General features: G+C 59.0%; 45 protein-coding genes and 1 tRNA gene (1 of these 46 running past the window's edge). 22 read left to right on the plus strand and 24 right to left on the minus strand.

Annotation, left to right across the window (positions count from 1 at the left end; translation table 11 throughout):
- Positions 1-2,291, plus strand: a 2,291-nt coding sequence (locus HJO_RS16420; RefSeq protein ID WP_035619198.1) for a S8 family peptidase, incomplete at its 5' end; no start/stop codon positions are given.
- The gene (locus tag HJO_RS16425; RefSeq protein WP_035619200.1) at positions 2,285-2,674 is read left to right on the plus strand and encodes a hypothetical protein; all 390 of its coding nucleotides are present in this window, start codon (positions 2,285-2,287) and stop codon (positions 2,672-2,674) included. The genes HJO_RS16420 and HJO_RS16425, both read left to right, overlap by 7 nt.
- Positions 2,675-2,693: 19 nt before the next feature.
- On the opposite strand, the gene metK is transcribed toward HJO_RS16425, so the two are convergent.
- The 5 genes from metK to HJO_RS16450 form a co-directional block, all read right to left on the minus strand.
- Positions 2,694-3,875: a methionine adenosyltransferase gene (metK, locus tag HJO_RS16430; protein WP_035619201.1), complete on the minus strand. Its 1,182-nt coding sequence runs from the start codon at positions 3,873-3,875 to the stop codon at positions 2,694-2,696.
- 33 nt (positions 3,876-3,908) lie between these two features.
- Complete coding sequence (locus tag HJO_RS16435) at positions 3,909-4,763, minus strand: formyltetrahydrofolate deformylase (protein WP_051618739.1); 855 nt, start codon at positions 4,761-4,763, stop codon at positions 3,909-3,911.
- A gap of 14 nt (positions 4,764-4,777) precedes the next feature.
- Positions 4,778-6,172: an adenosylhomocysteinase gene (gene ahcY, locus HJO_RS16440; RefSeq protein WP_035619207.1), complete on the minus strand. Its 1,395-nt coding sequence runs from the start codon at positions 6,170-6,172 to the stop codon at positions 4,778-4,780.
- Positions 6,173-6,273: 101 nt separating this feature from the next.
- Positions 6,274-7,434, minus strand: coding sequence for a DegT/DnrJ/EryC1/StrS family aminotransferase (locus tag HJO_RS16445; protein ID WP_035619209.1), 1,161 nt, complete (start codon positions 7,432-7,434; stop codon positions 6,274-6,276).
- A gap of 98 nt (positions 7,435-7,532) precedes the next feature.
- Positions 7,533-8,597, minus strand: coding sequence for a glycosyltransferase (locus tag HJO_RS16450; protein ID WP_035619211.1), 1,065 nt, complete (start codon positions 8,595-8,597; stop codon positions 7,533-7,535).
- A gap of 324 nt (positions 8,598-8,921) precedes the next feature.
- Here HJO_RS16450 and rfbC point away from each other — a divergent pair, with 324 nt between their 5' ends.
- On the plus strand, positions 8,922-9,473 hold the full coding sequence (gene rfbC, locus HJO_RS16455; protein WP_035619326.1) for a dTDP-4-dehydrorhamnose 3,5-epimerase: 552 nt from the start codon (positions 8,922-8,924) through the stop codon (positions 9,471-9,473).
- A 135-nt stretch (positions 9,474-9,608) separates the two neighbouring features.
- Positions 9,609-10,946 carry a DUF2793 domain-containing protein gene (locus tag HJO_RS17985; protein ID WP_051618740.1) on the plus strand — a complete coding sequence of 446 codons (1,338 nt, stop codon included), beginning with the start codon at positions 9,609-9,611 and terminating at the stop codon, positions 10,944-10,946.
- Positions 10,947-10,958: 12 nt separating this feature from the next.
- Here HJO_RS17985 and HJO_RS16465 read toward each other — a convergent pair whose 3' ends face one another.
- From HJO_RS16465 to HJO_RS18565, 3 genes are all read right to left on the minus strand, one after another.
- On the minus strand, positions 10,959-11,735 hold the full coding sequence (locus tag HJO_RS16465) for a sulfotransferase (protein WP_241764781.1): 777 nt from the start codon (positions 11,733-11,735) through the stop codon (positions 10,959-10,961).
- A 105-nt stretch (positions 11,736-11,840) separates the two neighbouring features.
- A complete protein-coding gene (locus tag HJO_RS16470) occupies positions 11,841-12,542 on the minus strand; it encodes a class I SAM-dependent methyltransferase (protein WP_035619216.1) in 702 nt (233 codons plus the stop codon).
- Positions 12,539-13,921 carry a hypothetical protein gene (locus HJO_RS18565; protein ID WP_162173855.1) on the minus strand — a complete coding sequence of 461 codons (1,383 nt, stop codon included), beginning with the start codon at positions 13,919-13,921 and terminating at the stop codon, positions 12,539-12,541. Before HJO_RS18565 ends, HJO_RS16470 begins: the two co-directional genes overlap by 4 nt.
- 67 nt (positions 13,922-13,988) lie before the next feature.
- Between HJO_RS18565 and HJO_RS16485 the strand changes: the two genes are divergently transcribed.
- A complete protein-coding gene (locus HJO_RS16485; protein WP_162173856.1) occupies positions 13,989-17,351 on the plus strand; it encodes a glycoside hydrolase family 99-like domain-containing protein in 3,363 nt (1,120 codons plus the stop codon).
- 62 nt (positions 17,352-17,413) lie between these two features.
- Here the strand turns inward: HJO_RS16485 and HJO_RS16490 are convergent, their stop codons facing one another.
- From HJO_RS16490 to HJO_RS16525, 7 genes are all read right to left on the minus strand, one after another.
- A complete protein-coding gene (locus HJO_RS16490) occupies positions 17,414-18,295 on the minus strand; it encodes a class I SAM-dependent methyltransferase (protein ID WP_035619220.1) in 882 nt (293 codons plus the stop codon).
- Positions 18,296-18,537: 242 nt separating this feature from the next.
- A complete protein-coding gene (locus HJO_RS18290) occupies positions 18,538-19,311 on the minus strand; it encodes a class I SAM-dependent methyltransferase (RefSeq protein WP_084142175.1) in 774 nt (257 codons plus the stop codon).
- Positions 19,308-20,108, minus strand: a complete 801-nt coding sequence (locus HJO_RS16500) for a sulfotransferase (RefSeq protein WP_035619222.1) — start codon at positions 20,106-20,108, stop codon at positions 19,308-19,310. The genes HJO_RS18290 and HJO_RS16500 overlap by 4 nt, the downstream gene beginning before the upstream one ends.
- A gap of 3 nt (positions 20,109-20,111) precedes the next feature.
- Positions 20,112-28,439, minus strand: coding sequence for an alginate lyase family protein (locus HJO_RS16505; RefSeq protein ID WP_084142177.1), 8,328 nt, complete (start codon positions 28,437-28,439; stop codon positions 20,112-20,114).
- A 62-nt stretch (positions 28,440-28,501) separates the two neighbouring features.
- On the minus strand, positions 28,502-30,952 hold the full coding sequence (locus tag HJO_RS17990) for a rhamnan synthesis F family protein (RefSeq protein WP_084142179.1): 2,451 nt from the start codon (positions 30,950-30,952) through the stop codon (positions 28,502-28,504).
- A 26-nt stretch (positions 30,953-30,978) separates the two neighbouring features.
- A complete protein-coding gene (locus tag HJO_RS16520; protein ID WP_035619228.1) occupies positions 30,979-31,746 on the minus strand; it encodes a hypothetical protein in 768 nt (255 codons plus the stop codon).
- A gap of 66 nt (positions 31,747-31,812) precedes the next feature.
- Positions 31,813-32,925: a polysaccharide pyruvyl transferase family protein gene (locus tag HJO_RS16525; RefSeq protein ID WP_035619231.1), complete on the minus strand. Its 1,113-nt coding sequence runs from the start codon at positions 32,923-32,925 to the stop codon at positions 31,813-31,815.
- A gap of 178 nt (positions 32,926-33,103) precedes the next feature.
- Between HJO_RS16525 and HJO_RS16530 the strand changes: the two genes are divergently transcribed.
- From HJO_RS16530 to rfbA, 6 genes are all read left to right on the plus strand, one after another.
- Complete coding sequence (locus tag HJO_RS16530; RefSeq protein ID WP_035619234.1) at positions 33,104-33,829, plus strand: class I SAM-dependent methyltransferase; 726 nt, start codon at positions 33,104-33,106, stop codon at positions 33,827-33,829.
- Positions 33,830-33,911: 82 nt separating this feature from the next.
- Complete coding sequence (locus tag HJO_RS16535) at positions 33,912-34,760, plus strand: ABC transporter permease (RefSeq protein WP_084142181.1); 849 nt, start codon at positions 33,912-33,914, stop codon at positions 34,758-34,760.
- Positions 34,761-34,767: 7 nt separating this feature from the next.
- A complete protein-coding gene (locus tag HJO_RS16540) occupies positions 34,768-35,610 on the plus strand; it encodes an ABC transporter ATP-binding protein (protein WP_206741870.1) in 843 nt (280 codons plus the stop codon).
- Between the two features lie 144 nt (positions 35,611-35,754).
- Positions 35,755-36,819, plus strand: a complete 1,065-nt coding sequence (gene rfbB, locus HJO_RS16545; RefSeq protein ID WP_035619238.1) for a dTDP-glucose 4,6-dehydratase — start codon at positions 35,755-35,757, stop codon at positions 36,817-36,819.
- Between the two features lie 33 nt (positions 36,820-36,852).
- Complete coding sequence (gene rfbD, locus HJO_RS16550; RefSeq protein WP_206741871.1) at positions 36,853-37,758, plus strand: dTDP-4-dehydrorhamnose reductase; 906 nt, start codon at positions 36,853-36,855, stop codon at positions 37,756-37,758.
- Complete coding sequence (gene rfbA, locus HJO_RS16555) at positions 37,755-38,627, plus strand: glucose-1-phosphate thymidylyltransferase RfbA (protein ID WP_035619241.1); 873 nt, start codon at positions 37,755-37,757, stop codon at positions 38,625-38,627. The genes rfbD and rfbA overlap by 4 nt, the downstream gene beginning before the upstream one ends.
- Here the strand turns inward: rfbA and HJO_RS16560 are convergent.
- The gene (locus HJO_RS16560; protein ID WP_051618745.1) at positions 38,596-39,663 is read right to left on the minus strand and encodes a glycosyltransferase family 2 protein; all 1,068 of its coding nucleotides are present in this window, start codon (positions 39,661-39,663) and stop codon (positions 38,596-38,598) included. The two genes, rfbA and HJO_RS16560, sit on opposite strands and share 32 nt — an antisense overlap.
- A 186-nt stretch (positions 39,664-39,849) precedes the next feature.
- Between HJO_RS16560 and phhA the strand changes: the two genes are divergently transcribed.
- A complete protein-coding gene (gene phhA / locus HJO_RS16565) occupies positions 39,850-40,731 on the plus strand; it encodes a phenylalanine 4-monooxygenase (protein ID WP_035619243.1) in 882 nt (293 codons plus the stop codon).
- 31 nt (positions 40,732-40,762) lie between these two features.
- On the plus strand, positions 40,763-41,716 hold the full coding sequence (locus HJO_RS16570) for a UDP-glucuronic acid decarboxylase family protein (protein ID WP_035619246.1): 954 nt from the start codon (positions 40,763-40,765) through the stop codon (positions 41,714-41,716).
- Positions 41,717-41,730: 14 nt separating this feature from the next.
- Here the strand turns inward: HJO_RS16570 and HJO_RS16575 are convergent.
- Positions 41,731-41,804 (minus strand) — tRNA-Ile (locus HJO_RS16575).
- Between the two features lie 161 nt (positions 41,805-41,965).
- Here HJO_RS16575 and galE point away from each other — a divergent pair.
- Together galE and HJO_RS16585 are read left to right on the plus strand one after the other, a co-directional pair.
- Positions 41,966-42,985, plus strand: a complete 1,020-nt coding sequence (galE, locus tag HJO_RS16580) for a UDP-glucose 4-epimerase GalE (protein ID WP_035619249.1) — start codon at positions 41,966-41,968, stop codon at positions 42,983-42,985.
- A gap of 196 nt (positions 42,986-43,181) precedes the next feature.
- Positions 43,182-43,880 carry an SIMPL domain-containing protein gene (locus tag HJO_RS16585; protein WP_162173857.1) on the plus strand — a complete coding sequence of 233 codons (699 nt, stop codon included), beginning with the start codon at positions 43,182-43,184 and terminating at the stop codon, positions 43,878-43,880.
- Positions 43,881-43,966: 86 nt separating this feature from the next.
- Here HJO_RS16585 and HJO_RS16590 read toward each other — a convergent pair whose 3' ends face one another.
- Entirely contained in the window at positions 43,967-44,929 is a 963-nt protein-coding gene (locus HJO_RS16590; protein WP_035619255.1) for a KpsF/GutQ family sugar-phosphate isomerase, read from the minus strand.
- A gap of 77 nt (positions 44,930-45,006) precedes the next feature.
- Complete coding sequence (locus tag HJO_RS16595; protein ID WP_084142185.1) at positions 45,007-46,212, minus strand: D-alanyl-D-alanine carboxypeptidase family protein; 1,206 nt, start codon at positions 46,210-46,212, stop codon at positions 45,007-45,009.
- A 226-nt stretch (positions 46,213-46,438) separates the two neighbouring features.
- On the opposite strand from HJO_RS16595, the gene HJO_RS16600 reads away from it, so the two are divergent.
- The 6 genes from HJO_RS16600 to HJO_RS16625 all read left to right on the plus strand — a co-directional run bounded on the left by HJO_RS16600 (position 46,439) and on the right by HJO_RS16625 (position 52,449).
- A complete protein-coding gene (locus HJO_RS16600) occupies positions 46,439-46,873 on the plus strand; it encodes a phasin family protein (protein ID WP_035619258.1) in 435 nt (144 codons plus the stop codon).
- A gap of 160 nt (positions 46,874-47,033) precedes the next feature.
- Positions 47,034-47,435, plus strand: a complete 402-nt coding sequence (locus HJO_RS16605) for a DUF1499 domain-containing protein (RefSeq protein WP_035619260.1) — start codon at positions 47,034-47,036, stop codon at positions 47,433-47,435.
- 97 nt (positions 47,436-47,532) lie between these two features.
- Entirely contained in the window at positions 47,533-47,889 is a 357-nt protein-coding gene (clpS, locus tag HJO_RS16610; RefSeq protein ID WP_035619263.1) for an ATP-dependent Clp protease adapter ClpS, read from the plus strand.
- Between the two features lie 40 nt (positions 47,890-47,929).
- Positions 47,930-50,245 carry an ATP-dependent Clp protease ATP-binding subunit ClpA gene (gene clpA, locus HJO_RS16615; protein ID WP_035619266.1) on the plus strand — a complete coding sequence of 772 codons (2,316 nt, stop codon included), beginning with the start codon at positions 47,930-47,932 and terminating at the stop codon, positions 50,243-50,245.
- Between the two features lie 264 nt (positions 50,246-50,509).
- A complete protein-coding gene (locus HJO_RS16620; RefSeq protein WP_035619268.1) occupies positions 50,510-51,712 on the plus strand; it encodes a serine hydrolase domain-containing protein in 1,203 nt (400 codons plus the stop codon).
- A complete protein-coding gene (locus HJO_RS16625) occupies positions 51,709-52,449 on the plus strand; it encodes a class I SAM-dependent methyltransferase (RefSeq protein ID WP_035619270.1) in 741 nt (246 codons plus the stop codon). Before HJO_RS16620 ends, HJO_RS16625 begins: the two co-directional genes overlap by 4 nt.
- A 2-nt stretch (positions 52,450-52,451) precedes the next feature.
- Here the strand turns inward: HJO_RS16625 and HJO_RS16630 are convergent, their stop codons facing one another.
- The 3 genes from HJO_RS16630 to HJO_RS17995 all read right to left on the minus strand — a co-directional run bounded on the left by HJO_RS16630 (position 52,452) and on the right by HJO_RS17995 (position 54,887).
- Positions 52,452-53,000, minus strand: a complete 549-nt coding sequence (locus HJO_RS16630) for an rRNA large subunit pseudouridine synthase E (protein WP_035619272.1) — start codon at positions 52,998-53,000, stop codon at positions 52,452-52,454.
- Between the two features lie 5 nt (positions 53,001-53,005).
- Complete coding sequence (gene kdsA, locus HJO_RS16635) at positions 53,006-53,854, minus strand: 3-deoxy-8-phosphooctulonate synthase (protein WP_035619274.1); 849 nt, start codon at positions 53,852-53,854, stop codon at positions 53,006-53,008.
- Positions 53,855-54,302: 448 nt separating this feature from the next.
- The gene (locus HJO_RS17995) at positions 54,303-54,887 is read right to left on the minus strand and encodes an RcnB family protein (RefSeq protein WP_051618746.1); all 585 of its coding nucleotides are present in this window, start codon (positions 54,885-54,887) and stop codon (positions 54,303-54,305) included.
- Positions 54,888-55,024: 137 nt separating this feature from the next.
- Between HJO_RS17995 and arfB the strand changes: the two genes are divergently transcribed.
- Complete coding sequence (gene arfB / locus HJO_RS16645; protein WP_035619276.1) at positions 55,025-55,459, plus strand: alternative ribosome rescue aminoacyl-tRNA hydrolase ArfB; 435 nt, start codon at positions 55,025-55,027, stop codon at positions 55,457-55,459.
- On the opposite strand, the gene HJO_RS16650 is transcribed toward arfB, so the two are convergent.
- On the minus strand, positions 55,456-56,199 hold the full coding sequence (locus HJO_RS16650; RefSeq protein WP_035619278.1) for a DsbA family protein: 744 nt from the start codon (positions 56,197-56,199) through the stop codon (positions 55,456-55,458). The two genes, arfB and HJO_RS16650, sit on opposite strands and share 4 nt — an antisense overlap.
- 94 nt (positions 56,200-56,293) lie before the next feature.
- Positions 56,294-57,671: the 3' portion of a M48 family metalloprotease gene (locus HJO_RS16655; protein ID WP_035619281.1), read on the minus strand. 56 nt of this gene lie beyond the right edge of the window; 1,378 of the gene's 1,434 nt are visible here — the last part of the coding sequence; its start codon lies off the right edge, out of view; the stop codon is at positions 56,294-56,296.

A 57,671-nucleotide genomic window follows, 5' to 3' on the forward strand; every position in this document is an offset into this window, starting at 1 on the left:
CGCCGCCACCGTTCCCGGCCACGATCGCACCCGCGAGTGCCTTCGAAACGCGTGAGTACACTGCGACCGTCGGCCTGCCGATTGTCGGGGCATCGTCAGCCTATTCGATTGGCGCGACGGGAGATGGCATTACGGTCGCCGTCATTGATACCGGCGTCCTGACGGACCATCCGGACCTTGTCGGTGCCGCCATCACGTCGTTTGACGTCTGCGCGGCGACGTCCTGTCCTGGCTATGATTCCAATGGCGATCCGACGAACATGATCCGTCAGGCCGGTGACATCGACACGGGTGGGCATGGCACGCTTGTGACCGGTGTCATCGCGGCCACCCGCCAAGACGACTATCGCACGACCAGCGATGACACTATCGCGAACGGCATCCAGGGCATCGCCTATGAATCGTCGATCATCGCCATCCGTGCCGATTCACCCGGCAGCTGCGCCCGCACGGGAGAGGACGAGGAGTGTTCCTTCGCCGATAGCAACACGGTCCGGGCCATCGATTATGCGATCGCGCAGGGCGCCGATATCATCAACCTGTCGCTGGGTGGCGAGATCGACAGTGATCCGACCTTGGAGAATGCGGTCCGCCGCGCCGTCAATGCGGGGATTCTCGTTGTCATCTCCGCGGGCAACGAAGCTGAACCGGCAGGAACCGACGACATGGGCCAGCCGGTCGACGCCAAGGGGCAGACACCGTCGGAGCCAGCCTATGTTGCCGGCCAGGCGACATCGCTTGGCCGCGTCGTCGCCGTCGGCTCGATTGATACCAGTCGCGTCCTGTCGGATTTCTCGAACCGTGCCGGCACAGCCTCGCAGAATTTCTACCTGCTTGCGCCGGGGCAGGGCATTGTCACGACAGGCCTCGACGACGACGTCACTACTCCGGGCGAGCCGACCAATGATCCCGATTCGGAAGGTGACTATTGGCGGGTGTCCGGCACGTCCTTCTCGGCGCCCTATGTCGCCGGCGCGCTGGCCCTGTTGCTCGATGCCTTTCCGAACCTGAAGCAGAACCCTGAACTTGCCTTGCAGATCCTGCTGGATACGGCTGACGATTATGTCGACATGACGCCGGATGCGGTGACCGGGGACGTTGCGGGAGTCGGCACCGATTCCGTTTCCGGCGTCGGCATCATGAACCTTAGCGAGGCGTTCCGGCCGCAAGGCCAGCAAACGCTGAGCCTGTCGACGGAGAAGGTCAGCCTTGGCGAGGCGCTCGCGCCCTCCGGCGGGGCCTTCGGTGACTGGGCCGAACATTCCGGCGCGTTCAACGGACTCGTCTTCACCGACAAGTATGCGCGCGGCTTCCGGCTTGATGCCGATGCAGCCGCTGCCAACCTGCCGGACGGCATCGTCCGCTCGCGCGTGACCAACCTTGACCGGCGCGCCGACTTTGCCGCCAGCCAGGCCCGCGCCGTTGCGGTGGGCGATCTGTCCTTCTCGTGGCACACGCCGCGCCTGCAGGAAGACATCACGGCGCCCTACCAGGAAGAAGCGGAGTCGACGTTCCAGGCGCGCTACCAGTTCGCCGGGGGCGAGGTCGAGTTCGGCCGGGGCGGGGGGATTACCCGGCTCGCGCCGGACGTGACCCTGTTCACCGAACCCGGCATCGGCAACGCCTTCTCCACCAGCGGCAACTGGGCCCGGGTCAGCCATGATATCCAGTTCGGCCTGACCATGGACCTGTTCACCGCCACCGAGGACGCCCGCTCGCTGACCGGCGTCAGTATCGGCCGCGATGCACGCTTCTGGTCCTTCCGCGCCGGAATCGCGTCCGCCGCCGATGGCGAGACGGCGCTCGGTGGCAGCCTGCAGGAGCGCTTCGGTGAAACCGACAAGGCGGGCATGACGGCCTACTCGCTGGAAGGGGCCTGGAATCCGGTGGGCCGCCTGACACTGTCGTCTGGCGTGGAAATGGCCAGTGTGGACCTGCCGGGCGTCGATACGCAGGGTATCTGGACCAGTCGCTGGTCTGTGGGCGCGGCCCATCCAGCGGGCCCTGGCGAGCTCAGCCTTGTCATTGCCCAGCCGCGCCGCGCCGAGACCGGCACGATCCGATTCCTTGCGCCGACTGCGATCGATGCGACGGGGCAGGTGCTGCAGGACCAGATATCGGCCGGCCTGACGCCCAGCGGACGGCAGATCGACTATGAAACCCGCTACCGCTTCAACCTGCCGGGCGACTGGACGGGTGAAACCTCGGCGGCGCTGTCGACTTCGCCCAACCATATCAGTGGCGCCGACGATGAAGGCGTCGTCTGGTTCAGCGTCGGAACGAAATGGTGAGGCGTGCCGCGCTGGCCCTTGCACTGGCGGGCGTGCCCGGCGGGTGCGCAGTCTGGAACCAGTTGCCGTTTACCACCGCCAAGGCCGACTGCCCTGCCATCACGCGGGCTTCGGCCTGGATCAATGGCATGCCCAGGGTCGGCACGACGGTGCACAAGCTGATCGTTGCCGTCAAACTGGACGATGACCGACCGTGGCTGCTGACCCCCGTGGAGTCAGGCACCGGCGAGACGCTGGTGCTGGACCTGTCGCCCGGTGGACCGGCGTTCGCAGGCAATGCCGGCTATCGTGAACCGGTGCGCCAGCCGCGCCGCGAAGCGATCAGCATTACCTGCGGTGGCCGCGAGCGCGCCCGCATTGACGAGATCACCATCGCGATGTGACGGCTGGCGCCCGATCACCCTAGTTGATGAGGCGCTTCAGCTCGTCCACGAGATCGGTCTTTTCCCAGGTGAACGTTCCGTTGGCGCCCGGCTGGCGCCCGAAATGGCCATAGGCAGCCGTGGTGGCATAGATCGGGTTGTTCAGCTTGAGGTGCGTGCGGATGCCTTTCGGCGACAGGTCGAACAGCTCGCGCAGCGCCTTCGCGATGCGGGCCTCGTCCGCAAGGCCGGTGCCGTGCGTATCGACATAGACCGACAGGGGCTGCGACACGCCGATGGCATAGGACACCTGGATCGTGCAGCGCTTGGCGAGGCCGGAGGCGACAACGTTCTTGGCAAGGTAGCGCGTGGCGTAGGCGGCGGACCGGTCAACCTTTGACGGGTCCTTGCCGGAGAACGCGCCGCCACCGTGCGGCGCTGCGCCGCCATAGGTGTCGACGATGATCTTGCGGCCGGTGAGACCGGCGTCGCCGTCGGGGCCACCGATGACGAACCTGCCGGTCGGATTGACGTAGAACTTGTCTTCCGGCGGGAACCAGCCCTCTGGCAGCACGCCTTTCACGATCGGACGCACCAGTTCGCGCAACTGTTCCAGCGTGGCGCTTTCCTTGTGCTGGGTCGACACGACGACGGCATTCACACCGACGGGCTTTTCATCGACATAACGAAGCGTCACCTGGCTCTTGGCGTCGGGCTCGAATTCCGGGCGTTCGCCTGAGTGGCGCAGCGCCGCCATCTTCTGGAGAATCTGGTGGGAATAGACGAGCGTTGCCGGCATCAGTTCCGGTGTCTCGTCAGCGGCGTAACCGAACATGATGCCCTGGTCGCCGGCGCCTTCTTCAGCGAACAGGCCCTGGCCTTCCTCGACGCCCTGGGCAATCTCGATTGATTGTCCGTGAACATAGCAGTTAACGGCCATCTTTTCCCAGTGGAAGCCATCCTGCTCGTAGCCGATCTTCTTGACGACGTCCCGCGCGGTCTGGATCATCTCGTCGTCAGTGACGACAGTGCCATTGGTTGTGCGCACTTCGCCGGCAAGAACGACGCGGTTCGTGGTCGTCATCGTTTCGACGGCGACCTTGGCAGATGGGTCCCGGCTGAGGAACAGGTCGACGATGGCGTCGGAAATCTGGTCAGCCACCTTGTCCGGGTGACCCTCTGCGACGCTCTCGCTGGTAAATTCAAAGTCGTTCATTTTCATGGGATCGGTTCCTCGGAGACAATATGGTCGGGACTATCTGGCAAAGACGACAGTCTTGCCAGCGTTGATGAAAACTCTGCGTTCGGAATGGGCCTTCACCGCGCGAAGCAGGGCGGCCCCCTCCAGGTGGCGACCAAGTTCGATCATGTCGGTTGGGCTGAACGTATGGTCGATACCTTCGGTGACCTGGGTAATGATCGGGCCCTCGTCGAGGTCCGGCGTCACGTAGTGCGCGGAGGCGCCAATCACCTTCACGCCGCGGGCATGGGCCTGGTGATAGGGCCGGGCGCCCTTGAAGCTCGGCAGGAAGGAATGGTGAATGTTGATGCAGCGCCCGGCGAGGCGTGTGCAGGCCTCATTGCTGAGAACCTGCATGTAGCGTGCGAGCACGACGAGATCGGCGCGTGTTTCCGCGATTAGGTCGAACAGGCGCGTTTCCGCTTCGGCTTTCGTGTCGGCAGTCACCGGCACGTGGAAGAAGGGCAGGCCCCAATGGGCAAACCCGGCTTCCAGCGTGCGGTGGTTGGAAACGATACCCACGATATCGATCGGCAGTTCGCCGCGCCGTGCAGCGTAGTGAAGCGTGTTGGCGCAATGATCGGACTTGGACACCATCAGCAGGGTCCTGACGGGCTGTCCGACAGCATGCACGCCCCATTCCGCTGACAGGTCCGCGGCGACACCGGCAAGATCGGCCATCAGGCCGTCGGGCAGTTCGTCGCTGTCCGACTGGAATACCAGTCGCGCGAAGAACTGTTCCGTAGCCGGATCGCCGAACGTGCGGGATGAGGCGATGAAGCAGCCGTGCCGCTCCATCAGCCGCGCAAGGATCGCGACCAGCCCCACCCTGTCCGGGCAGGCGAGGGTAAGGATGTGCGCGCGACTCAAGGCTCGTCCTGCGATCAGTAGCGGTAGTGTTCGGGTTTGAACGGGCCTTCCGGGGTCACGCCGATATAGTCAGCCTGTTCACCGGACAGTTCGGTCAGCTTCACGCCGAGCTTGTCGAGGTGGAGCATGGCAACTTTCTCGTCGAGGTGCTTGGGCAGCGTGTAGACCTTGTTCTCGTACTCGCTGGCGCGCATGTGCAGCTCCATCTGGGCGAGGGTCTGGTTGGTGAACGAGGCCGACATCACGAAGGACGGGTGGCCTGTCGCGTTGCCGAGGTTGACGAGGCGGCCTTCGGACAGGAGCAGGATGCGCTTGCCATCCGGGAAGGTGATCATGTCGACTTGCGGCTTGATGTTCGTCCACTCGAAATTGCGCAGGCCTTCGACCTGGATCTCGTTGTCGAAGTGACCAATGTTGCAGACGATGGCCATGTCCTTCATCGCACGCATGTGGTCGACGGTCAGGATGTCCTTGTTGCCGGTCGCGGTGACGAAGATGTCGAACTTGGATGCGGCTTCGTCCATCGTCAGCACGTCATAGCCGTCCATGGCGGCCTGAAGGGCGCAGATCGGGTCGACTTCCGAGACGGACACGCGCGCACCGGCACCGGCGAGCGACGCAGCCGATCCCTTGCCGACATCGCCATAGCCGGCGACGAAAGCCTTCTTGCCGGCCATCATCACGTCGGTGCCGCGGCGGATCGCATCAACCAGCGATTCCTTGCAGCCATACTTGTTGTCGAACTTGGACTTGGTGACCGAGTCGTTGACGTTGATCGCCGGGAAGGGCAGCTCGCCCTTCTTCTCAAGCTGGTAGAGGCGGTTGACGCCGGTCGTTGTCTCTTCGGAGACGCCCCTGATGCCGGCCTTGGTCTTCGCGAACCAGCCGGGTGAGGCCTTCATGCGCTTCTTGATCTGGGCGAAGAGAAACTTCTCTTCTTCTGACGTCGGTTTTTCGAGGAAGGCCGGATCGTTTTCCGCCTTCTCGCCGAGGATCAGGTACATCGTGGCGTCGCCGCCATCATCGAGGATCAGGTTGGGGCCCTTGCCGTCCGGCCATTGGAACATGCGGTCGGTATAGTCCCAGTATTCCTCAAGCGTTTCGCCCTTGTAGGCGAAGACCGGCGTGCCGTTGGCGGCAATCGCGGCGGCGGCGTGGTCCTGTGTCGAATAGATGTTGCACGAAACCCAGCGCACAGTTGCGCCGAGGGCCTCAAGCGTCTGGATCAGGACAGCCGTCTGGATGGTCATGTGCAGCGAGCCGCAGATGCGCGCGCCTTTCAGCGGCTGGCTCGGGCCGAACTCGGCCCGGGCTGCCATGAGGCCGGGCATCTCTGTTTCGGCGATGGCGATTTCCTTGTTGCCGTAGTCGGCAAGCTTGATGTCCGCGACGTGGTAGTCATGAGCCATATCAATGATCCTTTATACGTTTATGTGCGCGTTAGCATGACGGGCACATGAAGGCAACGCCAACTCATGGCGCGCCTGCAAAAACGACAAAGGGTAGCGAGCTATCCGTTGAAGCCGAGCACTGCGCTGATCACGCGGTCCTGGTCGGCTTCGGACAGGTAGGGGTGCATTGGCAGGGCCAGCACATGCTGGCTTGCCGTTTCGGTCACGTTCAGGTGGCCCTTGGGCGGGGCATACTTGAGCGCGAAGTCCTGCTGGTGGATCGGCACCGGGTAGTAGACCATGGTCGGGATGCCCTGGTCCGCGAGGTGCGCCTGCAGGCCGTCGCGGTTGTCATGCTCGATCACGTACTGGGCCCATACTGACCGCCCGCCTTCGATCACCCCTGGCACGCCCTTGACGCCCCCACGCAGCCCCGCTGCATACCGGTCGGCAACCACCTGCCGGCGGTCTATCTCGTCTGCGAAGATCTTCAGCTTTTCGAGCAGGATCGCTGCCTGGATCGTGTCGAGCCGCGAGTTCATGCCAACCCGGAGGCTGAGATATTTCGGGTCATGATGGAAGTTGCGCGTGGCAGCGTCAGTGGGCGTGACTTTGCCGTAAACCCGAAGTGATTCAATGCGCTCGGCGAGCGCGGCATCGTTGGTGATGATCGCGCCACCGTCGCCGTAACAGCCCAGCGGCTTGGCCGGGAAGAAGCTGGTTGTGGCGATGTCCGCCCAGTCAGACGGGTGCTGGCCATTCAGGGTGCAGCCATAGCCCTGCGCCGTATCAGCGATCAGCTTCAGGCCGAATTCATCACAAATTGCTTTTATTTCAGGGTAGTTCGCTGGTTGTCCAAACAGGTCCACAGCAATCACCACTTTGGGCGTCAGCTTTCCGGCGGCCTTCACGGTCTCGATCTCTGCCCGAAGGGAGGCCGGGTCCATGTTGTAGGTCGCCGCGTCGATATCGACGAAGACAGGCGTCGCGCCCAGCCATGGCACGACCTGTGCCGTGGCGACGAAGGTGAAGCTCGGGCAGAACACGGCGTCGCCGGGCGTCAGTTCCCACGCCATCAGGGCGAGGGCCAGCGCATCGGTGCCGTTGGCACAGCTGACGGAGTGGCTGGCACCGCACCAGGCTGCGAGCTGCTTTTCGAGCTCGCCGACTTCGGGGCCGAGAACATAACGACCGCCCTCGACAACGCTGGCAATTGCCGCGTCGATTTCGCTCTTGATACGAAGCCTTTGGGCCTGAAGGTCGATGAATGGCAGGGACATGGTGGGCTCCGCGAACAATGTGTCGAATGGCGCAGCACATACGAACACGGCAGACAGCCGGCAAGTAACGCCTGATTACATGGTATTTCGCCCGGGTGTCAGGCGAGAATGCCAAGAGCTTCCGAATAGGTGCGCGACCTCAGGGAGGCGCTGACGTCCCGTCGGGCGGTAGTGGCCAGTACGTGGCGTTTCCTGGGGGAATCATACAGTTCACGCAGGGCGAGCGACCCGGCATCGATGTTGACGTCTGCCCAGCGCGCATCGGGCATGGACTTGTAGATGCCGGACGGGTCATCCACCAGCTTCAGTACATAAGGCAGCAGCGTTGAATTCTGGGCCGTCATGAATTCGAGGTTTCCGGACCATCCGGTCGCCATCGTGGCGCGCCCGGCAGCCATGGCCTCGGCGAGATGCATGCCAAATCCCTCTGCCCGGTGCGAGGAGACGACGATGTCGCTGTTCCACAGCAAGTGAGTCTGTTCTTCCTCGGAAAAGCTGCGGTCGATCACGTCGATCCGGGGATCCTTGTTGGCGTATGCCATGACTGCCGATTCGTAATATTTGTAGAGAGACAGGTTGCGGCATTTGACGGTCAGATGGACCGGCTCGTTGTTCGGAAAGGCTTTCGAGAACATCTGCATCGTGGCGAGCAGGTTCTTCCGGTGAAAGGACGAACGGCCATCAGCAATCGTCAGAACGCGAAGTGTCGTGTCTCCGCGGCTGGCGGGGGTCGGCCAGGCGTTGGCATGGGCGTGAACGGGCAGGTAATGAGGCACGGTGCGGACGGGCAGGGCAAACTGGCTTTCGAAAGTCTGCTGCACAAACCGGCTGGGGGCCCAGATCTCTGACAGGTAGCAGGTCTGGCGGGCCCAATCAGCCGGCGTGGTTGCCAATTCCCAGGCCCAGGCGCCAATGATGCGCCACTTGTGCCAGCGGCGCAGGCCAAGCCCCATCAGGGCGCGCTCGGTTTCAGGCGCGTTTGCGTAGAGAACAAGCGTGCCATTGTTGTTGACGGGCATTTCCTGCAGCGGCACCGGACTGGCCACATCAACCTGATTGAACAGGCCACTCAGATCGACTGCAATCGGATCGAGGCCTTCAGCGCACAGGGCGCGATAACAGCTCAGGGCGGCGCGGCCGATGCCGTTGGCGGTCCGGAACATGCCGGCAACCACGATCTGGCCTTGTGGGCTGGTCAGAACATCCGCCGTGAGCGGCCGGGGCAGGATAAGCCGCCTTACCGCCGACTTTCCACTTCTGATGGACGTTCCGATGGGCAAATCTGATACCGTACTTTCGAATGGTTCTGTCCCGTTCCCCGCTCATGGTATGCCCGCCCGACCGGGGCAGCGCAAGCATTTCATGGCGCTTCAAATGCTTTCGATCCCGCCGCTCTGCCGTAGGACCAGCATGACATCTGGCCAGTGCGGCGATCCTGTGCAATGCGCGGTGGCAACTGAAATACGGAAGGAATCAGTCTGATGTCTTTGAAAGTAGAATCCCTTGCGATTCCCGATGTCAAACTTGTCACCCCCGCGCGGTTTGGTGACGATCGCGGGTTCTTCAGCGAGACCTACAATGCGGCACAGTTCAAGGCAGCCGGGATTACGGCAGACTTCGTGCAGGACAATCACTCATTGTCAGCCCCGACTGGCACGGTGAGAGGCCTGCACTTCCAGGCGCCCCCGTTTGCGCAGTCGAAACTGGTGCGTGTGTTGCGCGGAGCGATCCTGGATGTGGCTGTCGATGTGCGCAGCGGCTCGCCGACCTATGGCAAGTGGGTGAGTGCCGAATTGAGCGCGACGAACGGCGTGCAGATCTTCGTGCCGCGCGGGTTCCTGCACGGCTTTGTGACCCGCGAGCCGGACACCGAGATCGCCTACAAGGTGGACAATTACTATTCGAAGGAATGTGACGGTGCCGTCGTGTGGAACGATCCGACGCTCGCGATCGACTGGGGGCTGCCAACGAGTGCGGCAACACTATCGGACAAGGATGCGCAGGCGCAGCCGTTTGCCGCGTTCAAAACGCCGTTCTGATCGCAGGCCTTGCGGGATTGAACGACGCCTGTTGAGCGGGCCTGGCCAATACCGGCCGGGAATGTGACGGCACGAATCCGACCGGACCAAGAGCGGGTGTAAATTGCGGGTGCCTGAATAGCCCGGAGTTTCGCCATGGATTCATCTGCCCGCCTGCAGCTGCCCTACCTGTTGCCAAACCAGGCGCAGAAACACGTGACGCTCAACGATGCCCTGCGCCGACTGGACGCGCTGGTCCAGATGCGGGTGATCGCGTCAGATGTGGTGGCACAGCCGGTGGCCCCACTGGAGGGGGACGCCTACCTGGTACCAGCCTCGGCGACCGGTGCGGCGTGGAGCGAGAAGGCGGAAGGCGTGTTGGCGGTGTTTCAGGACGGGGCCTGGACGTTCATCACGCCCGGGACCGGCTGGATGGTGTTTGATGCAGCACGGGGCCAGCTGATGCTGCATGACGGCACTGGCTGGGGTGACCTGACGGACCGGACCGTTGCGCGAATTGGCATCAACACGGTGGCCGATGATTCAAACCGCCTGGCCGTCAAGACCGATGTCGAGTTGCTGAGCCATGATGACGTGACGCCCGGCAGCGGCGATGCACGCAAGGTGATCAACAAGGCGGACGCGGGCAATACGGCGTCTGTGCTGTTCCAGACCGGATTCTCCGGGCGCGCCGAATTTGGCCTGGCCGGGGACGATGATTTTCACATCAAGGTCAGCGCCGACGGTGGCACTTGGAAGGAAGCGGTGCAGATCGGGCGGGCGGATGGCGTGATGCGCTTTCCGCAAGGCATCGCGCATGTCGAATCGGGCCTGCTTGTCGCACAATATGTTCCCTCTCCGGTGCGGCAGATATGGCGCCTCGACACGTCGCGGCCGGCAACGCCGCGCACATATACGCTCGGCGGGGTCAGCGGCACGACACTGACCCTCAGCGCAGCAGAGGCGGACGCGGTCTTTTCTGATGGCATGCGGGGCAATGTGGCAGTGCGGATATGGAACACGAGCAAGTCGCCCGCAGAAGCCGCATGGGTGGACTGGAACATCTCCACGACAGACCTGCGCGTGACCGACGCCGCGCATGTGGCGGGTTGGGCCAATGGTGACGTGATACGCCTGGGCGACCCTGACCCCACTGGCGAGAACGAATTGGAAATGGTCGCGCTGGACATCAGCGGCTATCTTGCCAGCCAGCTTGGCGCCGTCTTTCCGCAAAGGGGCGTAATGCTGGGCCTGTACGTGTCATCCAGCGATGGTTCTGCCGAGTTGGCGGCTTCGGCGAACGGGGCGATGGGGACGGCATTTGGTGCCAATGCACTGAGCGACGGGACACGCAACGCGATGGCAACGCCCGTGCTCACCACGGAATTGTCACCCATCTCCAACAGCCACCTCGTCTTCCTGCGCGAGAAACTGTATGGCGGTGCCACGGACCTGGTGACGACATTCGCCCGGGTTCTGGGCGTGTTTGCATGACCCTGGGTCTTGCTACCGGGTCTCGAAGCCGAGGCTTTCGACATAGGCGATGTCTTCGCGAGCCAGTTGGCTTGTATCCTTCTGCCTGAAAACGCCCGTTGACCGAGGTGTGCTGATCCCGTTCGCAAATGCCTCGAGCCTGGTGTCGGGCATGGATATATCGCAGAAGTCGAGCAGCCGGCGGCACTCGAATTGGGGGTCGCGGCACAGCGCGTCAAAGCTGACGAGCAGGACACGGCCTGGATGCGCGTCTGCAATGCCCTGGATGCGGCGATGGACGACACACCAATATTGCAGCGATCGTCGGGGTGTCACTTCGCCGTCCGAACCCAGAAAGACGGAGCCCCACAAGGCCGGTTGATTCTGGTTCCGGTTAAAAGCCATATCCAATCCATTCCGCATGATGTGGATGTAGCGAAGCGACGAATTGAATGTCAGCAGCTTGTCGATAATGACGTGGGTGTTGGGTTCCTTCCAGCCCCATTGATGCGCGCCAACTGGTCCGTCCGTACCTGCAGTTCCAGACAGGAAACGGTCCGCTCTCTTCAGTAACCATTCGGCCGGATGCTGGGACCTGCCGATGGAAGCCAGTTCTTTGATGCGGCGAATGTCCGCTTCATCCGAGGGGACTTCCCCGGTCATTCGTCGGGAGAACAGATCGAACAGGTGTTCGAGGTCTTCCTGCGGTTCGTCAAGAACGCTGAGGCGTTTGAAAAGAAGCGTGAACCAGAGATTGTCGTTCGGGTCATTCAGGTCTGACCCCAGATAGATTCCCGCATCAATCAGCAATTGCGCGATGACGCGTGTCCCGCTGCCGCCAACCGCGCCGATCGCTATGGGCACTGGTGAGTCGGGCTCCATGCCTTCTGCCACAGAAGTCCTCCAGGGAAAGGGTTATCGACGTGTAGCGATGAATGTTCCGCGCTTGCGGTTCTCATAGGTCCTGCATTCGGAAAAATCATCGACATCCGTATGCCAGTCCAATTCGATGCAATCATATCCGACTGAATTCAGCATCAATGCCAGCGCACTTCGCGAAATTCTTCCAACCGGTACCATTTTGCGGCTCGCATCCAGATGGTCTATTGCATTGCGCGGGTCCGAAACAGCTTCCAGTTCGATGCTGATGATATTGCCTTTTGAAAGGTCCACCGCCGTATCAAAAATGAATGTGTGCGCGCCAAACTGCGCCATGCGTTCGATGATTTCGAGGTGCTTCAGCGTGTGATAGAAAAATCCAAGGTTCAGGATGACGTCAAACTTCCTGTTCGTCTCAGTCGTGAGGAAATCCACAACATCGCCTTGGGAAAATCGGTAAGCATCCTTGCTTATTCCATAGGATTCGAAGTTCTCATTGGCGCTGTCTACCAGTTCCTGGCGGCCTTCAACGCCTTCAACATATGCCGCGCCAGCCTTCAAAGCAGCGAACGACCACCGGCCGTCATGGCATGCAAGGTCCAGGACACGGGCGCCTTCGAGAGCAGCTTTGTTCTGAACAATGATTTTCCGCCAGCGCTGGTGCAGGCGGTTTGGCAGGCGCCGCGTCAAGGACGTTTCATAGAATCGCGGATAGCTATCGAAAAACAATTCGGTCATGACAGATCCTGTGAGCCTGATGGTTTGCGGGAGCGCGCCAGTCTGAGCCGCGCGAACAGGCGGGCGAGCTGACGGTTGCGTACCGGTGATGCAGCCATAGCCGGCTCCAGGGACGTTTTCTCGATGCGATACTCCTGCGCACCATGCGTGATGAACCATGCATGGAAGCCCCGCTGTCCGGAAGCCGTCGATAGTGGAAACATTTCCATCAGGTCGGGCCGGGCAGCATGGATCGCATACATCAACCGGGTGATCGTCAGGCCGGGCACAGAGTCCACGCGGTCGGTCGGCGTGCTCCACCAGACATGATTCGGTTCCCTGAAGGGGTCTGACGGGTCAACGGGCGGCCCGCGGCGCATGACGTCCACGATGTGTTTGCCATTGGCGAATTGCCCGAAGGCGTAGGGTAGGGTGGACCAATGGGCATGGCCGTGATCTTCGAGAGCAGCTGTATAGTTGCGTACGAGTTCAGCTGCGTCGCCGATATTGGTCATGTCGAAGCGGGACTGATGCTTGGAAAACACATCTGGTGAACCGGGCGAAACGCCGCTGAAATGGAAGAATACGAGTGGCGAGCCTGCGGCCATCCAGATACCATCCTCCTTGCGGACGGGGCGGTTGGCGAGGTTCCAGTAAGCGACATTGTACCCCGGATCTTTGATGACCGTGAGCGCGTCGATGAAGCTCGGAGCGAAATCCATGAAGCGCTGGTCGACAAACAGGCCGTTTGCAAGATCGACATAACAATGGTGTTTCATTGTTTCGGCCCACCATTCGAGAAAGGCGAGACTCTCTGCGGTACGAGCGAAGGCTCCAAAGCCCAGATTGAACGTGCCGCTCGCAAGGATGTCCAGATCGGAAGGCTTCGCTGAATCGCGGAGTGGGGACAAGATGTGCGGAGTGAGCACGCAAGATGCACCGTTTTCCAGCGCTGCATGAACCTGGTCGAATGGCTGGAAAAGTTGTATGTCGGGGTCGATATATATGGCTGCATCATAGTCCAGTTTTCTCAGTAGATGCTGAAAGCACGACGCCTTGATAGCGGTATTGAACTCCATGATGGAATAGCGGAACGCCATGTCCTGGAAGTTGGCAAGGCTCAGGTCTGCCGCAGGAATGGCAACCACGCCTGGCAGCTGAGATGGGTCATCTAAAGGCGAATCGGCGAGGAAGATGAAGAAATCCCGGCCGGGTTCGACTGCAAGGAGGCTTTCCCGCAATGTCAGCGCATAGGCGAGGTAATTCCGCGAACAAATCGTGAAGCAGGCTGTTCTCATCCGTGTTTGCTTACACTGCCACGGCGAGGGTTCAAACAGCTTTGCAGGCTGCGGGGTTGAATAGAAAATCCGATAGTGGAATGGAGAGTATCTTGCGTCCATGGCGGGAGCCCGGAATGCAGATTACGCCGTCCAGTCTCGCTGCGGAGCAATGGTTGCCATGAGTGACATGAATCAGGCCCGGCGCATCGACATGATCGCTCGGCGCATTTTATCCGGCACGGCCCGGACGCTTTGGCGCGCGGTCCCGTTGTCGTCAGCGGCCAAAGATCATGTCATGGGGCATGTGTTCAGGCGTGCCCCGATACTCGTTAGCTGGAGCGTGACCTACAGGAACTGGAAGCTGGAAGAGGACCGTTTGCGTCATTACCTAGCGAACCTGAAAGCCGTTCCGGCCAATTCTGTGGGAGGATCGGCGTATCGAGAGTTGTCTGCACTAGGTCGCCCGGCGAAGCTAGCGGCGCGTGCGATCGCATTCTACCTGCCGCAATTCCATCCAATTGAAGAAAATGACCGCTGGTGGGGAAAGGGTTTCACCGAGTGGACAAACGTGCGACGGGCCCGGCCGCAATTCGAAGGCCATAATCAGCCCCGCAGGCCATCTGAACTCGGCTATTATGACTTGCTGAAGAACCCTGCCATACGGCGACGCCAGGCACGCCTTGCTGATCAGTATGGCCTTGGCGGGTTCTGCTTCTATTTTTATTGGTTCGCCGGCAAGCGTTTGCTCGAGGCGCCAGTTGAAGCTTACGCAACCGATGATGAGATCACGTTCCCGTTCTGCCTTTGCTGGGCCAATGAAAACTGGAGCCGGAGATGGGACGGACGTGAGGACGATGTTCTCATGGCGCAGGCGCATTCCGAAGACGATGACCTTGCGTTCATTGCTCACCTAGCGACGTACCTGAAGAACCCGAAATATATCAGGATTGGGAATCGGCCTCTGTTGCTTGTCTATCGACCCGGCTTGCTTCCTGATGCACGGGCCACGGCGGACCGATGGCGTGAGTGGTGCCGGCGTAACGGCATAGGAGAGATCTATCTGGCCTACACACAATCCTTCGAGACAGTCGATCCTTCCGAATATGGATTCGATGCGGCCATCGAATTTCCGCCAAACAATCTGGGCCTCGAGCCTGTGGAAAACTTGGTTGAGCCGGTTTCGGATGCGTTCGCCTGCCATATCTACGACTGGTCGAAGCTGGTGGAGCGCAGTGCGGACTATCCCGAAGTCCCCTACCGCCTGTTCCGGGGTGTGACGCCCCAATGGGACAATACGGCACGCCGGATGAACCAGAGCGCAATTCTCTGGGGCAGTTCGCCGGGTCAATACGAATTGTGGTTGAGGCGCGCGGCGGCCCAGGTGACACAGGACTTCCGCGATGCTCAGGAGCGGCTGGTTTTCATCAACGCCTGGAATGAATGGGCCGAGGGCGCTTACCTCGAACCAGACGCACAAAATGGCTATGCCTGGCTAGATGCTACACGACGGGCGCTGCTGCCGCCGAAGGTCCAGGAGCGGGTCGAGCCCGCACAGCTGGTACCGCTCGAGCCAACTGTCCAGGCTACACGTGCACGCAAGATCATTATCGTCGTGCACGACCTGCACCGGCATGGAGCACAGTACCTAGCGCTCAGTTTCGCGGCAATGCTCAGGCAGCAGTTTGGGTATGAGATAATCACAGTCGCCTGCGGCGAAGGTGAACTTGGGTCCAATTTTTCCGTATACGGTCGGCTGATACAGCTCAATCAAAAAGCCCGGTCGCCGGAACGGGTACGTGCGCTCCTGAACGAACTCCATGACCAGGGATTTGAGAAGGCGATCGTCAACTCAGCGGCTTCGGGCTGGATATCACCCTACCTGGCGGAGGTCGGCATAGCATTTGTCGGGCTGGTGCATGAAATGCCCGTCATCATCGAGACGATGAAACTGCAACCGGCGATAAAGGCGATGGACGCGCATGCGCGGCGCGTCATATTTGCGGCGGACATGGTGAGGGACCAGACCGCCGACAAGATTCTCGGCTCGCCGTGGCAGCGCGCATTGATTGCGCCACAGGGGCTGTATAAGCGCGAAGGTATTGCCAGGCTCGCTGACAAGGAAACTGCGCGGGAAAAACTCTGCAAACAGATGAACCTGCCTGGCACATCGGTCTTCGTCATTGGCGTCGGCTACGGCGACTACCGAAAGGGTGTGGACATTTTCTGCCACTGGGCGGTCGCAGCCGCGCGGGAGAATCCTGACCTGCACTTTGTCTGGATCGGCGACCTCAGCCAGGAGATGCGCTCGGTTTGCGATGACATATTGCGAGACGCGCTCGACATTGCGTCGCATGTCCACTTGCCGGGATTCCGCGCGGACACGTCGCTCTACTACACCGCCGCGAGCGCCTATGCCCTCACGTCGCGGGAGGATCCGTATCCGTCAACAGCGCTTGAGGCGTTTGATGCCGGAACGCCTGTTCTCATGATCGCGGGAACCGGCGGGATTGAGGACCTTTCCTCAAGCGGCGCTGTCACGGCCTTGCCGGATGCGAGTGCCGGAAATTTCGCGGAGGCGTTGCAGATCCTGTTGGCGGCCGAAACAGCCGGAGCGGGGCCGGCGCAGCAGGCGCTTGAAATGGTGCGGGCAAAGTTCGGCTTCCAGAGTTTCGTCGGGGACGTTCTGCGCGAGCTGGGCGAGCCGTGTCCGAAAGTTTCGGTGATCGTGCCCAACTACAATTACGCGCGTCATCTGCCTCACCGCCTATCGACCATCCTGAGCCAGAGCCTGCCGGTGTGGGAGATTATTTTTCTGGACGATGCCTCGTCGGATGACAGCCTGCATGTGGCTCAGCAGATGTTGCAGAACAGTCCTGTTCGCTATCGGATCATATCGAATGATACGAATTCGGGCTCCGTCTTTGCTCAATGGCAAAAAGGGGTCGATCTGGCTGAAGGCGATATCGTATGGATTGCCGAAGCGGATGACTGGGCCGCGCGAGAATTTGTGGAAAGCGCAGCGTCGGCGTTCAGTGACAGCGACGTTGTACTGTCTTATACGCAGTCAAATCAGGTTAACGAGCAGGGCGAGATAATGTGCCCTCACTATCTGGATTATGTGAGTGACGTGGATGCCGAACGCTGGCGCCGGCCGTTCGTGAATGAGGGGCGAGAAGAGCTTGCGGAGGGCCTGTCGGTTAAGAACACGATCCCGAATGTCAGCAGTGTCCTGTTTCGCCGGGATGCCCTGCGACGGGTCCTGACGGCGCAGATGGACGACATCAGCACCTATCGCGTGGCCGGCGACTGGTGCGTCTATATGCACCTCGCGCAGCTGGGCCGTATCGCCTTTGATCCCCGCCCGTTGAACTATCACCGCCGGCACACCGAGAGCGTCACGATATCCCGCTTTGGAAAAGCAGAATGGGACGAGGTCAAACGGATGCAGGATGCCGTGGCAGCGCAGGTGGATTTGACCGATGACATTCGCGCGGTGGCTCAGCACTACCTTCTGACTCTGTCACAGCGTTTGGAGGATGAGCCCACATGAGTTCCGGTGGCGGGGTTTGCAGCGATGGGATGAACATCAGTGCCAGTCACGCAATAAGCGGCTTACCTTTTGTACCCCAACGCTACGGCGTGCTGACTGTGGCCATTATCCAGAAGAATATCATCCATCAAGAGCATCAGGTCGATAATCCAGGTATCGTCGCTTTCGAAATTCGGCAAGGCTCCATTCAGGCCCATATTGTAAATACTCCCGCCGAGATGAATGACTTCAGCGTCAGGAAAAAACCGAGCGATTGCCGGTAGGATATTTTCACTGTCTGCAGCTTCAGATGGGTCGCGCCGGATCATTTTCTCAACGGAAGGGCGTCGTCGTTGTTGTGTTTTTCCATCTACCTTGGGAAGCAGGCGTTCAGGAAGGCATTCCCTCAAGCGGTTGATGTAGGACAGGTTTTCGTCCGTCCATTGCCAGCGTGTCGGGCCGGTAAATTCGAACATCGCAAACAGGCCGCCTGGCTTCAAGACATTCCAACTCCACTCAACCGCAGCCACTGTATCCTGCATATGGTGCAAGGAGGAATTCCAGTAGACTAGATCGTAAGTCTCATGCGGTGTCGATGCGAATGCGTCAGAACAATTGAACCTTGTCCGGTCCGCCAAGCCCTTCGCCGTGTACCGTGCCTCGGCATCTGCAAGCCTGGCGTCTGAGAGATCGAAAAGATCGAAATTTTCAACAATACCACGGCGCAACAGGTCTTGTTCTTTCGTCGCTCGTCCACATCCAACAGACACGGCCTTTTCGAAAGTGCCGATGCCTTCGAGTCTGGCATGGAGGCCGTCAGAAACTCTCGGCAACGGCTTGCCGCAGACTCGCTTGTTGAAGTGTCCACATATCTGCGGGTAAAACCAATAGTTTGCCCTTATCAGGCTAGCCGAGGCCTGCTTGTTCCATTTGTCGGCGATTCTACTTTTGTCTTGCGGTCGCATAGCTGGTTCCTTCGGGCTTGCTCGATTGGTTCATTTCGATCGAGCAGAGGTGTTTCATTGCCCAGTACTGAATGTATTCAGAGGCTACAGGCATCAGACAACCAAACCACAATCAATTTTCGAGAACGGGGCTGCTCCTGTTTGAAATTCAACTACTCATATTCGAGTATATCACTTACAGCACACTGAATTTGCTTGTGGTACCTTGAACGAGACACTGGAATTGCTCACAGGAACGGGCACTACGGGTTAGCGGGTTTTCGGCAATCGAAGACCACGCGCCGACCAGACGAAATAATCTCCATGATATCTGGATCCAATTCACCCTCTTGAGGCCATGTTCTTACGGTGAGGCCACAGGCTTCCAAGCGTCCTACGATATCGAAACCATATTTCCGAACATGATCTTCCTGCCCAAAATGTACCAATCGCTCTTCAGGCGCCGTGATGGAAAAGTCTTCATAAGTCTTTGCGCCAGACGTTGGCACCATAATAAGCGCTGCGCCACCTGGTTTCAGAACACGCTGCATTTCCTGCATGGCCTTGCGGTCATCTGGTATATGCTCAAGGATGTGCGAGCAGATGATTATGTCAAACACATTATCCTTGAACTGAATATCTGTAAGGTCCAGTCTTATCATGGCGCTTTCCATGAACAGGTCGCCAGACAAGTAGTCGATTTCAGGGTTATTGCTTAGAAGACTGGTGAACACTGGTTCAGGCGCGACGTGAAGCAAACTTTTGCGTCCTGCAGGAAGCTGAGGCCACACATGATTGACAAAGTATATCCAGAACAGCCGATGACGCTCAAGTGAACCGCAGGCTTGGCACTTTGAGTTTTTCCGTTGCCTCCGGACGCCACCGTCTCGAAACGCATCGACATGCGATCCGCACATCGGACAATACGAACCTCGAGGTTGCCTATTCAGGCTTTTTTGTATTGCATCATTGTGTCCACTCAAGAAACCATCATGGCCGGCTGGTAATTTCGCTCGTTTAGTGGGTGACTTGCTCATGTTTCTTGGGCCTTGGGTGCGATTGAAAGAGATTCGAATATAGTGTTGGTTTCTGGGTGGCTGTTCAGGAAGTCGTTCTCGGATTGAGTTAGGGTATCACGGCGCGTGACCCCAACGTCCGCCGCAGTGTTTATAGGAGGGCGATGTGCGAAATCCGTTCGACTGTTGTCTGGAATTGATAGTCCGAGCGGGGCCAAAACCTGCCTTTCCAAGTAGGACAGGCCGATGGCGCTAAAGTCGTCAAGGTTGAACAGAAACACGCGATCAGACGCTGATGCTTTCATAGCCTGGTATTGTCGGACGGAAGCCAAATAGTCGTCAGACACCTGCTTAATATCCCGTTCAGGCCACCTCGATACAATGGACAGGTAATTGTCCGTAAAATTCCTGATGCAGTATACGTATCGGGGCTTGTTATGCTGAAGCATCTGTTCATAAAAGTCGAAATAGAACTCGTTGTTGGGTCTTTTGTATCCGTAGTATTTTATGTCGCGGCTTGGCTCGACACGGTCGGATTGTCCGCAATTTGCCCAAAGTGCGAAGAGCAGCTGCTCCCGCTTCAGCTGCCAGCGCCGTTGTTCACGTTGCTTTCTGTCATCGTCACTGGCTGCGACCTTGTCATAATACTTATTGACGCTGTTCATGAACTGTTCGATGTGCCGCATGACTGGATTTGGAAGCTCACCCTGAAGCGTCACTTCGTCCAGTTCATTCATAAAGTCCGTTATGAATCGTGTGCCGGCGCGCTGGCGGCCGACTATCAATAGCGGAATAGCCTGGTCGGGATAGGTTGCCATCGATCAGGCCTCCGAAACTTTTGCGATTGGCTTGGAGGCGCTTTGCCGTTTCACGGCATCCCATATTTGCGTCGACATGCCCAGACTCCAGAATGGACGAATTCCATCGTGCGGGAAGAATACCGGCTCCGCATTGAAGGGGGTTCGCTGTGGTGGAGTAATAATGCGTTCGGGTGCTTCGAGGTGGGGCAGGGCTGCAAACCAGATCGGCAGGAATCGATCGGGATTAAACGCATCGATCTGCTCGAACGGCCAGGGTTTCCCCATATGCTCCAGTAACCATTGTGCTCCCTTCCCGAGACTCGCGCCATTAGGGGCCTTGTGAGCCCATAGGTCGACACCCCATTGTTCGCCGAGGTTCGCCAAATTGATCCAGCTTTGCATGTTAAAGCAGCAGTAATGCGCCGTAGTCTTGCGCTTCAATTCATCGGGCTGACTTCCATCAGGCGCGAATTGTGTTGCAATACGGGTATTCGCCCTCGCCAACGTTTCAAACAGCACGTCCTGATCGTCGAGGTAAGCGGCAATGGCGCCGATTTGCAAATCGTAGCAGGTGCCATGGTTGTTGATCGCGCGACGTTCTGCCTTGCCCTGGTCCGACATCAGCAGCCAATCTAGGTAAACCTCCAGCCATTCATCGAAAGCGCCGGACACTTTCTCAGATACGGCTCCCGCCTGTTTGACCAGTCGAACGGCGTCAAGATAGAAATAGATATCCTTCATTTCGATCAGGCCTGTCGGTGCGCCGAGATCCATATTGTGCCCCAGCCGGACCTGACCGTACTTCAGGTGAGGATTCATGCGTGTTTCAGGATTCACGAAGAAACGCTCGAGAATTGTCGATGCATGTTCGGCATATTGCTTTTCACTAGTGAAGGCGTATGCCAGCGCCAGTGCCAGTGAGTCATCGAAGACACGCTGGAGGCGTGTACGGTCGTACTTCTCGCTTCCAAGTTCGTACAACTTGGTTCCAGGCACGCGTTCTCCGTCTCGGCGCGTGTACGGCAAACCATTAGGTTTGTCGGGGTTTGGCCACCAGTATGGCGCTGGATGCCAGTAGTCCCGCTTGTCACCGCTCGGGGGGAGGGTTGTCTTGTCACAGACTGAATAAGGACCTCGCGCCAAGGCGTCATTTCCATCCTGACGAAGCCGATTTACAACTTTCGTCAATTCAGGATTTGAGCGAGACTTGATTTCACTCTGAAGGCTTGTGGAATCCATGGATACAAGGTTTTCGGGAGATGATTCTGTCACGGCCCTATCGAGTCGACGCAGTGTGGTGACAATGGCCTGTGTGCGCGCAAAGCCGCGGTTCAGTGCTCCGTCGTTATTTTGCTGTTCCAAATCGGACATGCCAGAGAACAGGCGTGCAGTCCAACCCGCCCTGCCGACTCGGTTGGAGTCTTCAGAGTGCGGAAGTCGATCTTGATCCCATGCATCATCCCGATATTTGTCCCAAACACCCGGCACTTTCAGCCTCCAGAGAAGTTCTACTTTGGGGCGGCGGCCATAACAGAAGGATTCGTTGAACATTTCTGCTGCATCATGATGGAATATGATCTGTGGTTCTTCAGTCGCCTCTGGAATGATGCCTCCGTTTATGAGGTCCTCATTGTTTGTCATGCGCGCCATCGGCACCGTGAAATACTTGTGCTCTTGGGCGTTCGCAACATCTCGCCTGATTTCCTCCCAGGCCTCTTTCGTCAGGAAGCAATTGCCATCCCAAGGCAGGATCCAGGTCGCACGAGAGCGTCCATCAGCCAGTGCAAAGTTTCGAGCTCCATTATTGTTCATGGCGTAGTTATTTTTCAGGCGATACAGAGCTGCGATTGCCCGGTCTCGCTTTACGTCTTCGAATTCGTTGAATACAGCTTTGGATAACAATCCGGACTTATGGAAAGAATCTGTATCGAAACCGATTTTCCGGTACGCCTCGATTTCGAAGGGAATGCGTAGATATTCAGTACCAGTTGCTTCCAAAAGAGAAATCATCTGTTCTTCCTGCGCTTCATCGACGATGCGATTGAGAACGAAGCGTTTGGTGGCGCCTTCCAGTTCAGGCTCGTGGTCTAAGATGAATTTCAGGTTGTCGAACGACTGTCCGCGCCGGTGCCGGGGATAAAGATCATTCCCAATGATCCTATACAGGGCGAACGTATCCCTGGTCGCGCTTTCCGTTTGGTCGCCTTTGGTGCTTGATGCGATGGGTGTGGCAGAAGCTTCTTTCTCAGAAGGTCGTATAGCGACGCTAGGTTGGGGGGGCTTTTTGGGTTGAGCATTTGCCGGCTTCGCCTTTGGGGGTTCGTCAGTCCAGGGAACGAAGTATGAAGATGCAAGCGCTTCCAGCCTATCGATCGGTGCGAGTCCGTCAAATCCAGTCCGGAAGCGATAGCGGAAAAGCGCCTTGTCATGCGGAACGTTCTCGACGAATACTTTGCCGGGATCGAATTCCACCAAAACGCAATCCGGCGCGTACACGAATTGCGAAGTTGTGCGTGCGATCGCGGTGATCTCGTTATCGGCTTTGTGCGCTTCATATTCCGGAAACAGCACGGGACCGCCATAGAGGTGCTTGACCCAGTCCATATTCACCATGCCAAACGCGGCGATCCGTCCGTGCCATTTGCCACAATTAAATGCCAGCAATCCCTTGCCAGTAGATTCAAGGTGATCGCGTGCCAACTTTAGCCAATCTGCACCCGGAAATGCATCTTCGGCCAAGTACACGACGTACTTTACATTGAGGCGCGCAGCCGTGTCGTTTAGTGTCTTAATGAAGCCTTGCCTAACAGTATCATCCACAAGGAAGTATTTCGCGGGACTGTTTGCCCGCTTCTGAAGCAAAATCGCTGTCCGTCGTGCTTTGTCCAGATTGATTGATGGCATTATGACGGCAATTCCGTCCGGGTCGTCAAACGAAAGATTATCCAGGTTGGAAACATTCAGTTCGACGATCTCATCTGCCCCGCCAATATATTCTTCGCCCGAACGCTCCTTTATCCGACGTTGATAGAAGTACTCCTCCTTGAAGGGGCGAAGAACTTGCTTTGCAAAAGCACCGCCGAAACCTCCGTCAAATCGATCGAAGAAATACTGACTGTCTGCCGCAAACGTTGGAGGTTCCGTTCCGACAGGTCTGAAGGGTTTTTCTGGGTCATATTCTACCAGAGTGGCATTCGAATCGTATAGAAGCTGGTTCGATGCGCGGGCGATCACAGTTATCTCGTTGTCGGCCTTGTGAGCCGAATAGCCGGGATACAAAACGGCGTGTCCGTAGTGCTTTCTGATCCAAGAGGTCCGCACCATGCCGAATGCTGCGATCCGACCGTGCCACTTGCCACAATTGAATGCGAGAAGTCCTTTGCCAGTCTCGTCAAGGCGTGTGCGTGCAATTTTAAGCCAATTGATTCCTGGAAAGGCATCTTCAGCGAGGTATACAATATACTTCACACTAATTCGCGCCGCTGTCATGTTCAGCGTTTCGATGAATCCCTTCCGATGGATGTCTTCAACGACAAACACTCGCGCAGGGGTGCCCGATCGCTTCTGGAGCAGCTTCGCGGTTGCATAGCCTTTCTCGGTGTCAATGCATGGCATGATGACAGCAATACCGTCGGGGTCGCTCCAATATATCCGGTTCAGTTCATCGGTCGTGACAACAGTGATGCCGTCATCGTCAGGTGCCGCCGGTCCGTTTCCGCTTTTGTGCGGTAGGGGTAACGCCATCCCGGCTTCTACGAAGGGATCGCTGACGCCGGTGATTGTCTTGTAGAACGTGTTAAAACGCTCTGAGAATTTGACGGCTGCGGGAAGTATTCCGCCCACGCTGTTCAAAGCTCGATAGCTCGCAAGTGCGAAGTTTGCGCGAGCGGCAGCATAGGAGAATTGGCGCAGGAAAAGACGCCGCCCAGCCATTTTCATGGTCTGCGTCATTTCCGGATTGGCAAATAGGGATTTGATCGCATTTGTCATGCCGTCCCAGTCGCCGAATGGGACCAACTTAACATAACCCTGTTTTCCAAGAGGTTCGAGGTCGGATATTCCGTTTGCAATAATGGGTGTGCCCATCGCGAGGGCATCAGTTGCTTTGTAAGGCATCTGATAATGGCTGGCTGGGACATTAGGATCTAACCACAGAATAACCAGATCAGCGGCGAGGTTGATCCGCGCCATAGCGGGGCGATCTTGCGGCGGCAGAACACGGATGCGTTCCCCGAAACGTTTGATCAGGCGTTCCTGATCCGGCGTTACGCGTGAGCCGACGAAGAGAAGTTTGTAAGAAGGGTCACCCAAGCGCTCGACGAGGTCAACGAGTTCATAGATGCCCTTGTGCTTCCGGAGGAGTCCTCCAAACAGAATGATCCGGTCATTCGGCGAGAATCCGAGTTCCTCGCGAATCGCCTCGCGGTCGTAGATAGCCGGATTATAGACGGATTCATCCTTCAGATTACGCATGTAGAGACATTGGTTGTCGAAATGCGCATCGATACCTTTGTTGTGGGTAACGAGGACGGGAAGCGTTTTGGCGATAGGGTCCATGATATGGGACCAGTGGTCGCTGTAAGGGTTCAGCAGGTCTTCCGACCTAAGGTCGACTTGTTCGAAATCCGATTCTCGATGAGAGTCGGTGCTGTTGGGAGATGATACAACCGTTTCCAGATCATTGATCTCCAATACGATCGGAGCCGCCTTCGTGTAGTTTGACAGAAGCGCGAGGCCGAGGCTCGGAAGTCGCGGTTTCACGACGTATATAATCTCTCCGTCAATGGCATCCATTGCCAATTTCAACGCGTCGAAAAAGTCTGGGAACTGGGTGCCATCGATGTAGACGGTGCGGAAGGTAGGCGTGACATCCTTTAGGGGAGGGAACATCTCCTCGAAGAATCGGAATGCGACAACCTGAACGTCGTATTCGGATGACAGCGCTTCAGCGAGCGCGAAGGGTTTTGAATAGTGGTTCCTGCTGAGGTCCCATGAAATAATCGTGACCTTGCGAACTTTGGGCTTAGCGACAACCGGCAAGCCTTCACTCAGGTAAGTGGCAACGGCACCGTCGATGATCGGAATGCACGACTCGTCATGCTTCATGCTTTTGGTGATTTGGTTGAGGGCGTCGTTGCGTTGGTAGAGAGCGAGAATGCGCTTTAGGTGAAGCGGGTCGCGCAGCCATGTATACTTCAGAATTAGGTCATAGTCCTGACGTCTTGTCAGGTTCTCGTTGAATCCGCCAAATAGGTCATACAGTTCTCGTCTGTGAACAAATGAATTTAGATCAATGAAGTTCTTGTTGAGAAGATTCTCGTGCACAAATTTGGGGCGTGCATGTGATCGTATATGCAGGTCGCCATTCGATCCATGTTCGTAGTCGATAAAATCAGCATACGCGCAGGAGTGACCAGGGTGCCTGGACAGGAGGTTCGTCATAGCTAGCAAAAAGGCCGGATGCCAGAGATTGTCGCTGTCGAGATAAGCGATTATGCCGCCTTGGGCGGCGGCCAAGCCGACGTTGCGTGCGGCAGCAGCGCCGCCTTTGTTGATGCGGAGATATCGAATGCGCGGGTCATTGAATCCTTTGACAACTTCCGCCGTATTGTCAGTGCTTGCATCATCACAAACCAGCAGTTCCCAGTCGACGAATTCTTGCGCGAGCACACTTTTGATGGCGTCGTGAACTATGTGTGCCCTGTTCCATGTTGGCATGATAACGCTAACCATCGCCGAATTCGTTGTGTAGGAGGAAGTTCGCCTGAGTTTATCCAGTTGTTCTTCGGATCGAGCGATGGCTTTGGGGATTGTGGGGTCGTTGCAGTGCGAGAGCAATTTTCGAAGCACTCTGTCGTAAGGTGAGCGGTCCTTTGTCTTTTTTTTCCCGGCAGGCGACTGAGCTTTGTTCGACACAAGTGAATTCGGCAAAGGCGGGCGTCCTTCGACACGGCCGTTCGTGATGTAGTGGACGAGCGGGTTCATGCCTGCTGCCTTAACGTCAGGATTGCTTTCAAGGTACCAGCGGCTGTCAAAGCCGGGGCCAGGCGCTCGGCCCTCATGCCATCCAGATGCAAGAAAATGATCCAGCGGATCCACGCCGGCCGCTCTCACATCGGGGTGCTGTTCCAGGTAATAAGAGCGATCAAACAGGCCGGAAGCTTCGATCAATGCTCGGCCACCTGCGCTATCCATGAGGGCAGGTGCTGCCTGCGAACTCGCTGGCGGGTTCGGTAGTCGGCCCTCGGATTTTCCGCTGGTGAGATAGTGCAGCAGCGGGTTGACGCCTTTTGCCAGAACGTCCGGGTAGGCATCCAGATAGTTTTGGGCCACAAACCGCGGGCCAGGCTCACGCCCTTCACGCCATCCGCGGGTAATGTAGTGCTCAAGCGGATCGAGCCCACTTTCTTGCAGATCAGGGTAAAGCTTCCGATATGCTTCGCGATCGAAGAGATCAGATGCCTCGATCAGCAGGGCGTCGCGTTTGAGGCGGCGGCGGTTACGCCATCGCGCAACCGCCGCGATCGGGGCCATCGGGGCGAGGACGATCCCGCCCGCACGCCAACGAAGCGATTTACGTAATGCATCAGCATTGGCTCGTAGTGCAAGCAGGCGTACCGATAGGGCATCCCGCTCGAGTTCCAGCGCCCTTGGCCGAAGTTCCGCCTCCTTGAGGGCAGCGCGGCTCGCAGCGAGTTGTCTCCTTACATCTGCGGTCTTCGCTATCTCGCCCTTCTGAGCCGCTTTGGCATCAGCCAGTGTTTTTTCTAACGCGGCAATCGATTTTCGCTTTTCCGCGATATCGACTTTAGCGTTCCTGAGTTCTAATTCGGACGCCTGTTTCGCCGTTAATGCGGCTTCGGCTTCAGCTTCGGCTTTGGTGAGACGTTCAAGTCTTTTCGAAGCGCTGTCGAGTTGCCGGGTCAGCGCATCCAAGGCGCCGATTTTGCCGGTCAACTCCGTCTCTATCCGTTTCGCTCGAGATTTTTCCTTGCCGAGACGGTCGGACAGATCCGATTGGCGTTTCTCGGCATTCGCCTTCTCTTTCTCGATGCGAGCGAGGAGGTCGGTTTCGAGCTTCTTGGCATTCACCTTCTCTTTCTCGACGCGAGCGAGGAGGTCGGCTTCGAGCTTCTTGGCATCCGCCTTCTCTTTCTCGATGCGAGCGAGGAGGTCGGCTTCGAGCTTCTTGGCATCCGCCTTCTCTTTCTCGACGCGAGCGAGGAGGTCGGCTTCGAGCTTCTTGGCATTCGACTTCTCTTTCTCGACGCGAACGAAGAGGTCGGCTTCGAGTTTCTTGGCATTTTCCTTCTCTTTCTCGATGCGCTCGGCCAGTTCTGCTTCGAGCTTCTCGGCGGTCGCCTTTTCCTTGTCGATGCGTCGTTTCAGGTCTTCGACGGTGCGCTCATGTTCGGGGTTTGCGAGCGCATCCTGTAGGCGCTTTTGGAGTTTCTTGATCTCCGCGAGATTGTTCTGCCGGCTGGTCTCATCACTTTCGAAGTCGAGAAGCGTTTCGCGCGCCTCGTCAGACAGGACAGCGTCTTCGCGAGACAGTTCGCCAGCTTGCAGTTTCGTCCAGAGTTCTTTCTGTTTGGCAGAGAGTCGGACACTGTCGATACCGGTGTCTACTTCCTCGCGGCGCAGGCTGGACCGGATAGCACTGATGCCCGCTTTTGCATCAAGTTGCTGAACACCGCGATTGGCAAGTTCCTCAGCAAGGCGTTGCAGCGTTGCTTCGGGTGCGTTGATTAGGTTGTCGTAAAGCACCGGAATGACCGAGAGATTGCCAGCGTTCTCGAGCGTTGCCACCACATATGCTTCCCAGAGGGCCAGTCCGGCAGTAAGCGAGAAACCGTTGCGGCGCCGTAACGAGCGCGCCACTTCAACCGGGTGCCGCACTACCATGATGAGGTGGGGATTTGTGAGTGCGCGGCGCAGGACCGGCAGAAGCAGGCACAACCGTGGCTCTTTCAGCGCCCATGCGCCGTACGGCCCTGCGCCTTGGTCGAGACGAGAGACTAAATCACGCAATTCCCGTACACGAGGCGTCATGACGGACAGGGGGATTCGATCAGGATCGAAATTGGTCACTTTCCACCAATCTGCGCCGGCACCGTGCAGCAGCGCATCGCATAGTGCGCGTGCATCGCGACGCTCGAAGAAACCGAGCGGATTCTCCCAGTTAGTGTCGGTGAGCGCTTCTGCCTCGCCGACAAATACGCCCATCGCGTTGAGCGCCCCCGTGACCGCCGACGTGCCCGAGCGATGCATGCCAAGGACGACGATTTGCGCTGGAGAACTATTAGTTGAATCGTCAGACCCTTTTGGGGGCTTCGGTTTTTTTGCCATACTCAGTTTCGCTCCAACACTGTTAGTCTTGTCTAGATAACCCGCGGCACGGCATCAACCTATTATGTCCTGCGGGCGAAGGCGGTTCGAATCGCCTGCAGACGCCGGCCATTCCGCAGCATATCGATGACGTGCTCCAAGCGGGTTTTACCGTATCGCTCGACAAGGCGCCGGTAACCCTCGGCAGAGTGGATGCGTCGGCGGCTTGAACCAAAGCTGCGCGATTTTGCGTGAAACACGTAAGCGTCGGTAGCGACAACTGATTGAAAACCAAGATCGGCGGCGCGCAAACAATAGTCCGTCTCTTCGCCGTAACCGTGCGGAAAAGCCGTTTCGTCCAGAATTCCTGTTGTTTGAAGGCATTTTCGGCTGATCGCCATACAAAATCCGTTCAGTGCCGGTACGAAGATGTGGGGATCAGCGACCAGATCCGCGCAGCGACGCGCCATGTCTTCGTGTGTCAGTCCCGGCGGCAGATCATTGATCGCGTAGTCACCCGTTGGGTCGACCTGATCTGGCACGGATTGCCAAGACGCGGCATTCGACAGTGGGCCGGCGAGGCCGGAGTCAACATCGCGCTCTGCCGCTGCGATCATTGCCCGGATGGCACCTTGGGAAACGACGGCATCGCTGTTGAGCAGAACGGTGTAGTCCGCAGTAGAGGCCCGCAGACCTGTGTTTGCAGCAATCGTGTAGCCAAGGGTAGTGTCGTGGCGGATTACAATATCATTACGATTCGCATCCGCATGGGCTGCAATGATCGAAGCAGCGGCCGGGTCGGATCCGTCGTCCACCAGGATCAGCCGGGTCAGGGAATCTCGCGTACGGTCCAATGCGTTCAGGCAGTTTGCTACATCGTCCGGTGCGTTGTGGACGCAGACGACGATGTCCACGCTTCGTTCCCGGGCGCGATCGCGGGCGTCTGAAAGCGATCGATCATGGACGAGGTCGCTAAAGGCCGGCGGGAGCGTCATGCGCTGCAAGAGTTCGAGGTCTGCGTGGTTGGCGCCGCCATGCGAAATGTACGCGAAGGCCGGATTCGAGCGAACGGAGCCGCCAGCCTCGAATAGCCATTCAGATGTCGCGCCGGCCTTCCAGCGGGCGTAGTCAAATGACAATTGGTCCCTGCGGCTTCCATGTTCGATTTCAGACCGCCAGATGTCCAGAGTTGCTTGAGTTTCTGGCCGCCTGAGATCCATGACCATGAAATTCGTCTCGGCAAGCCCTTCGTCACCCAGAAATCCCTCGATCACATAACGCCCCACCTGCTTTGCAACAGTATCGGACGTGTCTAGGCCATAGTCGGCAATGGCCCGAGCCTCTTCCATGAAGGTGGACCTGATGGGATGAGCGACCAGACCGAACGAGGCATTTGCAGCCACGACCTGATCGACATAACGGGCAATGTCACCTGTCACGGCGATGTTGCCATCGATCCAGACTGCGATATCGGCGTCCGGCAAAAGTCTCTGTGGTGAGGTCTTGTGGAGGCGGGCGCACCGTACAGGATCAGTCAGGGGAAAGACGAGCGGCGCAAGATGCCAGAATCCGGCCCGCCCTGTTGGCTGGTCAGTGAAGAAATGATAACTGGCGCGGTCGATCAGGGACTCATGAGGTAGCGGAACATCGTAGCCGCCGGTGGCGCAAGTGTAGATTGCGATGTTCAAGTCAGCGGCATTATGCACGCGGCACGCGAAAGGCGCAATTTGCGCCACGTCGGTCCATCCAACGTGACGAGGTGAATGATACATTTGCGCACCCGTCCACGATGTCGACAGGGTGTGGGGCTTTTCGGACCGGATCTGTAACGAATGAAAGCCCGCATCTTCGACGAGAATGGGAAGTGCGCGCTCGACCGTGTGCGCAAACTGTCCGTCAACTGAGTCATTGCCCGCCTCAAAATCCGATGGTGCGATGCCTGCCTTCAGAAGTCCACGGAGGGCGACGGGGCGAACAAGGAAGAAGGAACCGGCCGGGAACGGCTTCAGTCGCATCACTGTGTGATCAATGCCCAGGCGGTCAAACAAGGTCTTGGCGGAACGCCGGTTCGATCCCCAGACAATCTGTCCGCCAACTGAGGCATGGTAGACTGGAAAGACGAGGCCAAGAGATGGATCCTTGGCGAACAACGACAAGACCTGATCGAAATGTTCGCGTGAATGAAGCAGGTGATGGAACAATTGCGTCGCCCAGTCGCGCTTGTCAGGCGAGTGCAAGCTCTTTTTGCTATGAACGTGCAGGACGAGGTCGAAATCCAGGAGCGCTTCGGCAAAGACAGTGAGCATGGGCGCAAGGTCGCGTCCACGATTTGGAGTGGCCGTGGCGGTAACCGACTCCACAAATGGAAGAGCGCCCAGCTGCTTTTTCATGCGGATTGCGATGTCGAGATCAGGCGCGCTGACAAAAAGGCAGAATGGAACGTGGATGGAACGCAGATAGTATTCGATGGTCGACGCGAGATCGTCGTAAAAGACGTGAACGTGAACGGCGAGACGTCCTTCCCACTTCGGCAAGGTCTCCGGCGCACTGTTAGGTAGGACTACGGCCGGCCCGTATGTGCGGCAGAGTACTCCCCGTAGCGCTCATATGCGCCAATCCAGTTTTCCGGTTCGTCAGGATCATCGGGCAATTCAGCCGCGTGCAGGTTTAACCAATCCAGCGGTGAAGGGGGGCAAGGGCGTCGGCCCTCGTCCGCTCCTGCGGTGATGTAGTGGGCGAGCGGATTGGCGCCGGAATCTGCGACGTCGGGATTTTGTTCGAGATACCAGTCGCAATCGAAATCCGGTGAAGGATTAAGTCCTTCAAACGCGCCCGCTCTCGCAAAGTGGAGCAGATAATTTTCCGGCCCCGCCGCGATCGCAGGATTGGCGCCAAGGTACCAGGACGTGTTAAACAGCGGACATGGATTGAAATCCGGATCAACGGGTGCCGCCAAGAAATGCAGAAGTGCGTTCGTTCCCGGTTCGCACGCTTCGGGATGGCGCCTGATATAAGCCTTGGCATCAAACAGCGGGGAAGGCGACGCGCCTTCCTGCGCGCCAATAGACAGATAGTGATGTAGGGGTGGAATCGCTTGGCTGGCTAGTTCCGGGAACTGACGGCCGTACCAAGCAGGATCGAAGAGGGGGAAAGGTTCGCGACCTTCCTTCCAGCCGGTCTCCATGTAGTGGGTGAAGGGGTCGACACCGGCTTTGCCAATGTCAGCGTAGCGCAAACGGTACCAGTTGGCGTCAAACAAAGCCTTGAGCGCCGCGCGATCCTGTGAGGCCTCACGCTTGAGATACTTAAGGATGTCCATCTTGACCATTGATTCCGTTATTTTTTGCGCCCGACCAAGTGCCAGCGCTGGCTCATGCCCAAGGGGCGCTTCCGATCAAAAATCCGACGCCACCAAGCCATTCCTTGCGAGGAATGCCTTGTAGTTCAACTTGTTAGTCTCTCTCTTTGAATAGTAACTACCAAAGTCGGCGTTCTCAACGAAACCCTTCATCTTGCGGGGCGTAAGCTGGATTCCGCGCGCAGCGGACGAGGGAATGGCAGCAAATTCGCATATTTCACGAGTGCGGCTGTCATGATGCAACATGTAGGCGGGTACGCCCGAGTTCAGGGCCATGATCGTGCCGTGGAGGCGGGTTCCGAAGACGTAGTCATAAGAATCAAGCGCGCGCGCCCAAGTATCGACATCGAAGAAGGTGCGTCCCTGTTCACGTATATAGGCCTTGAGTGTGGGCCAGTCCGGCGCATCGTAAATCTGCTTCAATAACGCCTTCAGACCCGCGTCGAATGCAGGCTTTTCGGTAGCTTGTACGAGCAGGCTCATCTCTTCGGGCTCGGATTGAATAAGGATGTCCATCCCTTCCTGGAACGCGATCCGGAACAACTGTCTGTGTATGGATTCCTCGTTCGCGAAAGGCTCGTAGGTGGCCGAATAGCGGGTGGAGTGAATCAGGCCTTTGCTTTGCCTGACCTTGACGGGGCCGGGCGGAAAAAAGGGGCGAAAATCATGGTACAACGACGGACAGCCCGTCACCGTTGTGTTCTGGACACCCAAGCTCGACAGTATTTCCTGTGTGTACTGCCCCCTGACAGAGATAGACTCAGATCGTTCGGATATGGCTTTAACAAAGCGCTGTGTTCCTTCCGGGATCGCGACCGCTCCGGAATAGCTGTCATCTTGCGCGCCAATGCCGATCAGAATCGTGGGAATGGTCAGCTGCTCGAACAAGTCCGCCAGAGTCGAAAAATCAACAAACGGGCTCAGCCAGTTGGCAGCTGGTATGACGAGGGCATCGAGGGTTTCGTTCAGGAGTTCCGGCGAAAAAGTGAAGCTTACTCTTTCTTTGTTTCCTCCGATCTGATTCCATACGGCGTTCGTGAACAACAGGTTGCCGGTATTCTTGCCGATCATCTGGTAAAGTGTCGTGAATGGGCGTTTCCGGGCCACAGGCACTTTCTGAACAATGGAGAGGATACCATAGCGTGTCATACAATTCTCGACTCTATCTTGATTGGACGTCAGGGTCGGCCACAACAGGGTTCAACGACCCGCATCGTACCTTGTCACAAGAGGCCATGTGGCAGATTTATGCAGCTTTGACCGACATTCCGGATCGTTGTCTGCTACTTGCAACGAACCCTTCCGCTGCACAAGCCTGAACGCCTTCATGTCAAAACCGATCAATTTCGAACTGCCAGGCTATTGCGACATTTGTGAAAAGGACGTGGTTTTCCGAGCCAGATTTAGCTGGTTCAGGGATCATCTACTTTGTCCCAGTTGCGAATCAGTCCCGCGAGAACGAGCTTTGATGCAGGTCTTGAAGCAGCACGTGCCAAACTATCGGTCTCGCAGGGTACACGAGTCTTCTCCGTGTGGCCGGGGTGTTTCAAAGCGCCTGAAACGTGAGTGCCGCAAGTATACCTACTCGCACTTCTTTCCTGATGTCTCCGGTGGGGAGATTCATCCGGAGCGTGGGGAACGGTCTGAAAATCTTGAGAAGCTCAGCTTTCGGGATGAGCTGTTTGACCTGTTCATCACGCAGGATGTCATGGAGCACGTGCTCGATCCGGCAGCGGCGTTTCGTGAAATCGCCCGCGTCCTGAAGCCGGGAGGGGCCCACATCTTTACCGTCCCACTGGTGAAAAAGGCCGCAAAATCTGAAAGGCGTGCCGAGCGTGCACCGGATGGCACAGTGATGCCCCTGGCCGAGGTACAGTTCCATGGCAACCCGATCGACGAACAGGGATCTCTAGTGACCATGGACTGGGGATACGATATTGCCGAGTTCATTGATGACAGTTGCGGAATGTCCAGCCAGATCATCATGATTGACGACATGAAAAGGGGAATCCGCGCGGAGTATATCGACGTAATCCTGAGCCGCAAAAGATGATCAGCGAAGGTGGTAATTCTGGCACAAGACGATAAGAGCTTTTTGCTATTATCCTTCCTGCGAGCAAGACAAGGACCCCGATATGACGTTGAAGTCATCTGTCACGACTACGACGGTTGGTACGAATCGGGTCAATTTTGATCCGCTTCTTGCAATTCGTGATGTTGTTGACGGGTTTTCTCGTCGATCCTTGTGGATGGCGTTTGCGATCGACCAGATCCAGCAAAGGTATCGCCGCAGCCGAATCGGGTTCGCCTGGATCATCGTATCCTACCTGATTTTCGTCGGCTCCATCTCTTTGTTTTTCGGAAACTTCTCTGATTTGGCCCACCGGCACTTCACAGCTTATGTCGCGATCAACTATGCAATTTTCCAGTTCCTGATGGCCAACATTTCTGATGGTTGCGCGGTGTTCCGCTCGGCGAAAACTTGGATCAGTAGTACGCCGCTGCCACACTCCATTCATGTCTTCAAAAGTATTGCCCGTTCCCTGTTTGTATTTGTCGTTTGTTTGATTGTCGCATTTATCGTACTTTTGGTTCTTGGCCAGAAATTCAGCCCGGTTGCCTTACTGTCGATCCCTGCGTTCATCGTGCTTTTGATCAACGCTGTCTTCATCCAGATCACCTTCGGCTACGCGGCAGCGCGCTACCGCGATGTGGATTATTTCATGCAGTCGATCACGCGCATCCTCTTTTTCACAACACCCATTTTGTGGGTTAGGGATGAGCATATGAAGACAGGCCTTCGCCTTGCCCTTTCGGAATTCAACCCATTCACACATGCGCTGGAGATATTCTCATCGCCGTTGCTGGGGGAACTGCCGGATCCGAAGAGTTGGATTATCATCGGCTGGTTGACTATCGCCAACTGTGTCATCGCAATTTGCGTGGCCGGTGTTTCCCATCGTAGATTGGCATTTTGGTTGTAGGTGACAGATGGCTATTCTGATGGACGAATCGACTGCGAGAACGCCACCGGTTGACCTGGGTGGAGCGCATCAGGGTGCCGCACTGATTGCCGACAAAATCGGTATCGTGTTTCCGGCCCGAGGTCCGGTTGTGCACGAGGCAGAGATCACGGGTGACGATCGCATGGTTTGGACGAGCCGCGGGCGCCTGAAGGGAATCCGGGCGCTAGAGGACATTTCATTCTCGCTTCGGCAAGGGGACAGGCTGGCTATCGTCGGTCGGAATGGTTCGGGCAAGACCACGCTCCTTCAGGTGCTTGCCGGAATTCTCTCACCTGTATCGGGTCAACTCACGACGACAGGGCGGGTCACGAGCCTGATCAATATAAATCTCGGTATTCAGCCCGAGGCGACAGGTCATCGAAACATAACCCTGCGCGGTCTGGCGGCCGGATATTCCCACAAAGCGATCGAGGCGAAGCGCGCGGAGATAATGGAATTTTCCGAACTTGGAGAGTTTCTTGACCTGCCGCTTGAGGCCTATTCTTCTGGCATGCGCATGCGCCTTACCTTTTCCATCGCGACGGCCTTTGAGCCAGAAATTCTCATCCTCGACGAATGGTTGAGCGCCGGAGATGTTTCCTTCAAGAAGAAAGCGACAGGTCGCATGAGGGAGTTTGTGTCGAAGGCTGGCATCCTGGTCCTGGCCTCTCACAGTCGTAAGCTGATCCAGGACAATTGCGACACGGCGATCTGGCTCGACAACGGTCGCATTCGTGAGTTCGGCCCTGCGGAGCAAGTGGTCAATGCCTACGAGGCAGACCAGAAACAGACGAAAGACGATCCTGGAACTTTGGCTGGTGCCGCTTGAATTGTGCTTACTGCCGCAGTGAAGTCCGCACGGCTGCGCGGAGGAACTGAATCGCCGTGGAGCCGAAGCGACACCTCTAGTTGCGCATCATGGTCGAGTGGCGTATTCGCACCTCAGCAGGGACGAATCGAGAGTTTTGTCTATATGAAAAAGATAATCGTCACGGGCGGCGCCGGCTTTATCGGGTCGGCAGTTGTGCGCCATCTTGTTGCCAATGAAGGTGCCGACGTTCTGGTTGTCGACAAGATGACCTATGCGGCCAACCGGGCAAACCTGGCGCCGGTGGAGCAAACGGGGCGATGCCGCCTGCTGGTCGCCGACATATGCGACCAGCAACAGATGGCCGAGACGGTCGCCGAGTATCAGCCTGACAAGATCCTGCACCTGGCAGCTGAAAGCCATGTCGACCGGTCGATTTCCGGGCCACGCGATTTCATCGAGACCAATGTCATCGGGACCTACAGCATGCTGGAGGCCGCACGAGCCTACTGGGCGTCCCTGCAGGGGGAAGCGAAGGACAAGTTCAGGTTCCTGCATGTGTCGACAGACGAAGTGTATGGCTCTCTCGGCGACGACGGCCTGTTTCAGGAAACCACGCCTTATGACCCGTCTTCGCCCTATTCGGCATCAAAGGCCGCGTCTGATCATCTGGCCCATGCCTGGCACCGCACCTACGGTCTGCCCGTTGTCGTGTCGAACTGTTCGAACAATTACGGCCCTTACCATTTTCCCGAGAAGCTGATCCCGCTGGTCATCCTCAACGCGCTGGAAGGCAAGCCACTGCCCGTGTACGGCACCGGTGCGAATGTGCGCGACTGGCTCTATGTTGACGACCATGCCCGTGCGCTGTCCCTGATCGCGGCGACAGGGCGCGTTGGACAGACGTATAATGTCGGCGGCCGGAATGAGCGGACGAACCTTCAGGTCGTCGAGGCGATTTGCGACACGCTGGACGCCTTGCGTCCGACCGATACGCCACGACGAGACCTGATAACGTTCGTGGCCGATCGACCCGGGCATGACCAGCGGTATGCCATCGACGCCACGAAGCTTGAAACCGAGCTTGGCTGGCAGGCCCAGGAAACATTTGAAACCGGTCTTCGAAAGACCGTGTCGTGGTATCTCGACAATCCTGACTGGTGGCAGCCACTGAGGAAATCTGTCTATTCAGGCGAACGGCTCGGCCTTGATGCGGCCGTCAAAGCGTGATCTGGCCGTCGGTCTGAACCCGGAAAACCGATCATGCCTGATACTCTGAATATTCTCGTTGCGGGACGCGCTGGACAAGTTGCGCAGGCGCTGGCGAACCTGCCGGCGACATCGGATGTCGCGATCTCGACAATGGGGCGGCCCGAACTGGACATTTGTGACGCCGCAATGGTTGAGGCTGCGGTCGCTGCGGTGGCCCCGGACATGATCGTCAATGCGGCTGCGTATACAGCGGTTGACCAGGCCGAGTCCGACTCTGCCGCCGCGTTCGCCGTCAATCGCGATGGCGCTGCCAATCTGGCAAGAGCCGCAGCGGCACGTCGTATCCCGATCCTCCACCTTTCGACAGACTATGTCTTCGACGGCACGAAGAAGTCGCCTTACGAGGAAATTGACCCCGTCGCGCCACTCGGCGTGTACGGCGCCTCCAAGCTCGCCGGTGAACAGGAAGTCGCTGCTGCGAATGCGGCACATGTCATCCTGCGGACAGCGTGGGTTTACAGCCCGGTCGGGAAGAACTTTCTGAAAACCATGCTGCGGGTGGCGGACGGCCGGGATGAACTTGGCGTTGTGGGCGATCAGGTCGGCAATCCGACCAGCGCGCACGACATCGCCGTGGGACTGGTCGCCATCGCCCGACGAATTGCCGACGACGAAAACTGGACGCCGGGCGTCTATCACATGACGGCTGCAGGTGAGGCGAGCTGGGCTGATTTCGCTGCGTTCATTTTCGAAACCAGCGGCGCGCTGGGCGGACCCACGGCACATGTGAGACGGATCACGTCTGCAGAGTACCCGACGCCGGTGGCGCGACCGGCGAATTCGCGTCTCGATTGCGCCAAACTGTCTGCCGAGTTCGGGGTGACTTTGCCGGCCTGGGAGGGCAGTACGCGGGCCTGTGTCGAACAATTGCTGAAAACCAAGGGATGGAGCGTATGAAGGGAATTATTCTCGCGGGTGGAAAGGGCACACGCCTGTATCCGATTACGCGCGGCGTTTCGAAACAATTGCTGCCGATCTACGACAAGCCCATGATCTTTCACCCGATCACGACGCTGATGTTCGCGGGTATCCGGGAAATTCTGATCATTTCCATGCCCGATGCGTTGCCGACTTACAGGCAGCTGCTCGGAGACGGCAGTGCCTGGGGGATGAGCTTCGACTATGCCGAGCAGCTCGAACCGAAGGGGCTGGCCGAAGCGTTCCTGATTGGCGCAGATTTCGTCGCGAACCAGCCAAGCGCGCTCGCGCTGGGGGACAACATGTTTTACGGCTCCGGCCTCAGCGGCGATTTGCTCAAGGCGGGTGCGATCACAAAGGGCGCCGAGGTGTTTGCCTGCCAGGTGAACGAGCCATCCCAGTTCGGGATTGTTGAGATCGACCGTGACGGCAAGGCCCTTTCGATCGAGGAGAAGCCGGCAAGACCGAAGAGCAACTGGGCGGTCACCGGCCTCTATTTCTACGATGAGGACGTGGTGGATATCGCACGCGATGTGCAGCCGTCTGCGCGTGGGGAACTCGAGATAACGTCAATCAATGATGCCTACCTGAAGCGGGGTGATCTGCACGTTCACCGGTTGGCGCGGGGTACGGCATGGCTTGATGCGGGCACATTCGATGGCCTGATTCAGGCATCTCAATTCGTTCAAACCGTCGAGAAGCGCCAGGGCATGAAGATCGCCTGCCCGGAAGAGGTCTCTTGGCGCAAGGGCTTCATCGACGACGCCCAGCTTGAGAAAATCGCGTCGGAATACAAGAACGAATACGGCGCCTATCTCAAAGGATTGCTGACGCACTGGAGCCGCTAGCCGGCACTTCGCGAACGTGGACTTTTCGCTGGCTCATGCGGAACGGGTTCCACACCATGGTGCGAACCAGCTGCCACGACGAAACAGATTGCTGGCGCAATGCACGCCCATTCCGGCGCATCCTGGCTGCGCCGAGCAGACCATCGCGCATGCCTCGCCAGGTCTGGCGGACGCGGCCTGTCATTATGCCGCGCGCAAGCAGGTACAGGGAGAGGGCGACGTGCCCGGGCAGTGTGATCCAGAAGGCGGTTGAAGGCATGTTCTTGGCATAGGTCCAGACGCGGTTGCGTGACCCATGGTAGATGGAAAAGTCGCTCGCGCGGCCAGCCAGCCCGCCCCCGACATGATGGACCACTGCTCTCGGCAGGAACATGCAGTTCTCGCCCGCCAGACGCAGGCGAAACCCCAGATCGACGTCCTCGCAAAAACAGAAGAATTCCTCGTCGAAGCCGCCATGTTCGAGGAAAAGCCGGCGGTCGAAAACGGCACTGGCGCCACATGGGCTGAAGCATTCCCCTTCACCCGGCAACTCGCTCGCGGCCCGTCCGAACCCGCCGCGCCAAGGCATGCCGAAGATCAGATACGCATCGCCGGCGCCATCGAGCACCCTGGGATCGGCGGCATCCAGCTGGGCAGATGCGAACATACGGACATTGGGATACCGGGCCTGTCCTGCCACGATCTCCTCGAGCCAACTCGCGGCGGCAATGGCGTCGGGGTTCAGGCATACGATCCAGTCGCCCGTCGCTTTCGCGGCGGCCAGATTCGTGCCGGCGGCAAAGCCGTGATTGTGGCTTTCCGCCATCAGCGTGAATGCAGGCAGTCCGTCGGTGCGCAGGTGGTTGGCGGATCCGTCCGTGGAGCCGTTATCGACCAACAGAACTTCAAAATCCCGGATGGTCTGGCGCGCCAGGGAATCGAGCGCCTGCTGGACGTATTCGCCGCCGTTGAAGTTGACAATGATGATTGAAAACCTGGGGCATTTGGGAATGCCTTTGCCCGATCTGTGTCGGGGTGCAGCCGGGATTGTCGTCATTCTGCTACCGTTACCGTGATTTACGTCAAGCCCCGCCTCTTACTGGCACTTTCCGGCGTCAGCGTCGAGGCGCGCTGTCTGTCGCGGGCACCTCCCCGATTCCGCATCGCTACAGTGCCTGAGCATTCAGAATTCCACAAAATAGTTACAACTGGAACCTTTTCCAGAATCTTGTTAAACTGGCTCATGCTCACAACCGCTGCCAAGAACCGATATCATGACGCGCCCCGCGCGGCCGATTTCACCATTGACCAGGACTGGGGGTCCTATTCGTCCGCCGAGCACGACAGGTGGGACAGGTTGTTCCGCCGCCAGCTGGATGTCACACAGGGCCGGGCCTGCCAGACCGTGCTCGATGCGCTGTCAGCACTGGAACTTTCGGCGTCTGGCATCCCGGACATGGAGCAATTGTCCGACCGACTCGAAGCGATCACGGGCTGGCGCGTTGTCCCGGTGGCCGAGCTGGTGCCTGACGAAATCTTCTTCAATCACCTCGCCAACCGCCGCTTTCCGGCGGGTGCGTTCATCCGGCCCGAAGCCGAGTTCGACTACCTGCAGGAGCCGGACATCTTCCACGACATTTTCGGCCATGTCCCGATGTTGGCCAATCCGGTCTTCGCCGATTTCATGGAAGCCTATGGCAAGGGCGGGCAACGTGCGATCGAGCTGGGCCAGCTGCACAACCTGGCGCGGCTGTACTGGTACACGGTGGAGTTTGGCCTGATTCGCGAGGCCGGAGAGTTGCGCATCTATGGCGCTGGCATCCTGTCGAGCCCGAACGAGACTGTGTTTGCGCTGGAAGATGCCAGCCCGAACCGCGTCGGTTTCGACCTGCAGCGGATCATGCGCACCAAATATATCATCGATGATTTCCAGCAGACCTATTTCGTGATCGACAGTTTCGACGCCCTTCTGGAGGCCTGCTACAAGGACTTCGGCAATGTCTATGCCGAGGTGAAGGACAAGCCGGATTTCGAAGCGCACGACATCGCGCCGGGCGACGACGTGATACAGCGCGGCACACTCGCCTATTTCCACAAGCGCGGCGCTGTCGCCGAGCCCTCTTGACCGTTCCGGAAAAAGCCCGCACCCCGGCACGATGCATTACGTCCCTCGCATCCTCGTCACCGGCGGCGCCGGCTTTATAGGCTCATTCCTGTGCGAGCGCCTGCTCGAGACGGGGGCCGAAGTCCTGTGCGTCGACAATTTCTTCACCGGGCGGCGAACCAATGTCGCGCACCTGCTGGACAATCCGAAATTCGAGGTGATGCGTCACGACGTGACCTTCCCGCTGTTCGTGGAAGTCGACCAGATCTACAACCTGGCCTGTCCGGCAAGCCCGATCCACTACCAGTTCGATCCGGTGCAAACGACCAAGACCAGCGTGCACGGCGCGATCAACATGCTGGGTCTTGCCAAGCGGACGCGGGCGCGCATTCTCCAGGCTTCGACCTCGGAAGTGTATGGCGATCCGGTAATCCACCCGCAGACCGAGGATTATTGGGGCAACGTCAATCCGATCGGACCGCGCAGCTGTTACGACGAGGGCAAGCGGTGCGCCGAGACGCTGTTCTTCGACTATCACCGCCAGCACAAGGTCGATATCAAGGTCGCGCGCATCTTCAATACCTATGGCCCGCGCATGCACCCGAATGACGGGCGGGTCGTCTCGAATTTCATCGTGCAGGCCCTGAAGGGCGAGGACATCACACTCTATGGCGATGGCGAGCAGACACGCAGCTTCTGCTATGTGTCCGACTTGGTGACGGGCCTCGTCTCCCTGATGGAAACGGGACCGGACTTCGTCGGGCCGGTCAATATCGGTAATCCGGGCGAGTTCACGATCCGCCAACTGGCGGAGCGGGTGATCGACCTGACCGGCTCGAAATCGAAACTGGTGCACCGGCCGCTGCCTCAGGATGATCCCAAGCAGCGCCAGCCGGATATCACGATCGCCCGCGACAAGCTGGGCTGGGAGCCTACAGTCAGGCTGGACGAGGGATTGAAGCCGACAATCGCCTATTTCGAGAAAGAAATACTCGCCATGCCATAGGGCGGTTTTGCCAGTGGGCCCGGCAGGATTCGAACCTGCGACCAAACCGTTATGAGCGGTCCGCTCTAACCAACTGAGCTACAGGCCCCACTGCCGTTCCCGTTTAAGCGGGCCCAACTGTGCTGGCAATGGCGCAAATCAGGCTGCTTGGTCAGGAATTTGCATTCTTTCTGCGCTAGAACGCCCCGAAACCCCGGTGGGTGGAAAAACCGTATTGATCGGGCAGAATTCGCCTGAAAGGATGCCAGAATGAAGCAAGTATTGGTCACGGGCGGCGCGGGCTATATCGGCACGCACACTTGTGTCGAGTTGCTTGCACGCGGCTATTCACCCGTTGTGGTGGATAATTTCGTGAACAGCAGCCCGGTTGCGCTGGATCGCGTCCGGCGGCTCACGAACCACGAACTTCCATCCTACGAGGCCGATGTGCGCGACACGGCGCAGATCACCGACATTCTGAAAAAGCACAATTGCGAGGCGGTTATCCATTTTGCCGGCCTCAAGGCAGTTGGCGATTCGGTGGCCCGGCCGCTTGAATACTACAGCGCCAACGTCATCGGCACGCACAGCCTGCTGACGGCGATGATCGACGCCGGAACCGCGCAATTTGTCTTCAGTTCCAGCGCCACGGTCTACGGCGAGCCGGTGTTCCTGCCCTATACCGAGACCCACCCTTTGAGCCCGACCAATCCGTACGGCCAGACAAAGTTGACGGTCGAGCTGATGTTGAACGATCTGATTGCGTCAGGCGCTATGACCGACGTGGCAATCCTGCGCTACTTCAATCCGATCGGTGCCCACGAAAGCGGCATGATCGGCGAGGACCCGCACGGCGTTCCAAACAACCTGATGCCGTATGTGGCGCAGGTCGCAGTAGGCCGACGCCCGGCGCTGAACGTGTTCGGCGATGATTATGACACGGTCGACGGCACGGGCGTGCGCGACTACCTGCACGTGGTCGATCTGGCGCGGGCACATGTCCTGGCGCTCAACCGGTTCAGCCGTGCACCTGGCCCGATCACGGTCAACCTGGGGACGGGGCACGGTTCATCGGTGCTGGAATTGGTGCGGGCATTCGAACAGGCCAGCGGCCGTGACATCCCGCTCAACATCGCACCGCGGCGCCCGGGCGACATTGCCGCGTTCTGGGCGGATCCCAGCCAGGCCGAGTCGCTGCTCGGCTGGCGGGCGGAATTTGATCTGGCCGACATGTGCCGCGATCAGTGGGCCTGGCAAAGCCAGAACCCGCACGGCTTCTCGGCCAGCTGAACCGGCATAAATTTGGGATTCGGGGAAACTTTTGCCGTTTTGCGGCCTTAATCCTTTGGGAAAAAGCCCAACCGCAATCAATGGATCTCGTAAAATGCAGAAACCAAGAACTCTGATCGTCGCGATGGGTGCATGCATGCTTGCACTCATGCCTGCCGCCTGTGCGCAGATGCCAACTGTAGCGAAGGGAGCCTCCATGGCCGAAACGGGTCACCCCATGATGAACCATAACTCGATCCAGCCGGAAACCACGTTGGATGTGTCGGCAGAGGGGCGGGTCATGCGGGCGCCTGACATCGCCTTCATTACGGCGGGGGTGCAGGCCGATGCCGATACGGCCGTCGCCGCCATGCAGCAGCAGGCCAATGCCATGACCGGCGTGTTCGACGCGCTCGCGACGGCCGGTGTCGAAAAGAAGGACATGCAAACGTCGAACTTCTCGCTGCAGCCGCGCTATGACTATGTCGAAATCAATGAAGGCAAGGGCCGCACGCGGGGCGAGCAGCGCCTTGTCGGGTACACCGCCTCGAACCAGTTGACGGTAAAGGTGCGCGACCTCGACAATCTTGGCGAGACGCTGGACAGCCTGGTCTCGGCTGGCGGGAATACTTTCTCGGGTATCAGCTTTGCGATCGACGAAGATGACGAAGTGCGCAACGAGGCGCGCCGGTTGGCCGTGGCCGCCGCTTTCGACAAGGCAAAGCTGTACGCGACCGCAGCCGGGCTGAAGGTCGGTCGGATCGTCACGATGGCTGAAGGCGGCGATTACAGCCCCCAGCCGATGGCAATGATGTCGATGCGCAAGGAAGCCGCGATGGACGCCTCGACACCCATTTCCGGTGGCGAAGTCGGTTACACCGCTCGGGTCAACATCCAGTTTGAACTGGTGAAGTAAGGCCTTCCCACCCGCCTCCGGCCGGTGCGGCCGGGGGTGGGGCAAGGGTGTGTTGGGGGCACGACCGGCCCGGACGCAGGCGATCCCTAGAGGTAGCCTTCGGCCAGCAGGTCTTTCATGTCGATGATACCGATCGGGCGCCCGTCCTCGACGACGAAGGCGTTCGATATGCGGTGTTCGCTGAGGCGCTTGATGACCACGGCAAGGCGTTCGTCGGGGGCGATGGTGCGCGGGTCGGGGGTCATCACGGCACCGGCATTGTCGCCGAGCTTGCCGGCGAGCATGGCGCGGCGGAGGTCTCCGTCCGTTACCATGCCAACCATTCGGCCATCGGCGGCGAGGACCGCGACGCAGCCCTTGCGGCCTTCGGAGACGGCGAGGATCACGTCCTGCACGCTGGCGTCGGTCATCACGACGGGCAGTTCGTCCGGTCGGTCAGTGACATAGCTGCCTGCGGTCTGGAGGGAGCGGCCAAGCTTGCCGCCGGGGTGGCGGGTGCCGAAATCTTCCCGGCTGAAGCCGCGACGGTCCATCAGGAGAATGGTCAGGGCGTCGCCGAGGGCGAGTGCCATGGTTGTGGACGAGGTGGGGGCAAGGCCGTTGGGACAGGCTTCTGCGACCGTCGGCAAGCGCAGCACGACATCCGCCAGGCGGCCAAGCGTGGAGTCCGGCGCCCGAGTCATCCCGATCACGGGAACGGTGTTGGCGCGGCAATAGCGCAGCAGGTCGACCATCTCGCGGCTTTCGCCGGAATAGGAGATGGCGAGCACGACAGAGCCCGGGACGATCATGCCGAGGTCGCCATGGCTGGCTTCGGTCGGGTGGAGGAAGAACGAGGGCGTGCCGGTGGAGGCCAGGCTGGCGGCAATCTTCTGGCCGATATGCCCGGACTTGCCGACGCCTGCGACTATCACATAGCGGTCGGTTGCCATGACCAGGTCGGCGGCGCGAATGATCGTGTCGTCAAGACTGGACTCCAGCTGTTCGAGGGCATCGCGCTCGATGCGGATGACATTGCGGGCGAGGTCGATTTCGGAATCGGGTTTCAAGGGTGGCTCCCTAAAGGCATTCCACCAAGGCGTCTGCCTGATCGGCCGGCAAGGTCAAGCCTTCGGGTGAATTGCGCTCAGCGCTGCAGCTGGCGGGATTCGTATTCGCTGATCGAGAAGGCCGGGCGACCAGCCGGGATGATGACCGTCGCTTCGGCAAAATTTGTCGGCGTTGCGTCACCCTGCTCGATGTCTGCGTCCGAGGCGGAGGCCAGGTCAGCGACGAGAATTTCTTCGTCACTGTCTTCTTCTTCCTGCACAGGTTCGACAGGCGCTTCGACGGTCGCCATCAGGACCGGTGCAGGCCGTACCGAAGGCGGGGGCGCAATATTGGCGGCAGTGATCACGCTGAGGCGCTGGCCGTTCAGCATGGGCTCGGCGGCGCCATTCGGATTGACCGGGTTATTGATAGCGGCGAAGGCGAGGTCGGTCCGGAGAGCCGGGTTTGCCGGGTCGACAGGCATCTGGAGCGCGTCGAACGCGGCCTCGACGAGCGCTTCGACATGGGCGTTGCGCGATTTCGAGGTGCTGCCGCCCAGCATGATCGCGACGATGCGGTGACCGTCCCGCTTGGCGGACGTCATCAGGTTGAAGCCGGACGCGCGGGTATAACCGGTCTTGATGCCGTCAACGCCGTCGACGGTGCCCAGCAGTTCATTGTGGTTCTTGTAGGTCTTGCCGCCCCACGCGAAGCGCGGGTTGGAGAAATAGTGGTAATAGTCGGCATGGTCGGACAGCATCGCTTCCGCCAGGACGGCGAGGTCGCGAGCGGTCGTGATCTGGCGGCTGTCGGGCAGGCCGGACGCATTGACGAATGTCGTGTTTTCAAGGCCAAGGCTCCGGGCCTTGATGGTCATCAGCTGGGCAAAGCGGCTTTCGGTTCCACCAAGGCGTTCGGCGATCACGACGGCGACGTCATTGGCCGACTTCGTGACGATTGCGCCGATGGCATCCTTGACGGTGATGTGCGAGCCCGGCTTGAGCTTGAGGCTGGACGGGGCCTGGCTGGCGGCGAAGCGCGACACGGGCAGGCGTTCGTTCAGCGACACGTCGCCAGCCTTCATTGCGTCGAACAGCATGTAGAGGGTCATCACCTTGGTCAGCGACGCAGGATAGCGGGCCTCGTCAGCATTTCGGGCATGCAACACTTCATCGGTGTCGACGTCGATCACAATGGACGCGTACTTCTCGGCAGAGGCCAACGGGGCGCACAAGGCTGTCGAAGCCAGGACAGCCAGGAAGGCAAAGGCTTTGATGGCGGCAGCTCCGGCACTCAGTTTCATTGTGGTCGTCCTCCGAAAAGTGAACCCCAAACCGCCCGAGGTTTACGATAGGGTCGTCCAAATCCATTGACCACACCTTAACACAGGCTCGGACATCAAATTTGGGCGACCGTGCCGTGTTTGTGCAAAATTCGTGCGCGTTTGCTTATGTTGCGGTGCACAATTTATGTTGCATATGCGAGAATTTCGGCTATATTGTCACACACAAGACAAAAAGGATGTCCTCATGGCCAAGTCACCGAAAGCTGCCGCAAAGGCAAAAACTGCACCGAAGGCGAAAGCCGAGGCTTATTCGACTGAAGCTGCCACAAAAATGGCTGATGAAAGCATGGAGAAACTGACAGGTTTCGCCAGCACGCTGGGCGCCTTTGCAGAAGGCGGCATGAAGACCCTGGCAGAGCGCGCTTCCGCTTCGACGGAAGTGATGCGCACGCTGGGAAGCCGGAACATGGACTTTTTCACCCGCACGCTCGAACAGGGCGTTGAGGCCAGCCAGGCCCTGACCAGTGTCAAGGATCCGCGCCAGGCCATGGAAATCCAGACCGGCTTTGCAAAATCGCTTTTTTCGGCGTATACTTCAGAGATGAACGCACAAGCTGAGCTTTGCATGCTTGCATGGCGCGACGCGGCCAAGCCTTTGTCGGCATGGACCACGAAATAGGCTCCGAAGGTCCGGCGGGTTTGATCCCGCCAGGCAGTAGAGTGAGTAGATTGGAAGAGCCGGGCCTGATTGGCCCGGTTCTTTTCGTTTGGCCGGGGCTTTTCCCGCCAGTCCCGAATTTGTTCGTGGCAAGTGCTGCAAACTAAATTACGGTGACGCCATGACAGACTTTATCGATTTCCAGACGTTCAAACGTCAGCGCAAGCCGAACAACTGGCTGGTGGCGCCCGACGGGTTTGCCGATACGGCACACCCGGACGAGTCGGCCCCTGTGTTCGACCGCACACCGGCGAGCCTGTTCGACGACCTCATGGACATGATTGCCGCGCGCAACGACTGGCAGATCAAGGCGTCCGATCCAGGCAGCGGCCGGATCAGCTTTGTTGCCGTAACGCGGGTGATGAAATTCAAGGACGATATCGACATCCAGGTGCTGCCGGTGAGCGGCCATCCGGGCCAGTCAACGCTGGCAGTCTATTCCGGGTCGCGCATCGGGCACTCCGATTTCGGTACCAATGCGAAGCGCGTGAACGCACTGCTCGGTGCGCTCTCGATGCCCTAAAAGCAGGCACGACATGCTTTTGATATCGTTCATCCCTTCAATCTCTCTCAGGAACGTATATCTTATGGCCATGAGCAGGAAACCTGATTTGACCCGGATGAGTGATCCTGGTGTCCCCGGACCGCCCTCCGGAAATCCACCGGGCAATGGTAACGGCATTGGTGTCGATATCGTCACCCAGACGCGGGTGAAAACAAAAAAGCCCTCGCTTTACCGGGTCTTGCTGCTGAACGACGACTACACGCCGATGGAATTCGTCGTCTATATCCTGGAGCGGTATTTCAATCGCTCGCGGGAGCAGGCGACCCGGATCATGCTTCATGTTCACCAGAAGGGCGTCGGCCTTTGCGGCGTCTACACCTACGAAGTGGCGGAAACAAAAGTCGCTCAGGTGCTTGACCTGGCGAAACGACATGAACACCCTCTCCAATGCGTTATGGAGAAAGACGACTAGAACTGCCTATCTTCACTCGACCCCTGAAAGGTCCCCCCAAGTGCCACGATTGTCTCACTCCCTCGAAACCGCTCTCGAAAAGGCGCTCACACTCGCGTCCGAACGCGACCACGAGTATGCCACGCTGGAACACCTTCTCCTGGCGCTCACGGAAGACGAGCACGCCCGCGAAGTCATGGGTGCGTGCAAGGTCGATATCGAAGCCCTGGGCGGCGATCTCGTCCGCTATATCGACGAAGAACTCTCCAGCCTGATCCTTGAGGAAAGCGAAGGGCGCGTTCAGCCGACCGCCGCGTTCCAGCGCGTGGTCCAGCGCGCGATCCTGCATGTCGAAAGTTCGGGCCGCGATGAAGTGACCGGCGCGAACGTGCTGGTCTCGATCTTTTCCGAACGCGAAAGCCATGCTGCCTATTTCCTGCAGGAGCAGGACATGACCCGCTATGACGCGGTGAACTTCATCTCGCATGGTGTGGCCAAGCAGCCCGGCATGTCGCGCCCGACCAGCCCGCGCGGGGCGGAAGGCGGCGACGAGGAACCCGTCAAGCAGGGGCACGAGGCGCTCGATGCCTATTGCGTCAACCTGAATGCCAAGGCGCGTGCCGGCAAGATCGATCCGCTGATCGGCCGCGACATGGAAGTGAACCGCTGCATCGAGGTGCTCTGTCGCCGCAACAAGAACAATCCGATCCTGGTCGGTGACCCGGGCGTCGGCAAGACGGCCATCGCCGAGGGCCTCGCGAAAAAGATTGTCGACGGCGAAGCGCCGGACATCCTGGACGAAGCCATCATCTGGTCGCTCGACATGGGCGCGCTGCTGGCTGGCACGCGCTATCGGGGTGACTTCGAGGAACGCCTGAAATCCGTCATGAAGGAACTCGAGCAGCAGGAGAAAGCGATCCTGTTCATCGACGAGATCCACACGATCATCGGCGCCGGGGCAACTTCCGGCGGCGCGATGGATGCGTCGAACCTTCTGAAGCCTGCGCTCCAGAGTGGCGGCCTGCGCTGCATGGGCTCGACGACGTTCAAGGAATACAAGCAACACTTCGAGAAGGACCGGGCACTCAGCCGCAGGTTCCGCAAGATCGATGTTGTCGAGCCGACCGTGCCGGATGCGATCAAGATCCTGACCGGCCTGAAATCCCGTTTCGAAGACTTCCATGGCCTGCGTTATACCAATGACGCCATCAAGGGCGCCGTGGAATTGTCGGACCGCTACATCACCGACCGCAAGCTGCCGGACAAGGCAATCGACGTGATCGATGAAGCCGGGGCCGCACAGTGGCTACTGCCGGCGAGCAAGCGCAAGAAGCAGGTCGGGATCCGCGATGTCGAAGCCGTCGTGGCCAAGATCGCACGCATCCCCCCGAAGCAGGTATCCAGCGACGACGTCACGGCGCTGAAATCGCTCGAGAGCGACCTGAAGCGGGTGGTTTTCGGCCAGGACGAAGCGATCATTGCGCTGTCGGCGTCAATCAAGCTCGCCCGGGCGGGCCTGCGCGAACCGAACAAGCCGATTGGCTCCTACCTGTTCACCGGCCCGACCGGCGTCGGCAAGACCGAAGTCGCCAAGCAGCTCGCCTCCATCATGGGCGTCGAGATGCTGCGCTTCGACATGTCGGAATACATGGAGCGCCACACGGTCTCACGCCTGATCGGCGCGCCTCCCGGCTATGTCGGTTATGACGAGGGCGGCCTGCTCACAGATGGCGTCGACCAGCATCCGCATTGCGTCCTGCTGCTCGACGAGATCGAGAAGGCCCACCCGGACCTGTTCAACATCCTGCTGCAGGTGATGGACAATGGCGCCCTGACGGATGCGAATGGCCGCAAGGTCGACTTCCGCAATGTCATCCTCATCATGACCACCAATGCTGGTGCGTCCGATGCGTCGAAACATTCGATCGGCTTTGGCCGTGGCCGCAAGGATGACGAGCAGGAAGAGGCCCTGAAGCGCCTGTTCACGCCGGAATTCCGCAACCGCCTTGATGCGACGATCGTGTTCGCCGGCCTGACGCCGGAGATCATCGACCGTGTTGTCGAGAAATTTGTCCTGCAGCTGGAAGTGCAGCTGGAGGACCGCAACGTCGCCATCGAAATCACCAAGGCGGCGCGCGAGTGGCTGGCCAAGCGCGGCTTCGATCCGGACATGGGGGCGCGGCCGCTGTCGCGGACCATCCAGGAGCACGTCAAGAAGCCGATGGCGGAGGAACTGCTGTTCGGCAAGCTCCAAAAAGGCGGCCTGGTCAAGATCGATATCGACAAGAAGGACGCCGACAAGCTGGCCTTCAAGTACATCGCCGAAACGCCGAAAAAGCGCGCGGCCAAGAAGGACAGTACGGAAGAGACCGCCTGACCAGGCATCGGGCCCAACCAAAACGAAACAGGCCGCCCTGCATTGCCGGGCGGCCTTTTTTGTTGGGCCGAAGGGTGGGGTGTCGCCGACAGACGCCACGCCGGGCAAGTTCACCGTCCGACAGGCTGACGCGAGGGACAGTCCTGACGGACATGGACAAGTCCCGTGTGCCTGCGCACATTACGCTCTGAAACGTCCAGCGAAGGGTGCCGTCTGCGGCATGCCGCCAATGACTGGCCGGACAAGGTTCAGAGGGAGATGTGAATGCCATCCAAGGTCCAAGGGAAAAGCGACCCGAAATTTGCCGCCGTGAGGGAGGAATTCGAACGCAATTTTGCCGAGCGCGGCGAAGTGGGCGCGTCGGTCTGCCTGTCCGTCAATGGCGAAACACTGGTCGATCTCTGGGGCGGTGTCGCGGACCCGGAGACGGGCGATGCCTGGCAGGAAAACACCATCTCGATCGTGTTCTCGTGTTCCAAGGCTGCAACGGCCCTGTGTGCACATATCCTGATCGACCGCGGCGAGTTGAAGCCCGGCGCACTGGTCGCCGAATACTGGCCGGAATTTGCCAGGAACGGGAAAGAGCAGACCACGGTCCAGATGATGCTCAACCATGAGAGCGCGCTGCCCGCCCTGCGCGAACCGGTGAAGCCGGGTGGCTTTGCCGATTGGGATTACATGATCCAACGGATGGCAGACGAGGAAGCCTTCTGGGAGCCGGGCACGCGTAACGGCTATCACATGATCAATTTCGGCTGGACGGTTGGCGAACTCGTGCGGCGGGTGTCCGGCAAGTCGCTCGGCACGTTCTTCCGTGATGAAGTGGCAAGCAAGACGGGTGCAAAATTCTGGCTGGGCCTGCCGGAAAGCGAGGACGTGCATATCGCGCCGATCCGCATGTACGAGCCGAAGCCTGACGACGTGCCGTCAGAGTTCACGGTCAAGCTGATGACGGACCCGGAATCGATCCAGCACAAATCCTTCCTCAACACGGGGGGATGGGACTTCAATGATCGCAAGGGACAAGCCGCCGAGATAGGTGGCGGTGGCGGCCTGTCGAATGCTCGCGGCCAGGTGGCGATGTATACGCCACTTGCCTGCAATGACGGTACGCTCGTTTCGTCTGACCGCCTTGCCAACATGACGATGGTTTCAACGGCAACCCAGAAGGATGCGACACTGTTGATCCCGACGCGCTTTGCTTCCGGGTTCATGAAGTCCATGGACAATCGCGCGCTGAACCTGGGCCCGGGTACCAGCGCGATCATCGGAGACAAGGCGTTTGGCCATGTCGGCGCCGGCGGCTCGATCGGGTTCGCTGATCCCGAATGCGGGCTTGCCTTCAGTTATACTATGAACCAGATGGGCGGCGGCCTGCTGCTGAATGACAGGTGCCAGAGCCTGATCGATGCGGCCTACAGGGCGATCGGCTACCGTACCAACGCGCCGGGAGCCTGGATCCAGTGAAGTTCGGCCCGGAGACCTTTGGCGAACTGAATGCCGAAGACTATGATGCGTTGCATGATCCGGGCACTACGGACGAATCAGTCGAACTGATCGCGGAGATCGCTGCGGGGCGGCGTACGCTCGAACTCGCCATCGGCACCGGCCGTCTTGCTTTGCCGCTGGCCGCCACGGGCCTGGAGGTGCACGGTATCGAAGGGTCGCCATTGATGGTGGCCAAGCTTCGGGAGAAGCCGGGCGGTGATACCGTTCCGGTGACCATTGGCGATTTCGCGGACGTCGACGCGGACGGCACGTTCGGTCATGTCTTCCTTGCCTTCAACACGTTGTTCAATCTCACATCACAGGCTGACCAGGTGAGGTGTTTTGCCAATGTCGCGAAACGCCTTGAGCCGGGCGGCACGTTCCTGGTCGAGACGTTCGTGCCGGATGCCGAGCGTACCCGCAGCGACCAAAGCCTGCGTGCGATGAAAGTCGGTTTCAAGTCAGTGTGGCTCGAAGCGGCGATCCACGATCCCGTCGAGCAGGTCATCGAATTCCAGCGGATGCGCATTACCGAGCAAGGAGTGCGCCTTGTGCCACTCGTGATGCGCTATGCATGGCCTGCCGAAATCGATCTCATGGCCAATCTCGCCGGGCTTCAATTGAAGCATCGCTGGGGTGGGTGGCGGAAAGAACCGTTCACGGCCGACAGCAGGATGCATGTTTCGGTCTATGAAAAATCCGTGCCGGTCGCCTGACCTTACACTTCTCGCCATTCGCCCGGCGCGAGCCCGCCAAGCGGCCAGTGGCCGATCCGTGAGCGGACCAGCCGCAAGGTCGGATGGCCGACAGCGGCGGTCATCCGGCGAACCTGGCGGTTGCGTCCCTCTGTAATCGTCAGGCTGATCCAGCTGTCGGGCACGGATTTGCGGAAGCGGATCGGCGGGTCGCGCGGCCAGAGTTTCTCGGGTTCGGCGATGACGTCCGCCTTTGCCGGCGCAGTCTTCCCGTCCTTCAATGTGATCCCGCTGCGCAAGGCCTGGATCGCGGCGTCGTCGGGAATGCCTTCAACCTGTGCCCAATAGGTCTTGGGCAGCTTGTGCTTGGGATCGCTGATGCGGTTCTGCAGCTGGCCATCGTCCGTAAGCAGCAGCAGGCCCTCGCTGTCCCGGTCCAGCCGGCCGGCGGCATAGACGCCTGGCACGTCGATGAAATCCGACAGGGTCTTGCGTGGCGATCCGGCCGTGCCGGCATCGGTGAACTGTGACAGGACGCCGAACGGCTTGTTGAACAGGATCAGACGCGACACGGGACTTATCCCTGCACCACGGAATGGAGCGCCTTGAGTTGGGCCAGGAGGGCTTTGGCGCCCGAGAGCGGCAGGCAGCTTGGCGCGTCACACAGCGCAGCGTCGGGGTCGGTGTGGAATTCGAGGAAGACGCCATCGGCACCGGCTGCCACGGCAGCCTTCGCAATGATCGCCACGCCGTCGCGGCGCCCGCCCGTCGACGCCCCGCCTGTGCGCGGGTCGGCGCCGGGCAGCTGCACGGCGTGTGTCGCGTCGATGGTGACGGGACAGCCGAGTTTCTTCATTTCCGGAATGCCCAGCATGTCCACGACGAGGTTGTTGTATCCGAAACTGGAGCCGCGCTCGCACAGGATGACGCCGACGTCGGACGCTTCACCGATCTTGGTGACGATGTTCTTCGTGTCCCACGGCGCGATGAACTGGGCCTTCTTGACCTGCACGATGCCGCCAGCCCGGGCGGTTGCGCGGGCGGTTGCGACGACGAGATCGGTCTGGCGGCAGAGAAAAGCCGGGATCTGGACGATATCGGCCACTGCGGCGACGGGCTCGGCCTGGGTGGCGTCATGCAGGTCGGTGCAGATCGGCACGTCCAGTTCGGCCTTCACCTCCTTCAGGATTTTCAGGCCCTCTTCCAGGCCAGGGCCCCGATAGGAATGGATCGACGACCGGTTGGCCTTGTCGAAGCTCGCCTTGAACACATAAGGCAGGCCCAGCTCCGCGCAGATGGCCTTCAGCTGTGATCCGACAGTCAGCGCGAGGGCCTTGTTTTCCAGCACGTTGAGACCCGCGATCACGGCAAGCGGTTTGCCCGTGCCGATGGTCCATCCGGATGTCGCGTGGGTCAGGCTGGTCATGGTCTCGTCTCCGAAAAATCTGTGCCAAGGCAATTAGCCCTGTTTCAACCGAAACGTAACCCGCGACCTTCAGGCCCAGAATCAAAGAAGCCGCCCTGTCGAGGGGCGGCTTCCGTGAGCCCATGGGGCTAGTCAGGTCCGGGCGGCGTTGCAGCTGCCCTACCGTATCTCTAGGCGCTGATTGGAGGCTGCTCCAGCCAGACACCATAGGACACAGACCCAACGGCCTCACCTGGTTTCTCACTCGACATGGATCACCTCCTTTCAAACGTGCTGCTTGCACGGACTTTGTCCTGGACCATCCGGGACAGGGGGAAGTTAAGCATGATTTGCGCCAATTCAAAGTTAACAAGTGGCTTTTCGGGTGATCTTTTGGCGGCAGGTGCAAAAACGCCCGGACGCGAGGTCCGGGCGTGATTCGATTGCTGACAAATCAGGCAGTTGGCGATTACTGCGTGGCGATCACGCCGACCACGAGGCCAATGATGGCGCCTGTGGCGACAGACGCAAGAATGGCGTCACCGCGATCATAATCATATGCCCAGTAATAACCGCGCGGCGGCGCATAGAGGCCGTAGCGATTATAGTCATTGATATAAACCGTGTGCTGGTGCGGGTGGTAATAGCCGCCAACATTGTAGCGGGGCACGTACCGGACCCGGGGCGGCGGCGCATAGTAACGCACGGTCGGACGATAGGTGCGGTAGGAGTGGCGCGGCGGCGCATAATGCCTGCGGCTTGCGGGGCGGTAATTGCTGCGATGATTGTTGCCCCGGTGCGCGTTGCCTCGATAGTTGTGGTTCCGGTCACCGCGGTAATTCTTGCTGCCGCGGGAATCATGCCCGCGATTGGCGTTGCCGCGATAATCGTGGCCCCGATTGGCGTTGCCGCGGTTGTCGTGTCCGCGGGAATGGCTGGCGCCACGGTTGTCGTGGCCGCGTTTGCCCTGGTCAGCTGCAGCGATCGGCGCGGCCAGCAGGCCCACCGTCGCGGTTGCCGCCAAGAGGCGCGCAAGGTTCTTGAACAGTTTCATGGCGTCGTAGCCTCCTGTAGAGAGCTGCCAGACCAATGTCCGGACCAGCCGAAAGGTGCCACACATGTGTGCGACCTTAAGGCAGTTTTAGCGTCTGCGGGCTGAACTCGACCTGAACACCATGTTAAGGATCCTGCATGTCGGATTTTGGCGATCTTCGCGTATCGGGCGAGTTGACGGTCCCGGCCTGGGAACTGAGCGAAGCCTTTGTGCGCGCTTCGGGACCAGGCGGCCAGAACGTCAACAAGGTGTCGTCGGCCGTGCAGCTGACGTGGCAGGTCGAGGCGTCGTCGCTGCCGGTAGAGGTGAAGGCGCGCTTCGCGAAGCTTTTTGCCAGCCGGATCACGAATGACGGGCGCATCATGGTCGAGGCCAGCGAACATCGCAGCCAGCCGCTGAACCGGGAAGCCGCCCGCAAACGCCTGGCGCACATGATCCTGAAGGCATCCATCCGCCCCAAGCGCCGCGTCGCGACCCGGCCCACGGCCGGCAGCGTTCGCCGCCGCATCGCGTCAAAGAAGCGCCGTGGAGAGATCAAGTCGCTGCGGGGCAGCGTCGAGACGGACGACTAGCTAGCCAGTTCGGCCTTGATGGCGGCGGTCAGCTTGTCGGTATCGGCCCCTTCGATGTGCGTGTCGCCAACGAAGAAGCCCGGTGTGCCACCAACCTGCAGGTCGCGCCCAAGGGCTTTCATGTCTGCCAGTTGCTTCTGGATATCCATCGACTTCATGTCGGCGCGCATTTTCTTCACGCTGATGCCGATCTCGCTGGCGATTTCGTCGATCTTCTTCTCGGTGAGGTCATCGTTCGACTTGAGACCCATCAAGGCGACATGCATTTCGCGATACTTGCCCTGCTTGCCGGCTGCAAGCGCCGCAAGGGATGCCGTTTCGCTGATCCCGCCGAAGATCGGCAATTCCTTGAATACGACCCGGACATTGCCGTCATAAGCCTTGGGCAGGCCCTGAACCATGTCGACCGAACGCTTGCAGAAGCCGCAGCGATAATCGAAGAATTCCACGACCGTCACCTTGGCGTCGTCCGGCCCGATGGAGGGGTCGCTGGCCAGGCGGAAAAGCCTGTCCTTGTGGTCCCCGATCGCTTCCTTCTGGGCGGCGGCAGTTTCGATGCGCTGCTTTTCGGTCAGGGTGACAATCGCTTCCTCGATGATTTCCGGATTGGCGAGAATATATTCCCGGACGATCTGCTCGATCTCCGCGCGATCCGTCGTTGCCACCCGGGATTCCTGGGCACAGGCCGGGGTCAGGACAATTGCTGTCATTGCGCCTAAAGCGAGCAGGTTGCGTATCATGTGTCGGGCCTCTCAGGTGATCGTGGTCTCGCCACTCCTGTAGCCAGTATAGGGTCGGAGCGGCAAGCGTCTATCTGCGTTGACGCAAAGTTGATCAGCGCCCGGGTGACGCAAAATTCCCGAACGGCATGTCCCGGTCATTCGTCTGCACCGAAAAACGGGGTGCGCGATTGTACCGGTCGTAGAATTGCCGATTGTCCGGATTGCTGGGGTCGGTGATCAACAGGATGTCGTCGGCCCGGCGATAGGTGATCGTGCCGCGGTCCAGTTGGTCGACAGCGCGGTGAGCGAACGCATTCGCCCGCACGATATCGCCGATGGCATAGGCCGATTCCGCTGTCGCAAGCTGTGCTTCGGCGCGGCGGTCCTGCTTTTCCAGGGTGATCGCAAGCTGGGCCCAGGCAAAGGCATTCTCCGGTTCGGCGATCAAGGCGTCACGCAGCGCGGTTTCTGCAGCCTCGACATCGCCAGGTTCGTCACGGGCGTTCAGCGAGCGGGCATAGTTGATCAGCAGCAGGGGGGCGCCTGGCTTCAGTTCCAGTGATTTCCGGTGCGGCTCGACCGATTCGGCTGGCCGGCCGCTCTCGAACAGGATCTGGCCTTGCAGCTCGTAGAAATACGGATTGTCGGGTTCCCGGTCGATCAGGATGGCGATCTCTCTCAGGGCGACATCGATGTCGGATGCCTGCATCGCGGCGATCGAGCGGGCATAGTGCGCCGGGTCGCCATCGTCGCCGGGCGGGTACTCGTTGTTGACCTTGTTGGGCGTGTCGAGGAACCCGATCAGCTTGGCGCGCATCATCTCGTACTGCATCTGCTCGCGGTCGGTCGGTGGTGCGTCCATCAGGCCGGACTGTTCGGCAAGCTGGCGCACAGCGCGGATACGATCAGACGCCAGCGGGTGCGACCGGAAATAGGGGTAGCGGCGGGCGTCGGAGAGCACTTCCTGATAGCGGAACTTGTCGAAGAACGAGACGATCCCGCCGGTCGATTCATGCAGTTCGGACAGGTATTGCACCGCTGCGGCATCCGCCATGGATTCCTCGGTGCGCGTGTGGACGAAGAAGTTGAGGGCAGCGAACTGCTGCGAGCTGCCGATCAGGGCTGCGCCGGCACCGCCTTCGCCCGCAGCAATGGCCAGGATGCCAAGGCCGATCGAGACGAGGGCCGGGCGCGATGCAATGCTGGCGGCACGCTGGCGGCTGACCGAGTGGCCGCAGGCGATGTGGCAGGTCTCGTGCGCGATCACGCCCTTGATCTGGGCCGGGGAATCGGCCGCGATGATCAGGCCGGTGTGGATATGGATGTTCTGGCCGTTGGCGACAAAGGCATTCAGCGTCGGATCGTTGATGATGTAGAAGCCGACATCGGATGGATTAAGGCCCGCGACCGTGAGAATCGGGTCGGTCCATTCACGCAGGATTTCCTCGATTTCCGTATCGCGAATCAAGCTCTGCGCAGACGCGCTGAAC

The sequence above is a fragment of the Hyphomonas johnsonii MHS-2 genome, assembly GCF_000685275.1.
In the GTDB taxonomy this organism is placed as follows: Bacteria; Pseudomonadota; Alphaproteobacteria; order Caulobacterales; family Hyphomonadaceae; genus Hyphomonas; species Hyphomonas johnsonii.

Bases quoted from the DNA above. Each gene is read 5' to 3' on its own strand.
- HJO_RS18565 (WP_162173855.1), bottom strand. From the start codon at position 13,921: ATGGACGCAAGATACTCTCCATTCCACTATCGGATTTTCTATTCAACC.
- HJO_RS16500 (WP_035619222.1), bottom strand. From the start codon at position 20,108: ATGGCAACCTATCCCGACCAGGCTATTCCGCTATTGATAGTCGGCCGC.
- galE (WP_035619249.1), top strand. From the start codon at position 41,966: ATGAAGCAAGTATTGGTCACGGGCGGCGCGGGCTATATCGGCACGCAC.
- rfbA (WP_035619241.1), top strand. From the start codon at position 37,755: ATGAAGGGAATTATTCTCGCGGGTGGAAAGGGCACACGCCTGTATCCG.
- HJO_RS16535 (WP_084142181.1), top strand. From the start codon at position 33,912: ATGACGTTGAAGTCATCTGTCACGACTACGACGGTTGGTACGAATCGG.
- HJO_RS17985 (WP_051618740.1), top strand. From the start codon at position 9,609: ATGGATTCATCTGCCCGCCTGCAGCTGCCCTACCTGTTGCCAAACCAG.
- arfB (WP_035619276.1), top strand. From the start codon at position 55,025: ATGTCGGATTTTGGCGATCTTCGCGTATCGGGCGAGTTGACGGTCCCG.
- HJO_RS16530 (WP_035619234.1), top strand. From the start codon at position 33,104: ATGTCAAAACCGATCAATTTCGAACTGCCAGGCTATTGCGACATTTGT.
- HJO_RS16505 (WP_084142177.1), bottom strand. From the start codon at position 28,439: ATGGCAAAAAAACCGAAGCCCCCAAAAGGGTCTGACGATTCAACTAAT.
- HJO_RS16445 (WP_035619209.1), bottom strand. From the start codon at position 7,434: ATGTCCCTGCCATTCATCGACCTTCAGGCCCAAAGGCTTCGTATCAAG.
- HJO_RS16540 (WP_206741870.1), top strand. From the start codon at position 34,768: ATGGCTATTCTGATGGACGAATCGACTGCGAGAACGCCACCGGTTGAC.
- HJO_RS16560 (WP_051618745.1), bottom strand. From the start codon at position 39,663: ATGACGACAATCCCGGCTGCACCCCGACACAGATCGGGCAAAGGCATT.
- rfbD (WP_206741871.1), top strand. From the start codon at position 36,853: ATGCCTGATACTCTGAATATTCTCGTTGCGGGACGCGCTGGACAAGTT.
- HJO_RS16595 (WP_084142185.1), bottom strand. From the start codon at position 46,212: ATGAAACTGAGTGCCGGAGCTGCCGCCATCAAAGCCTTTGCCTTCCTG.
- HJO_RS16490 (WP_035619220.1), bottom strand. From the start codon at position 18,295: ATGCGACCGCAAGACAAAAGTAGAATCGCCGACAAATGGAACAAGCAG.
- kdsA (WP_035619274.1), bottom strand. From the start codon at position 53,854: ATGACCAGCCTGACCCACGCGACATCCGGATGGACCATCGGCACGGGC.
- HJO_RS16600 (WP_035619258.1), top strand. From the start codon at position 46,439: ATGGCCAAGTCACCGAAAGCTGCCGCAAAGGCAAAAACTGCACCGAAG.
- HJO_RS18290 (WP_084142175.1), bottom strand. From the start codon at position 19,311: ATGAGCAAGTCACCCACTAAACGAGCGAAATTACCAGCCGGCCATGAT.
- HJO_RS16470 (WP_035619216.1), bottom strand. From the start codon at position 12,542: ATGACCGAATTGTTTTTCGATAGCTATCCGCGATTCTATGAAACGTCC.
- HJO_RS16620 (WP_035619268.1), top strand. From the start codon at position 50,510: ATGCCATCCAAGGTCCAAGGGAAAAGCGACCCGAAATTTGCCGCCGTG.
- HJO_RS16485 (WP_162173856.1), top strand. From the start codon at position 13,989: ATGAATCAGGCCCGGCGCATCGACATGATCGCTCGGCGCATTTTATCC.
- HJO_RS17995 (WP_051618746.1), bottom strand. From the start codon at position 54,887: ATGAAACTGTTCAAGAACCTTGCGCGCCTCTTGGCGGCAACCGCGACG.
- HJO_RS16525 (WP_035619231.1), bottom strand. From the start codon at position 32,925: ATGACACGCTATGGTATCCTCTCCATTGTTCAGAAAGTGCCTGTGGCC.
- HJO_RS16650 (WP_035619278.1), bottom strand. From the start codon at position 56,199: ATGATACGCAACCTGCTCGCTTTAGGCGCAATGACAGCAATTGTCCTG.
- HJO_RS16605 (WP_035619260.1), top strand. From the start codon at position 47,034: ATGACAGACTTTATCGATTTCCAGACGTTCAAACGTCAGCGCAAGCCG.
- HJO_RS16450 (WP_035619211.1), bottom strand. From the start codon at position 8,597: ATGTTCCGGACCGCCAACGGCATCGGCCGCGCCGCCCTGAGCTGTTAT.
- HJO_RS16585 (WP_162173857.1), top strand. From the start codon at position 43,182: ATGGCCGAAACGGGTCACCCCATGATGAACCATAACTCGATCCAGCCG.
- ahcY (WP_035619207.1), bottom strand. From the start codon at position 6,172: ATGGCTCATGACTACCACGTCGCGGACATCAAGCTTGCCGACTACGGC.
- metK (WP_035619201.1), bottom strand. From the start codon at position 3,875: ATGAAAATGAACGACTTTGAATTTACCAGCGAGAGCGTCGCAGAGGGT.
- clpS (WP_035619263.1), top strand. From the start codon at position 47,533: ATGAGTGATCCTGGTGTCCCCGGACCGCCCTCCGGAAATCCACCGGGC.
- HJO_RS16425 (WP_035619200.1), top strand. From the start codon at position 2,285: ATGGTGAGGCGTGCCGCGCTGGCCCTTGCACTGGCGGGCGTGCCCGGC.
- rfbB (WP_035619238.1), top strand. From the start codon at position 35,755: ATGAAAAAGATAATCGTCACGGGCGGCGCCGGCTTTATCGGGTCGGCA.
- phhA (WP_035619243.1), top strand. From the start codon at position 39,850: ATGCTCACAACCGCTGCCAAGAACCGATATCATGACGCGCCCCGCGCG.
- HJO_RS16570 (WP_035619246.1), top strand. From the start codon at position 40,763: ATGCATTACGTCCCTCGCATCCTCGTCACCGGCGGCGCCGGCTTTATA.
- HJO_RS16520 (WP_035619228.1), bottom strand. From the start codon at position 31,746: ATGGTCAAGATGGACATCCTTAAGTATCTCAAGCGTGAGGCCTCACAG.